The organism is Bradyrhizobium liaoningense, from assembly GCF_018130785.1.
GTDB lineage: Bacteria > Pseudomonadota > Alphaproteobacteria > Rhizobiales > Xanthobacteraceae > Bradyrhizobium > Bradyrhizobium liaoningense_A.
The window spans coordinates 55,562-112,361 of sequence record NZ_JAFCJT010000007.1 but is presented as its reverse complement, the minus strand read 5'-3'; the positions used below and the strand labels follow the sequence as shown (position 1 = coordinate 112,361).

53 protein-coding genes (2 of these 53 cut by a window edge) are annotated in these 56,800 nt (G+C 64.5%); 18 read left to right on the top strand and 35 right to left on the bottom strand.

What is annotated here, in order from left to right; genetic code table 11:
* The 6 genes from JQ627_RS17945 to JQ627_RS17920 form a co-directional block, all read left to right on the top strand.
* Positions 1–637: the 3' portion of a branched-chain amino acid ABC transporter permease gene (locus JQ627_RS17945; protein WP_063981675.1), read on the top strand. Its footprint begins 239 nt before the window's first position; the window shows 637 of its 876 coding nt (coding positions 240–876); its start codon lies beyond the left edge, outside the window; it ends in the stop codon at positions 635–637.
* A 1-nt stretch (position 638) separates the two neighbouring features.
* Positions 639–1,565, top strand: coding sequence for a branched-chain amino acid ABC transporter permease (locus tag JQ627_RS17940; RefSeq protein ID WP_212485478.1), 927 nt, complete (start codon positions 639–641; stop codon positions 1,563–1,565).
* On the top strand, positions 1,565–3,043 hold the full coding sequence (locus JQ627_RS17935; RefSeq protein WP_212485477.1) for an ATP-binding cassette domain-containing protein: 1,479 nt from the start codon (positions 1,565–1,567) through the stop codon (positions 3,041–3,043). The genes JQ627_RS17940 and JQ627_RS17935 overlap by 1 nt, the downstream gene beginning before the upstream one ends.
* 40 nt (positions 3,044–3,083) lie before the next feature.
* A complete protein-coding gene (locus tag JQ627_RS17930; RefSeq protein ID WP_212485476.1) occupies positions 3,084–4,325 on the top strand; it encodes an ABC transporter substrate-binding protein in 1,242 nt (413 codons plus the stop codon).
* 219 nt (positions 4,326–4,544) lie between these two features.
* Complete coding sequence (gene uvrA / locus JQ627_RS17925) at positions 4,545–7,052, top strand: excinuclease ABC subunit UvrA (protein WP_212485475.1); 2,508 nt, start codon at positions 4,545–4,547, stop codon at positions 7,050–7,052.
* A gap of 161 nt (positions 7,053–7,213) precedes the next feature.
* Positions 7,214–8,524, top strand: coding sequence for an ABC transporter substrate-binding protein (locus JQ627_RS17920; RefSeq protein ID WP_212485474.1), 1,311 nt, complete (start codon positions 7,214–7,216; stop codon positions 8,522–8,524).
* A gap of 177 nt (positions 8,525–8,701) precedes the next feature.
* On the opposite strand, the gene JQ627_RS17915 is transcribed toward JQ627_RS17920, so the two are convergent.
* The 9 genes from JQ627_RS17915 to JQ627_RS17875 all read right to left on the bottom strand — a co-directional run bounded on the left by JQ627_RS17915 (position 8,702) and on the right by JQ627_RS17875 (position 17,552).
* Positions 8,702–9,871: a Gfo/Idh/MocA family protein gene (locus tag JQ627_RS17915; RefSeq protein ID WP_212485473.1), complete on the bottom strand. Its 1,170-nt coding sequence runs from the start codon at positions 9,869–9,871 to the stop codon at positions 8,702–8,704.
* 50 nt (positions 9,872–9,921) lie between these two features.
* Entirely contained in the window at positions 9,922–10,236 is a 315-nt protein-coding gene (locus JQ627_RS17910; RefSeq protein WP_212485472.1) for a septal ring lytic transglycosylase RlpA family protein, read from the bottom strand.
* Positions 10,237–10,338: 102 nt separating this feature from the next.
* Positions 10,339–11,184: a CmcJ/NvfI family oxidoreductase gene (locus JQ627_RS17905; protein ID WP_212485471.1), complete on the bottom strand. Its 846-nt coding sequence runs from the start codon at positions 11,182–11,184 to the stop codon at positions 10,339–10,341.
* Positions 11,185–11,427: 243 nt separating this feature from the next.
* On the bottom strand, positions 11,428–12,366 hold the full coding sequence (locus JQ627_RS17900) for an ABC transporter substrate-binding protein (protein WP_212485470.1): 939 nt from the start codon (positions 12,364–12,366) through the stop codon (positions 11,428–11,430).
* On the bottom strand, positions 12,363–13,463 hold the full coding sequence (locus tag JQ627_RS17895; RefSeq protein WP_212485469.1) for an LLM class flavin-dependent oxidoreductase: 1,101 nt from the start codon (positions 13,461–13,463) through the stop codon (positions 12,363–12,365). The genes JQ627_RS17900 and JQ627_RS17895 overlap by 4 nt, the downstream gene beginning before the upstream one ends.
* On the bottom strand, positions 13,402–14,664 hold the full coding sequence (locus JQ627_RS17890; protein WP_249143155.1) for an acyl-CoA dehydrogenase family protein: 1,263 nt from the start codon (positions 14,662–14,664) through the stop codon (positions 13,402–13,404). Before JQ627_RS17890 ends, JQ627_RS17895 begins: the two co-directional genes overlap by 62 nt.
* Complete coding sequence (locus tag JQ627_RS17885; protein WP_212485468.1) at positions 14,658–15,455, bottom strand: ABC transporter ATP-binding protein; 798 nt, start codon at positions 15,453–15,455, stop codon at positions 14,658–14,660. Before JQ627_RS17885 ends, JQ627_RS17890 begins: the two co-directional genes overlap by 7 nt.
* Positions 15,449–16,471, bottom strand: a complete 1,023-nt coding sequence (locus JQ627_RS17880; RefSeq protein WP_212485467.1) for an ABC transporter permease — start codon at positions 16,469–16,471, stop codon at positions 15,449–15,451. Before JQ627_RS17880 ends, JQ627_RS17885 begins: the two co-directional genes overlap by 7 nt.
* Entirely contained in the window at positions 16,449–17,552 is a 1,104-nt protein-coding gene (locus JQ627_RS17875; protein WP_212485466.1) for an ABC transporter substrate-binding protein, read from the bottom strand. The genes JQ627_RS17880 and JQ627_RS17875 overlap by 23 nt, the downstream gene beginning before the upstream one ends.
* Positions 17,553–17,733: 181 nt before the next feature.
* Here JQ627_RS17875 and JQ627_RS17870 point away from each other — a divergent pair, with 181 nt between their 5' ends.
* Together JQ627_RS17870 and JQ627_RS17865 are read left to right on the top strand one after the other, a co-directional pair.
* Positions 17,734–17,898: a hypothetical protein gene (locus JQ627_RS17870; protein WP_212485465.1), complete on the top strand. Its 165-nt coding sequence runs from the start codon at positions 17,734–17,736 to the stop codon at positions 17,896–17,898.
* Between the two features lie 130 nt (positions 17,899–18,028).
* The gene (locus JQ627_RS17865; protein WP_212485464.1) at positions 18,029–19,009 is read left to right on the top strand and encodes an ABC transporter substrate-binding protein; all 981 of its coding nucleotides are present in this window, start codon (positions 18,029–18,031) and stop codon (positions 19,007–19,009) included.
* Positions 19,010–19,138: 129 nt separating this feature from the next.
* Here JQ627_RS17865 and JQ627_RS17860 read toward each other — a convergent pair whose 3' ends face one another.
* Positions 19,139–19,615 carry a hypothetical protein gene (locus tag JQ627_RS17860; RefSeq protein WP_212485463.1) on the bottom strand — a complete coding sequence of 159 codons (477 nt, stop codon included), beginning with the start codon at positions 19,613–19,615 and terminating at the stop codon, positions 19,139–19,141.
* Between the two features lie 350 nt (positions 19,616–19,965).
* Here JQ627_RS17860 and glgC point away from each other — a divergent pair, with 350 nt between their 5' ends.
* The 4 genes from glgC (at position 19,966) to JQ627_RS17840 (ending at position 23,889) form a co-directional block, all read left to right on the top strand.
* A complete protein-coding gene (gene glgC / locus JQ627_RS17855) occupies positions 19,966–21,228 on the top strand; it encodes a glucose-1-phosphate adenylyltransferase (protein ID WP_212485462.1) in 1,263 nt (420 codons plus the stop codon).
* Complete coding sequence (gene glgA, locus JQ627_RS17850) at positions 21,225–22,679, top strand: glycogen synthase GlgA (protein ID WP_212485461.1); 1,455 nt, start codon at positions 21,225–21,227, stop codon at positions 22,677–22,679. The genes glgC and glgA overlap by 4 nt, the downstream gene beginning before the upstream one ends.
* A gap of 37 nt (positions 22,680–22,716) precedes the next feature.
* Positions 22,717–22,977 carry a SemiSWEET transporter gene (locus JQ627_RS17845; RefSeq protein WP_018457471.1) on the top strand — a complete coding sequence of 87 codons (261 nt, stop codon included), beginning with the start codon at positions 22,717–22,719 and terminating at the stop codon, positions 22,975–22,977.
* Positions 22,978–23,205: 228 nt separating this feature from the next.
* The gene (locus JQ627_RS17840; protein WP_212485460.1) at positions 23,206–23,889 is read left to right on the top strand and encodes a nucleoside deaminase; all 684 of its coding nucleotides are present in this window, start codon (positions 23,206–23,208) and stop codon (positions 23,887–23,889) included.
* A 24-nt stretch (positions 23,890–23,913) separates the two neighbouring features.
* On the opposite strand, the gene JQ627_RS17835 is transcribed toward JQ627_RS17840, so the two are convergent.
* Entirely contained in the window at positions 23,914–24,684 is a 771-nt protein-coding gene (locus JQ627_RS17835) for a phosphorylase (protein WP_212485459.1), read from the bottom strand.
* Positions 24,685–25,292: 608 nt separating this feature from the next.
* The gene (locus tag JQ627_RS17830) at positions 25,293–26,087 is read right to left on the bottom strand and encodes a class III extradiol ring-cleavage dioxygenase (RefSeq protein WP_212485458.1); all 795 of its coding nucleotides are present in this window, start codon (positions 26,085–26,087) and stop codon (positions 25,293–25,295) included.
* A 150-nt stretch (positions 26,088–26,237) separates the two neighbouring features.
* On the opposite strand from JQ627_RS17830, the gene JQ627_RS17825 reads away from it, so the two are divergent.
* Positions 26,238–26,417 carry a hypothetical protein gene (locus JQ627_RS17825; protein ID WP_027519499.1) on the top strand — a complete coding sequence of 60 codons (180 nt, stop codon included), beginning with the start codon at positions 26,238–26,240 and terminating at the stop codon, positions 26,415–26,417.
* 15 nt (positions 26,418–26,432) lie between these two features.
* Here the strand turns inward: JQ627_RS17825 and JQ627_RS17820 are convergent, their stop codons facing one another.
* Positions 26,433–27,893, bottom strand: coding sequence for a carboxylesterase/lipase family protein (locus tag JQ627_RS17820; protein WP_212485457.1), 1,461 nt, complete (start codon positions 27,891–27,893; stop codon positions 26,433–26,435).
* An 82-nt stretch (positions 27,894–27,975) separates the two neighbouring features.
* Positions 27,976–28,152: a hypothetical protein gene (locus tag JQ627_RS17815; RefSeq protein ID WP_249143154.1), complete on the bottom strand. Its 177-nt coding sequence runs from the start codon at positions 28,150–28,152 to the stop codon at positions 27,976–27,978.
* A gap of 260 nt (positions 28,153–28,412) precedes the next feature.
* Here JQ627_RS17815 and JQ627_RS17810 point away from each other — a divergent pair, with 260 nt between their 5' ends.
* The 3 genes from JQ627_RS17810 (at position 28,413) to JQ627_RS17800 (ending at position 31,926) form a co-directional block, all read left to right on the top strand.
* Positions 28,413–31,103 carry an alpha/beta hydrolase fold domain-containing protein gene (locus JQ627_RS17810; protein ID WP_212485455.1) on the top strand — a complete coding sequence of 897 codons (2,691 nt, stop codon included), beginning with the start codon at positions 28,413–28,415 and terminating at the stop codon, positions 31,101–31,103.
* 133 nt (positions 31,104–31,236) lie between these two features.
* The gene (locus JQ627_RS17805) at positions 31,237–31,509 is read left to right on the top strand and encodes a hypothetical protein (RefSeq protein WP_212485454.1); all 273 of its coding nucleotides are present in this window, start codon (positions 31,237–31,239) and stop codon (positions 31,507–31,509) included.
* A gap of 111 nt (positions 31,510–31,620) precedes the next feature.
* Positions 31,621–31,926, top strand: coding sequence for a hypothetical protein (locus JQ627_RS17800; protein WP_212485453.1), 306 nt, complete (start codon positions 31,621–31,623; stop codon positions 31,924–31,926).
* A 327-nt stretch (positions 31,927–32,253) separates the two neighbouring features.
* Here the strand turns inward: JQ627_RS17800 and JQ627_RS17795 are convergent, their stop codons facing one another.
* The 10 genes from JQ627_RS17795 to JQ627_RS17750 all read right to left on the bottom strand — a co-directional run bounded on the left by JQ627_RS17795 (position 32,254) and on the right by JQ627_RS17750 (position 44,891).
* Positions 32,254–32,409, bottom strand: a complete 156-nt coding sequence (locus tag JQ627_RS17795; protein ID WP_014493103.1) for a hypothetical protein — start codon at positions 32,407–32,409, stop codon at positions 32,254–32,256.
* Positions 32,410–32,525: 116 nt separating this feature from the next.
* A complete protein-coding gene (locus JQ627_RS17790) occupies positions 32,526–33,041 on the bottom strand; it encodes a septal ring lytic transglycosylase RlpA family protein (RefSeq protein ID WP_212485452.1) in 516 nt (171 codons plus the stop codon).
* A 153-nt stretch (positions 33,042–33,194) separates the two neighbouring features.
* A complete protein-coding gene (locus JQ627_RS17785; protein ID WP_212485451.1) occupies positions 33,195–33,359 on the bottom strand; it encodes a hypothetical protein in 165 nt (54 codons plus the stop codon).
* A gap of 33 nt (positions 33,360–33,392) precedes the next feature.
* Positions 33,393–34,643 carry a DUF1501 domain-containing protein gene (locus tag JQ627_RS17780; protein ID WP_212485450.1) on the bottom strand — a complete coding sequence of 417 codons (1,251 nt, stop codon included), beginning with the start codon at positions 34,641–34,643 and terminating at the stop codon, positions 33,393–33,395.
* Positions 34,644–34,645: 2 nt separating this feature from the next.
* Positions 34,646–36,115: a DUF1800 family protein gene (locus JQ627_RS17775; protein WP_212485449.1), complete on the bottom strand. Its 1,470-nt coding sequence runs from the start codon at positions 36,113–36,115 to the stop codon at positions 34,646–34,648.
* Between the two features lie 169 nt (positions 36,116–36,284).
* Positions 36,285–38,804: a M56 family metallopeptidase gene (locus JQ627_RS17770; RefSeq protein ID WP_212485448.1), complete on the bottom strand. Its 2,520-nt coding sequence runs from the start codon at positions 38,802–38,804 to the stop codon at positions 36,285–36,287.
* Positions 38,801–39,193: a BlaI/MecI/CopY family transcriptional regulator gene (locus JQ627_RS17765; protein WP_092185459.1), complete on the bottom strand. Its 393-nt coding sequence runs from the start codon at positions 39,191–39,193 to the stop codon at positions 38,801–38,803. Before JQ627_RS17765 ends, JQ627_RS17770 begins: the two co-directional genes overlap by 4 nt.
* A gap of 305 nt (positions 39,194–39,498) precedes the next feature.
* Positions 39,499–41,151, bottom strand: coding sequence for an NAD-dependent malic enzyme (locus tag JQ627_RS17760; RefSeq protein WP_212485447.1), 1,653 nt, complete (start codon positions 41,149–41,151; stop codon positions 39,499–39,501).
* A 305-nt stretch (positions 41,152–41,456) separates the two neighbouring features.
* Complete coding sequence (locus JQ627_RS17755; RefSeq protein WP_212485446.1) at positions 41,457–42,455, bottom strand: tripartite tricarboxylate transporter substrate binding protein; 999 nt, start codon at positions 42,453–42,455, stop codon at positions 41,457–41,459.
* A 102-nt stretch (positions 42,456–42,557) separates the two neighbouring features.
* Positions 42,558–44,891, bottom strand: coding sequence for a mechanosensitive ion channel domain-containing protein (locus JQ627_RS17750; protein WP_212485445.1), 2,334 nt, complete (start codon positions 44,889–44,891; stop codon positions 42,558–42,560).
* Positions 44,892–45,617: 726 nt separating this feature from the next.
* Here JQ627_RS17750 and JQ627_RS17745 point away from each other — a divergent pair.
* Positions 45,618–46,502, top strand: a complete 885-nt coding sequence (locus tag JQ627_RS17745) for an MBL fold metallo-hydrolase (RefSeq protein WP_212485444.1) — start codon at positions 45,618–45,620, stop codon at positions 46,500–46,502.
* A gap of 181 nt (positions 46,503–46,683) precedes the next feature.
* Here JQ627_RS17745 and JQ627_RS17740 read toward each other — a convergent pair whose 3' ends face one another.
* The 8 genes from JQ627_RS17740 to JQ627_RS17705 form a co-directional block, all read right to left on the bottom strand.
* Positions 46,684–47,607 (bottom strand): polyphosphate kinase 2 family protein, encoded by a 924-nt coding sequence (locus tag JQ627_RS17740; RefSeq protein ID WP_212485443.1) that lies wholly within the window; start codon positions 47,605–47,607, stop codon positions 46,684–46,686.
* Positions 47,567–48,586, bottom strand: coding sequence for a branched-chain amino acid ABC transporter permease (locus JQ627_RS17735; protein ID WP_212485442.1), 1,020 nt, complete (start codon positions 48,584–48,586; stop codon positions 47,567–47,569). The genes JQ627_RS17740 and JQ627_RS17735 overlap by 41 nt, the downstream gene beginning before the upstream one ends.
* Positions 48,583–49,464, bottom strand: coding sequence for a branched-chain amino acid ABC transporter permease (locus JQ627_RS17730; RefSeq protein WP_212485441.1), 882 nt, complete (start codon positions 49,462–49,464; stop codon positions 48,583–48,585). Before JQ627_RS17730 ends, JQ627_RS17735 begins: the two co-directional genes overlap by 4 nt.
* 13 nt (positions 49,465–49,477) lie before the next feature.
* Entirely contained in the window at positions 49,478–50,182 is a 705-nt protein-coding gene (locus tag JQ627_RS17725) for an ABC transporter ATP-binding protein (RefSeq protein WP_212485440.1), read from the bottom strand.
* Positions 50,183–50,185: 3 nt separating this feature from the next.
* Positions 50,186–50,953, bottom strand: a complete 768-nt coding sequence (locus tag JQ627_RS17720; protein WP_212485439.1) for an ABC transporter ATP-binding protein — start codon at positions 50,951–50,953, stop codon at positions 50,186–50,188.
* 15 nt (positions 50,954–50,968) lie between these two features.
* Positions 50,969–52,279: an ABC transporter substrate-binding protein gene (locus JQ627_RS17715; RefSeq protein WP_212485438.1), complete on the bottom strand. Its 1,311-nt coding sequence runs from the start codon at positions 52,277–52,279 to the stop codon at positions 50,969–50,971.
* 95 nt (positions 52,280–52,374) lie between these two features.
* The gene (locus JQ627_RS17710; protein WP_212485437.1) at positions 52,375–53,079 is read right to left on the bottom strand and encodes an NUDIX hydrolase; all 705 of its coding nucleotides are present in this window, start codon (positions 53,077–53,079) and stop codon (positions 52,375–52,377) included.
* A 29-nt stretch (positions 53,080–53,108) separates the two neighbouring features.
* Positions 53,109–54,134, bottom strand: a complete 1,026-nt coding sequence (locus tag JQ627_RS17705) for an ABC transporter substrate-binding protein (RefSeq protein ID WP_212485436.1) — start codon at positions 54,132–54,134, stop codon at positions 53,109–53,111.
* 139 nt (positions 54,135–54,273) lie between these two features.
* Here JQ627_RS17705 and JQ627_RS17700 point away from each other — a divergent pair, with 139 nt between their 5' ends.
* Positions 54,274–54,723 carry a cupin domain-containing protein gene (locus JQ627_RS17700; RefSeq protein ID WP_014493081.1) on the top strand — a complete coding sequence of 150 codons (450 nt, stop codon included), beginning with the start codon at positions 54,274–54,276 and terminating at the stop codon, positions 54,721–54,723.
* A 73-nt stretch (positions 54,724–54,796) separates the two neighbouring features.
* Here the strand turns inward: JQ627_RS17700 and JQ627_RS17695 are convergent, their stop codons facing one another.
* The 3 genes in view from JQ627_RS17695 to JQ627_RS17685 are tightly spaced (at most 40 nt apart) and all read right to left on the bottom strand, a layout consistent with a single transcriptional unit that may run on beyond the window.
* Entirely contained in the window at positions 54,797–55,570 is a 774-nt protein-coding gene (locus JQ627_RS17695; RefSeq protein WP_212485435.1) for an anti-sigma factor, read from the bottom strand.
* Positions 55,567–56,085 (bottom strand): sigma-70 family RNA polymerase sigma factor, encoded by a 519-nt coding sequence (locus JQ627_RS17690; RefSeq protein WP_312015775.1) that lies wholly within the window; start codon positions 56,083–56,085, stop codon positions 55,567–55,569. The genes JQ627_RS17695 and JQ627_RS17690 overlap by 4 nt, the downstream gene beginning before the upstream one ends.
* Positions 56,086–56,125: 40 nt before the next feature.
* Positions 56,126–56,800, bottom strand: partial view of a YncE family protein gene (locus JQ627_RS17685; protein ID WP_212485433.1) — the 3' portion only. 795 nt of this gene lie beyond the right edge of the window; the window shows 675 of its 1,470 coding nt (coding positions 796–1,470); its start codon lies beyond the right edge, outside the window; it ends in the stop codon at positions 56,126–56,128.

Below are 56,800 nucleotides of genomic sequence, written 5' to 3'. Positions count from 1 at the left end.
CGCGGTGGTCAAGCCCATTCAGGACTCCCGGCGCATCCCCAATGAGGAGAAGGAGATCTTCGTCCTCACGGGAACGCTGCTCTGGGGCATCATGATCCAGGAGCTGATCGCCTATTTCTTCACCAACAACGCCAAGACCGTGCTGCCGATCGTCGAAGGCGTGGTCGAGATCCTCGGGGTCCGCACGCCGAAGAACGAGATCTTCACCGCGATCGTGTGCTGCCTCGTGATCGCGCTGCTGTGGCTGCTGGTGAATCGCACCCGCACCGGCAAGGCGGTGCTGGCGGCCTCGATGAACCCGCGCGGCGTGACGCTGCTCGGGCTCGAGCTCACCAACATCTACATCGTGGTCTGGGGAATCTACGGCATCCTCGCCGGCATCGCCGGTGTGCTGCTCGGCATGTTCTTAGGGGTCAGCTCCTACAGCGTCGGACCGCTGACGGCGAGCGCGTTCTCGATCGTGGTGCTCGGCGGCCTCGGCAGCGTCTCCGGCTCGCTGATCGCGGCCTTCGTGGTCGGCTATCTCGAGACGCTGACGGCCTACCTGGTCTCACCGGCCTACCGCACCATTCCGGCGCTGCTGCTGCTCGTGTTCGTGATGTATATCCGGCCCCAGGGCCTTCTGGGGAGGCGCTGAGATGTCCACCTTCTTCACCTCGCGCCTGTTCTTCATCTCGGTCGCGCTCGTCATCATCGCGGCAACGCTGCCGTTCTACGTCTCCGGCTATGTGCTGGGCCTGCTCACCGTCGCGTTCTATTTCGGCGTGTTCGCGATGGCCTGGGACCTGCTGTTCGGCTTCGCGGGCGAAGTGAATTTCGGGCCGACCTTCCTGATCGGTGTCGGCGCCTACACCGCCGGCATTCTCAACGCCCAGTTCGGCTGGTCGGTTTATCTCTGCATCGTGCTGGGGGCGCTCGCCTCCGTCATCGCGGGCCTCGTGCTGGCGCTGCCTGCTTTGCGCGTGCGCGGACCGTATTTCGGCCTGACCACGCTGGTCGCGGTGCTGATGTTGCAGAATTTCATCGTGGTGTTCGCCGATCTCACCGGCGGCGAGATCGGCCTGACCATCCCCGACGTGATCACCATCAATGCCGGCGCCAATTACTGGATCGCGCTCGGCTTCATGACGATCTCGGCGGCGATCCTCTACGGCCTGTCGCAATCGCCGATTGGCCTCGTGCTCCAGGCCAGCGGCCAGGATCCGGTGCAGGCCGGCGCGCTCGGCTTCAACATCGTCAAGCACAAGCTCGCCGCCTTCATCGTCAGCGCGTTCTTCTCGGGGCTATCAGGGGCACTGCTGGTGTTCTATTTCGGCACCGCCTCGGTCGGCACCGTCGTCGACGTCGCGGTCGGCGTGAACGTGATCGTCTCGGCCGTGCTCGGCGGCCGGCGCACCGTGCTCGGCGCGGCGTTAGGGGCGATCTTCCTGATCGTCGCCGGCGAATTCCTGCGTCCCACCGGCGAGCTCGCGACCTTCATCGTCTCGGCGGTCGCGCTCCTCGTCGTGCTGTTCTTCCCCGGCGGCTTCCTCGGAGCGGCCCTCTCGCGTGAGGCGCGCTCGTGATGGATATGATCGCAAACCGGCCCGTGCTCGACGTCCGCGGGCTGACGAAACGCTTCGGTGGATTGACGGCGGTGAAGAACCTCGGCTTCGAGGTGAACGCCGGCGAGATCTTTGGTCTGATCGGGCCGAACGGCTCGGGCAAGTCGACCGCGATGAAGAGCGTGATGGGCATCGAGCGCCCGACCGCCGGCGAGGTCATCTTCGAGGGCGAGAACGTCGCCGGCCTGCCCGCGCACAAGATCGCGCGCAAAGGCTTCGGCATGGTGTTCCAGCATTCGCGGCCGCTGAACCGGCAGACGGTGCTGGAGAATATCCTGGTGGCGCTGCTGCCCGACAGCCTGTTCATGCTGTTTCCCGACAAGGCGTTGGTCGAGCGCGCCAAGTGGATCGCCGACCGCGTCGGGTTGGGCAGCGTGATGAACCGCCGACCGCCGACGCTGCCTTTCGCCGATTTGCGCCGGCTGGAGCTCGCCAAGGCGATCGCGCGTGACCCGAAGGTCGTGCTGGTGGACGAGCCGTTTGCCGGGCTGACGCGGGCGGAGGTCGATGTCTTCTCCGACCTGATCCGCAGTTTTCGCGATGAGGGTCGCGCGGTCATGCTGGTCGACCACAACGTCAAGAGCGTCGCCGCGCTCGTCGACCGCGTGCTCGCGATGTATCTCGGCGAGGAGATCGTCACCGGCAACGCCGAGGACGTCATGAAGAACGAGACCGTGCGCCGGGTCTATCTCGGCGGCGCCATCGAGACCCATGCGCGGCCCGAGACCAGCTTCAAGGACAAGGTGCCGCTGCTCCAGGTCGAGAATGTCAGCGTGTTCTACGGCAAGGCGCAGGCGCTGGAGAACGTCTCGATCCACGTCCACGAGGGCGAGTTCGTCTCCGTCGTCGGCCTCAACGGCGCCGGCAAGACCACGCTGTTCAACACCATCTCCGGCTTCCTGCCCTATAGCGGCGAGATCGTGCGCAGCGGCGACAAGCTGCGCGGCACGAGCCCGGCCAAGATCGCCCGCAGCGGCCTCGTGCAATGCCCGGAATCGCGCGAGCTGTTCGGCGAGATGAGCGTGCGCGAAAATCTCGATCTCGGCGGGCAGCATCTCGCCGACGACAAGCGCGCGGCACAGCTCGCCTGGCTGTTCGAGCTGTTCCCGATCCTGAAGGAGCGCCAGGGCCAGATGGCACAGACGCTGTCGGGCGGCGAGCAGCAGATGCTGGCGATCGGCCGCGCGCTGATGATGCAGCCACAGATCCTGATCCTGGACGAGCCGACGCTGGGCCTTGCTCCCGTGATCCTCGAGCAATTGTCCAAGGCGCTGACGAAGCTGCGGCAGACCACGTCGATCACGGTGCTGCTCGGCGAGCAGAACGTGACCTTCGCCCTGCCGCATGCCGACCGCGTCTATGTGCTCGAGCATGCGCGGATCGTCTGGGAGGGCGATCCCGGCCGCTTCGCCGCCGAGGCCGGCGCCGACTTTCTCTAATTCGCGCGTATCAACAACAAAACAAGCAAAGGGAACGACCATGCGACCATCGACGAATTTGAGCAGCAGCTTCCTTCTCGCCTCGGCGCTGGCCCTGTGCCTCGCCGCCCCCGCCTACGCGCAGTCGAACGATCCGATCAAGATCGGCGTCATCGCCGAGGTGCAGTCGATCGCGGGTGCTGCGACCCCGGGCGGCGCGCAGATCGCTGCCGACGAGATCAACGCCAAGGGCGGCATCCTCGGCCGCAAGGTGGAGATCGTCACCTATGACAACAAGAGCTCCTCGGCGGACTCGGTGCGCGCCTTCCAGCGCGCGGTGAGCGAGGACAAGGTCTCTGCCGTGATCGCGAGCTACATCTCCGAGGTCGTGCTGGCGCTCGAACCCTGGGCGGCGCGGCTGAAGATGCCGCTGATCACCCCAGGTGCCGCCTCGAACGAGATCACCAAGGCGATCCACAACGACTACGAGAAGAACAAGTACACTTTCCACGGCTATCTGACCTCGGCGGCCCAGGCCCAGCTCGTCTGCGACGCCGCCAAGGATCTCTTGGTCGACAAGCTCAAGTTCAAGACGGTTGCGATCATGAGCGAGGACGCGGCGTGGACCAAGCCGCTCGACGTCGGCTACGAGGCCTGCCTGCCCAAGGCCGGCCTCAAGGTCGTCGAGCATGTGCGCTTCTCGCCCGACACCACGGACTTCACGCCGATCTTCAACAACATCGAGAGCAAGAAGCCCGACGTGATCGTCACGGGCATCTCGCACGTCGGCGTGCAGCCGACGGTGCAGTGGAAGAACCAGCAGGTGCCGATCCCGATGTTCGGCATCAGCGCGCAGGCGCTGAGCCCGACCTTCTGGAAGGACACCAATGGCGCCGCCGACGGCGTGCCCTCGCTCGCGGTCGCGACGCCCGACGTCGCCGTGACCTCCAAGACGAAACCGTTCGCGGCCGCCTTCAAGGCCAAGTTCGGCGCGCCGCCGGCCTATACCGGCTACACCGCCTATGACGAGGTCTACTTCATCACCGAGGCGATCAAGCGCGCAGGCTCGACCGATCCCGACAAGATGGTCGCTGAGCTGGAGAAGACCGACTACGAGGGCACGATCGGCCGCATCCAGTTCTACGGCAAGGACGACGAGTTCACCCACGGCATCAAGTCCGGTCCCACGACCGTGTCCGGCCTCGTCTTCCAGTGGCAGGACTCCAAGCAGGTCGTGGTCTGGCCCGAGAAGATCGCCGAAGGCAAGATGAAGTTTCCGAGCTTCGTGAAGCTGTCGCAGTAACATCCGGCGCCGGGCACGGTACCGGCAGGCCAAAGACCATCTCGCTTGCAAGGCCCGTCGCGATCATCGCGACGGGCCTTCGCTTTGTGCAGAACGGACCCGGCACACTGGCATCGAAGGACCCATCCTGCGATCTTGCGGTTAATCTCCCGCCGGAACTGCCTCCTGCGGCGAGGCATGCGCCACGCCGGTGCTATCCCGCGGAGCCGGAGGAGCCAGATGGACGACCGACCAAGACAACCCGATAGCCTGATGCGGGATGACGGCTTCGTTCGGGTCCGGGGCGCGCGCGAGCATAATCTCAAAAACATCGACGTCCGCATTCCGCGCAACGCGCTCGTCGTGTTCACGGGCGTGTCCGGATCGGGGAAATCCTCGCTCGCCTTCGGAACGATTTACGCCGAGGCACAGCGGCGCTATCTGGAGTCGGTATCGCCCTACGCGCGGCGGCTCTTCCACCAGATGCAGATCCCTGAAGTCGACGACATCGAAGGCCTGCCGCCCGCCGTGGCGCTCCAGCAACAGCGCGGTGCGCCGACGACGAGATCGTCCGTCGGCAGCGTGACGACCATCTCGAACCTGCTCAGGATGCTCTATTCCCGCGCCGGGGATTATCCGCGCGGACAACCGATGCTCTATGCGGAGGCATTTTCGCCGAACACGCCGGAGGGCGCCTGCCCGACCTGTCATGGCATCGGCAGGATGCTCGACGTCACCGAGAAGTCCATGGTGCCTGATGACACCAAAACGATCCGCGAGCGCGCGATCGCGGCTTGGCCGAGCGCCTGGCAGGGACAGAACCTCCGGGACATCCTGACGACGCTGGGCTACGACGTGGACAAGCCCTGGCGCGAGCTTTCCAAGAAGGACCGCGACTGGATCCTGTTCACCGAGGAGCAGCCGACTGTTCCGGTCTATGCCGGTTACGACGCCTCTGAGGTCAAGCGAGCGCTGCGCCGCAAGGAGGAGCCGAGCTATCAGGGCACGTTCACGGGCGCGAAGCGCTACGTGATGCAAACCTACGCCAAGTCCGAGAGCGCGATGATGAAGCGCCGCGTCGCGCAGTTCATGATCACCCAGGACTGCCCGACCTGCCACGGCACGCGCCTGAAGCCCGAGGCGCTCAAGGTCAAGTTCGCCGGTCTCAGCATTGCCGAGATGTCGCACCTGCCGCTCAAGCAGTTGCAAGAGGTGATGAAGCCGTTCGCAAAGGCGATGGGTGCATCCGAGAAGACCGTCGTCGCAAGGCGCATCTGCGAGGATCTGTCGGCGCGACTGGCCGTCCTGCTCGACCTCGGCCTCGGCTATCTCGCCTGCGAGCGCAGCACGCCGACGCTGTCGCCAGGCGAGTTGCAGCGCCTGCGGCTGGCGACGCAGGTCCGCTCGAACCTGTTCGGCGTCGTCTACGTGCTCGACGAACCATCCGCGGGTCTGCATCCCGCTGACACCGAGGCGCTGCTGCGGGCGCTGGACCGGTTGAAGCATGCCGGCAACTCGATCTTCGTGGTCGAGCATGAGATCGAGGTGATCAGGCATGCCGACTGGCTGGTGGATGTCGGGCCCGACGCCGGCGAAGGCGGCGGACACGTTCTCTATAGCGGCCCGCCCGATGGGCTTGGTGCAATCGAGCAGTCGCGAACCGCGCATTATCTTGCGCATCCGCGAAAGAAGCTGCCGACAGTCCGCCGCGGGCCGAAGGTGCATCTGAAGCTCAGGGGCGTGACCCGCAACAATCTTCGCGGCCTCGACGTCGACATTCCGCTCGGCGTCCTCGCCAGCGTCACCGGCGTGTCGGGCTCCGGCAAATCGAGCTTGATCAGCCAATTCCTAGTCGACACCGTGGCCGAGCATCTCGGCCATCCACCTGCCACCGATGCCGACGATGACAGCCTGGCGCCCGCGGTCGAGACGTTGGGCGGCAAGATTGTTGCGGGCCTCGACCAGGTCGATCGCCTCGTCGTCGTCGATCCGAAACCGATTGGCCGCACGCCGCGATCCAACCTTGCGACCTATACCGGCCTGTTCGACCATGTGCGGAAGCTGTTCGCGGCAACGCCGCAGGCAAAGTCCCGCCGCTACGATGCCGGACGCTTCTCGTTCAATGTCGCGAAAGGCCGGTGCGCGACCTGCGAGGGCGAAGGTTTCGTCTGCGTCGAGCTTCTGTTCCTGCCCAGCGTCTATGCGCCCTGCCCGACCTGCAAGGGCGCGCGTTACAACGACAAGACGCTGGAGGTGACGATCCGCGGCAAATCCATCGCCGACGTGCTGGCAATGCGCGTCGACGAGGCTTTCGACTTCTTCCGCGACGATTCCTCACTGAACCGGTCACTATCGGTCGTCCGCGAGGTCGGCCTCGGCTATATCCGCCTCGGTCAGTCCGCCACCGAACTGTCCGGTGGTGAAGCCCAGCGCATCAAGCTCGCGACCGAGCTGATGCGTCCGCAACGTGGTCACACGCTCTATGTCCTGGACGAGCCGACCACCGGCCTTCACCCGCGCGATGTCGAGCGGCTGATCGCGCAGCTCGAGCGGATCGTGGATGCCGGCAACAGCGTGGTCGTGGTCGAGCATGACATGGACGTCGTCTCTCACAGCGACTGGATCATCGATCTTGGCCCCGGCGCCGGCGACGAGGGCGGCCGCATCGTCGCATCGGGGACGCCGCATCAGGTCGCCAAGGCCGGCGGGAAGACCGCGGGCTATCTAGCGCGCCGCTTGAAACAGTAGCGCGCTTCGCCTGGATCTTCGCTGCTCATTTCGCAATTGCGGTCTGGACCGTGGCGGACCGCCCCAGACTTTCGCCTTGTTGACTTTCCGCCTCCCCGCTCCCCATACTTCGCAAAAAAAATACCAAGACCAATCAACAAACGGTTTTGAGGGAGGATAGGATGCCGACTTCACGCAGGCAGCTGCTGAAGAGCTCGGCGGCTGCCGCCGCCGCACTCAGCCTCGATTGGACACGGGCCCAGGCGCAAGCCGAGACTTTGCGCATCGGCCTGATCTACGACCTCACCGGACCATTCGCGGCGGGCGGCTCGGTCGCCTCGTCAATCGGCGCGCAGATCGCGATCGATCTCGTCAACGAGAAAGGCGGTGTCGGCGGCAAGACCAAGATTGCTCCAGTCGCCGCGGATTCCCAGAGCAAACCCGACGTTGCGATCAACGAGGCCGAACGCCTGATCAGCCAGGAGAAGATCGACATCATCAACGGTGTCTATGCGAGCTCGCATGCGGTGCCGCTCGCGGCGAAGGTCGAGCAGCAGAAGAAGATCCTCTGGATCACGACCGCGGTCTCGACCGCCGTGTTCAAGGACAAGAACCTGCAATACGTGTTTCGCGCGCAGATCCATTCCGACCAGTATGGCCAGGCCTTCGCGAGCTTCCTCGCCGAGCACGCGCAAGGCAAGCTCGGTATGGATCCGAAGGACGTCAAGGTCGCGCTGATCCACGAGGACGGTCCCTATGGCGTCGGCGTCGCGGCGGCCGACGAGACCTACGCGAAGCAGGCCGGCATCCAGGTGGTGCTGCGCGAAGGCTACTCCGCCTCGGCGCCCGACCTCTCGGTGCTCGTCACGAAGATCAAGCGGGCCAAGGCCGACGTGATCTCGCATGCCGGTTACAACCCCGACATCACCCTGTTCCTGCGCCAGGCACGCGAGAGCGGATTGCGCTTCAAGATGCTGTTTGGCGCCGGCGCCGGCTACAGCCAGCTCGACAAGCTGCGTGCGACCTTCGGCGCCGACATCGACAATTTCTGCAACATCGATCCGGTACCGGCGCAACTGCTCGATCCAGCCAAGCTCGCGCCGGGTATCGGCGATCTGACCAACGCCATGGTCACGCGCTACAAGGCCAAGACCGGCGCGACCGACGTGCCGCCACACTGCTCGATGGGTTTCAACCAGACCTGGGTGCTGCTCAACAACGTGCTGCCGGTCGCCAAGGAGAAATACGGCAGCTTCGAGCCCGAGGCCATCCGCAAGGCCGCGCTCGACGTCGACATTCCCGCCGGCGGCACCGTCCAGGGCTACGGCGTCAAATTCTTCCCGCCGGGCACGCCGATGTCAGGCCAGAACGAGCGCTCGACGCCGGTGGTGATGCAAAACGCCGGCGAGCACATCTCGGTGGTGTGGCCGACGAACATCCGCACGCAAGACCCGATTTTCCCGCTGCCGAAGGGATCGACCTACGGGGCGTAGACTGTGCGAACCACGCCGGGCCGCTCTTACCCTCCCCTGGAGGTGAAGCGGGGTGGGGTGATCTCTCCACTCGGGCGCCGCCGCGATGGAGAGACTGTCACCCCACCCCGCTCGCGCTTCGCGCGATCGACCCTCCCCCTCCAGGGCCCTCCAGGGGAGGGTAAGAGAGCTGCGGCCCTACAGCACCACCCGCCGTCCCTCCTCGGCAGCCCAGTACCCCGCGTAGTTCACCTTGATCGTCTCGTAGGCCAGCGCGAGGTCCGACAGCGGCTGCCGGCCGCCCGCGGCGCATTCCATGAAATCCTGGATCTCCTGGAGATAGCCGCGCGTCCACTCCTCCTCGAGGCAGACATATTGCCAGCCGGTTTTGCGGTCGACCTTCTCGGTGATGTAGACCGAAGCGAGCTTCTCCTCGCTCGTCTGGTAGCTCATCAGATGCGTGTTCGGGGTGATGTTGGCGAACAATGAGCCGCCGCTCGTGTAGGTCTCGATCAGGTTGCGCACGCCGCCCATGATCATGTCGCCGGAAAACACGGTCGCCTTGGTGCCGTCGGAAAAGGTGGCGGTGAGCGTGCCCCAATCTTCGACATCCACCGGATTGGACTTGATGTAAGTGCGCTCCTCGGGCTTCAGGACTGCCGTGACGTTGCCGACATCGCCGGTGACGCTGGCGACGCGGATGGTTTCGCCGCGCGCCTTGGCCTCCACCTGCTTCAGATAAAGCACGGCCGAGAGCGGATGGCAGCCCATGCGGATCAGCGAGCCGCCGCCGGTCATCGCCCATTGCGCGGCATGCGCGGCGTGCGAACCGGAATGACTCTCCTCGCCCTTCATGAACAGGATCTTGTCCTTGGTCGCCTTGAGTATCTCCGCGATCTTGGTCACGGCCGGTGCGTAGATCCAGTCCTCGGCATACATGAAGAGTTTTCCGGTGCGCTCGATCGCGGCCCGCGTCGCGTCCATCTCCGCGAGCACGCGCTCATACATCAGCGCCTTCGGCACGCACTTGCCGATCGGCTGCGCGTCGCCTGCACGGCCGAAATAGCCGGCGAACGGCTTTTCGCAGATCACGTGCTTGCCGGCCTGCATGCTGGCGACGATCATGTCGGCATGGAGATTGGGCGGGGTGCAGATGTCGATGACATCGAGTTCGCGGTCCGCGATCAGTTCGGCGAAGCTGCGATAGACCCTCGGAATCCCGTGGCGGCCGGCGAATTCAACGACATGGTCGCCGCGCGCCGCGACCGCCGCGACCTCGACATCCACACCGTAGACGCGGCGGAACGCATACATGTGCAGCTCCGACACGAAGCCGCAGCCGACGAGCCCCACCCGAATCCTGGCCATAGCACCCCCCTCACCCTTGTTTCGGGCGGCACTATAGCGTGACGGCCGGCCTATTCCACCGAGACCCGCACCACGCCGGCGCTCATCATGCCGAGCGCTTTTGCGGCCGGCACCGAAAGATCGACGATCCGGCCGCGAATGAAGGGGCCGCGATCGTTGACACGGCATTGAATCGAGCGGCTGCCATAGGACACCCTCAGCACGCTGCCGAACGGACGCGTGCGGTGAGCACAGGTCAGCTCGCCGCCCTTACCGGCCTTTCCGTAGCCGTAGTATGAGGCAAGCCCGCTTTCGGCTTGCGCGACAGAAAATGCAGAAAGCGAAAAACTGGCTAGACAGAACAATAGCGTCGTCTGCGCTTGCACGGCACCGCTCCCGGTTGCCCTGCCCGGCGCTGCAAACGTCGATTTGTTCCGGTAAGTTCCTGGAACACTGCCGGGCGCGCCCGGCAGTGCCATCACACATTGTTACTGTTTATGGAACACCAGCGTGCGGACCTCGATGCTTTCGCGCGGAGCCGCGTCGGCCGGGGTGGTCGGATCGACGAAGGCCGTATGCGGCCCGAACCGCGTCCGGCCGTCGGTTGCGGAATCATAGCATTTGAGCAGCAGCGCCTCGTCCGACGTCATCTCCGGAAAATAGAACCAACGGTGGTTCGGATTGTATTTCACCGAATAGGTCTCGCCGCGGCGATTGGGATAGATCAGATCGGAGGCAACGAGATCGTCGGGCGCGACCGTCGTACCGTCAGCCATCGCCAGCGGTGAATCCCGCAGCGGTCCGCGGATCGTCCGCCAGAGGTTGATCACCTGCACACGCCCCTTCAAAAGCGCATCGGCTTCGTCGGGCAGATGCTCGCGCACGCGGTTGGCGCCGGAGACGGCGGTCTGGTCGACATGAACGCGCGTCGCAGGCTGACGCGGGCCACCATCGCGAATGTCCGGGGCACCCTCGACACGTCTGCGCACGGTATGATCGAAGATGACGACCCGGTCGGCCTTCAGCGTCGCGCGCAGGAACGCCTCGACGGCGGGATAGTAGACGGTGCGGATTTCCTCGTCGTTGTAGAAGTCCTTCACCTGGGTCGGATGGCGCACCAGCGCAAAGCCCTCTCGATCGAGCGAGAAATTGCCCGCGATCAGGCGCGCATCGAAGATGGGGACCTGATGCGGCTCTGGCAACGACGTGCTCTTGGGCTCGCCCGGCGGCGGATCGAAAGCATAGGTGCGCGGCTTGCCGGATGTTGGTGCGAGATAGTTGAGTTCAGCTGTGACGAAGGGAAGCGATTCGATTTTTGTTTCTTGCAGGCCCATGGCCGGTCTCCCGATGTGGTCGTCTGTCTGATTTTTGACGGAGTGCGGCGTGCCGCAAGGGAGGCCGTGCAAATAGCAATGGGGATGTTGTCGGGAGCGAAGAATGCAGAAGAACGTTTCGCGAAGAGCCATCGCGTGGAAAGTGTCCTTCTCATCTCACGGACGCTTGAGATCACGTGAGATCTCGTGCCCCGGACGCGGCGCATCACGTAGTGGTGCGCCGCGTCCGGGACAAGAGAGAGGCTAAAGCCCCGCCTTTGCGATCGCATCGGTAAAAGACCGATCCACGATCTCGGCCGCATCGAGCTTCTGCTTGATCAGGGCCCAGTGGAAATAGAGGTCGATCGTGCTCTGCTCGTCCGCGACCACGCCGTCGTCGATCGATACGATGCGGATTTTTGCGCGCGACAGCCAGTTCTGCGGCACAGCGGTCGGGATGTTCATCAGTCTGCCCCAGGTCGCAGCATAGCTGTCGACGTTGTTCAGCGACCACGCCCGCGCCGCGGTGAGGCGCCGGATGAAATCGGTCAGCTCCGCGCGCTTGTCGCGGATGGCGTCGGGCCGTGCGACCTGGAAGCTCAGCCCCGGCGTCAGGCCCTCCGAGTTGATGATGCGGCGCGATTTGAACAGCACCTCTTCCTGGCTGACATATGGCTCCCACGTCGACCACGCATCGACCGACCCTTGCGTGTAGGCGATCTTGGCGTCAGACGGCGCCAGGAACGCGATCTGCACATCACTTGCGCTCCAGCCGTTCTTCTCGAGCGCAGCGAGGATCAATTGATGACCGATCGAGCCGCGGCCGGTTGCAATCTTCTTGCCGCGCAGATCGGCGAACGTCTTGATCGTCGAATTCTCGGGCACGAGGATGGCGAGCCCCTCGCGCGTCTGCCGGATCGCGGCGATCGCCTTCACCGGCGCGCCGGAGGCGGCGGCGAAGGTGAACGGCGCATCGCCCACGAGCCCGGTCTCGATCGCGCCGGCGCTGAGCGCCTCGAGCAGCGGGGCTGCTGCCGGAAACTCCTTCCACTCGATCTTGTACGGCACGTCCTTGAGCACGCCTGCCGCTTCCATCACGGCCTGCGAATTGCCTTTCTGGTCGCCGACACGCAAAGTGGTTTGCGCCGCCGCCAGCTCGAACGAGGCGAACAGCAGCGCGCCGGCCAGCACGAGGCGGATCATTCCGCCGCCTCGCCGCGAACGGCCCGACGCTTGGCGATGAGCTCGCGTGTCAGCGGGATCAGCGCGCGGCCATATTCGATGGCATCGGTCAGCGGATCGAAGCCGCGGATCAGGAAGTGGCTGATGCCGAGGTCGTAATAGTCGCCGAAGACTTCGGCGACCTGCTCGGGCGTGCCGACCAGCGCGGTGGTGTTGCTGTTGGCGCCGGTGAGCTTCGCGATCTCGGTCCAGAGCCGCTTGTCGATGCGGCTGCCCTGGTCGGCAAGCGCGAGCAGGCGCCGCGCGCCGGCCGTGGCGTGGCCGTCGGCGGGTTTGCGGTAGCCGGTCTTGTCCTGGAGCGCGGTGGCGCGCGCCAGAATCTCTTCGGCCTTCTCCCAGGCCTGCTTCTCGGTCGGGGCAATGATCGGCCGCACCGAGAGGCTGAAGCGCGGCGTCGGCCGTCCCTGACGAACCGCCGCGTTGTGGACGCGGGAGGTGACGTCGCGCACCTGCGCGTAGGATTCGCCCCACAGCGCAAAGGTGTCGGCATGCTTGCCGGCGACCTCGATCGCCGCATCCGAAGCGCCGCCGAAATAGATCCGGATGCCCTCGGGACGATACGGCTTCACCTGCGAGAACGCGTTCTCGACCTGGTAGTACCTGCCCTTGTAGGTGAACGGCTTGTCGCTGGTCCATTCCAGCTTGAGGACGTCGAGAAACTCGGAGGTGCGGGCATAACGCTCGTCCTTGTCGTCGAGCGTGTTGCCGTCCTGCCGAAGCTCGGTCGCATTGCCGCCGGTGATGACATGCAGCGCGACCCTGCCGCGCGAAAACTGGTCGAGCACGGCGAACTGGCGCGCCAGCAACGTCGGCGCGGTGAAGCCCGGCCGCTGCGCGATCAGCACGTTGAGGCGGTCGGTGACGCCCAGCACGTGCTGGGCAATTTGCAGTGCGTCCGGCGTCGTCGAATGAAACGCCAGCAGCGCGCGATCGAAGCCGGCATTCTCGTGCGCCTTCGCCACAGTCTCGATGTGGGTGGGATTGAGGACCGGCCCGTCACGAACGACGGTCTCGGACGAATTGTTGTTGCTGATGAAGCCGATGAACTCGATCGACATGATCGTCTCCCTGTTTGTTTCCTGAAAAGCTAGAGCCCAATGCGGCGCGGCCGAGGCCGGAGCGCGTGGCATCGTCCTGCGGCGTGTGCACGCGCCCGCACAAGACATCGCGATAATGCCGCTCCAGCGGATTGGTGCGGGACAGGCCGTGATTGCCGGTCAGCGACAGCGCATCCTCGACCACGGCGACGGCGTTGTTGGTCACCGTCAGCTTGATGACGTTGGACTCGCCGGTCGAGAGATCGACGCCGTCGTCGAAGTCGCGGGCGAATGTCTCGATCAGCCGCGCATTGACTGCGAGCCTGGCCTCGATGGCACCGAGGATCTCCTGCGCGCGTGGCAAGGTCGCAAGCGGCGCGCCGAGGCTGGCGGGAACGCGCTGCTTCAGGAACGAGACGAACCAGTCGCGCGCGGCACGGGCGACGCCATCATAAATCGCAGCGACGAACACCGTGTGGACGGTCGCTTGCGCAACATCGGGGGCGCGCCACTCCTGGGGCTTGCGGACATCGACCTCGGCATCGAGGGGGATCACGACGTCGTCGAAGATGACGTCGTGGCTGCCGGTGGCGCGCAGGCCGTGATGATCCCAGGTCTCGACGATGCGCGTGCCCGGCAGTCCCGCCGGCACCAGGAACTGCCCGACGCGCGGCTCGGCTTCGTCGGTCCGGGCCCAGACCAGATACCATTTCAGGATCGGCGATCCCGTCGAATAGATCTTGTGACCGGTGAGGCGCCAGCCGGTCTCGGTGCGGCGCGCGATCGTCGCCGGCAGGCCGCCGCGCGCGGGCGAGCCGAGCTCGGGCTCGACCCGGAGCGCGTTGACGAGCGCGACGCCCTCGACGCTCTCGCGCGCAAGCTTGCGTGCCAGCCTCGCCGGCCAGGTCGGGCTCCGCCCCATCACCAGATGATTGATGTAGTGCATCGCCAGCACCAGCGCAGTCGACGGATCGGCCTTGCCGATGATGCCGATGACCCGCGCGGTGTATCTTGCGCCCGCGCCGGCTCCGCCATGGACCGCCGGCACCGTCAGCGACAGCAGGCCCGCCTCGGACAGCTCGCGAAAATTCTCGAAGGCGAAGCTGCCGGTGCGATCATGCTCCGCCGCGCGCGCGGCAAAGCCTTCGGCCAACGCCTCGGCGCGCGCAATGTAGTCGGGCTCGCTATGGGCCGCCCGGCCCTTGGCTACGGACGTTACCATGTGGCGTCTAACCCCAGGAGACCCAGGATCTGACGGCGCAAATCCGCAAGATACGGATCGCCGCGATGGCGCGGATAGGGCCGGTCGACACGGATGTCAGCCTTCACGCGCGCGGGTCGATCGCTGAACACGATGACGCGGTTGGCGAGCACCAGCGCCTCCTCGGCGTCGTGCGTCACCAGCAGCGTCGTAAAGCCCTTGCGCTGCCAGAGCGAGACGAGCTCGGCCTGCATGGTGATGCGGGTCAGCGAGTCCAGTTTGCCCAGTGGCTCGTCGAGGATCAGGATCTTGGGATCGTTGACCAACGCTCGCGCCAGCGCGACGCGCTGCGCCATGCCGCCGGAGAGCTGGTGTGGGTAGGCGTTGCGGAACGACGCGAGCCCAACCAGATCGAGCGCATCATCCACACGCTGACGCTGACTCCTGAGAATGCCCTGGGCCTCGAGGCCCAGGGCGACGTTGTCCCAGACCGACCGCCAGGGAAACAGGGTCGGATCCTGGAACACGACCACGCGCGAGGGATGCGGCCGGGTGATGCGCGCCTCGTCCTCGCGCAACGCTCCAGCCTTGGGCTTGTCGAGACCGGCGACGAGCCGCAAGAGCGTGGACTTGCCACAGCCGGAGGGGCCGAGTAGCGCCACGAACTCGCCCGGCTCCACGGAGATGCTGACGTCGCTGAGAACAGGCAGTTCAGCGCCATCGATGTCGAAGGCGTGGCTCACCTGCTCGATGGCGAGCGCGGCGCCCGCGGCCGGCGGAGCGGCAATCTCGGCCAGTGCGGCGGCTACCATTTCACGGTCCCCTTCTGCCAGACCAGCAGGCGGTCGCGGATCGCGAACAGCAGCGTGATGGCGCCTGAGCACAGCAGCGACATCACGATCAGCGCCGCATACATGTTGGCGTAGGCGGCCCAGCCCTGCGCCCATTGCAGATACCAGCCGAGCCCGGCCTTGACGCCGATCATCTCGGCGACGACGAGCACGGCGAAGGACGAGCCGAGGCCCATGAACAGGCCGACGAAGACGTGCGGGAGTGCCGCGGGGATCGCGACCTTCAGCACCAGGAAGGACGGCTTTGCCCCGAGCGTGCGCGCGACGTCGTAATAGGCGTTGCTGACGCTCGCGACACCCGACCAGGTCAGCACGGTGACCGGAAAGCCGGTCGCCAGCGCGATCAGGAAGGTCGAGGCGCTCCAGCTCGAAGGGAACGTGAAGAAGGCGATCGGCAGCCAGGCGGTCGCTGGCAGCGGGCCGATGAAGCGCAGCACCGGATGCACCCAATAGCCGACCGCGCGCGACCAGCCGATGGAGACGCCAGTGAGGAAACCGACCGTGGCGCCGATCAGGTAGCCGCCGAGCTGGAGCTTGACCGAGGCGAAGACGCTGTCGAGCAGTTTTGGCAAATCGTCCGTATAGACCTCGATGATCGACTGCGGCGGCGGGAAGAACGGCAGCGGCAGCCACGCAAACTTTGCGGTGGCAACCTCCCACACCGTCAGGAATGCCCCGAGCGCCACCAGCCAGGACGCGCGCTGGCGCAAGGCCTTGCCCGCAGTGCCCAGATAATCGGCGCCGACGGTTCCGAACAGGGCGATCGCAGCGACGATGAACGCGGCAATGCCGAGCGAATGCGTGCGCGACCAGTCGCCGACGTCCTCCCACCACAGGCAGGAAAGACCGAAGGCGATCCAGGCGATGCTGGCGAGAATGCCGACGCCGGATTCCCGCACCCAGGTCGCCAGCAGCGGCGCGCGCGAAGATCGCGGCGCGCCGGAGGCGAGGCCGTCAGACAGCGAATACGTCGACATAGATGCGCTCCGCGAATTTGGCGGTATCGGTGCTCTGCTTGAAGACCTGCACGCTCTTGAGGTCGTCGGCATAGGCCTTGAGCTCGCGCTTCAGGATCTCGCCGACGGGATGATGATGGTGGGTGTGGTAACGCACCATGCCCTCGATATCGGCGAGCGATGCGGTCTTCGGCGCGTAGGGCTGGAACGACTTTGCCGTCACGGCCGGATTCTGCGCGGTGAACATCGCGGCATCGAGCAGCGCCTGCGTGAGGGCACGCGCGACCTGAGGTTCTTCGCGCACGAGCGAGCCGCGCAGGCCGAGGATGCAGCAGCTCTTGTCGCGGTATTCGCCATCGAGATTGGAGGCGACCTCCTTGTACTGGCTGTCCTTGAGCCAGAGATAGCCGAGCGGATCGGACGACAGGAACGCCTGGACCTCGCCCTTCTCGACGGCGACGTTGAGAAGATTGCCGGGATAGGCGCGCCAGTCGACGTCCTTGTTCGGGTCGATGCCGAGCTTGGCGAGCTGGACCGAGAAGAAGTTCTTGTCGGGGCCACCGAGGTCGCCGACCGCGACGATCTTGCCCTTGAGGTCGGCGAGCTTGCTCACGTTGGAATCGGCGCGGGTGAGGACGCGCATGCAGCCGCCATGGGTGCCGGCGGCGATCTTGACGTCGAAGCCCTGCTCCAACGGCTTCAGCCAGCGCAGCGCCATGCCGAGCCCCGCATCGCTCTTTCCCGTCGCGATCGCCTCCAGCAGCTGGTCGGTCGAGCCGGAATAGTTGATGAGTTCGATGTCGAGATTATGCTTCTGGAAGAAACCGTGCTCGATGGCGACAGGCACCGGCGCAAGGCACACCGCGCCGGCATTCCACGACAGTTTCAGCTTACGCGGGGCACCGGTGAGCGCTGGGGCATCCGAAGCCGTCCGGCACAGCGGAAACTCCGAGAGGTCAACGCCGGGCGCGATCGCCTGCGGTGCAAAGGCCTGTGCTGCCCCAAATGCACCGAGCGGCGCGGCGAACGCCGCCGCAAGCCCTGCCTGGAGCAAATGGCGCCGGTCGAGACTCGATCCGCCGCGCTTGTTCTTGTTGTTCATCGGCCCCTTGCTCCTGCGCTGGCACGTCTCCGCCGTTTGCGCAACGAGAAACGTTGCGCATGTTCCGTGCGGAGATGCGTTGAGAGAAAATTCTTCCGACGGCGTTTCACGCGCCGCGTTGATGCGATGCGCAAATCATGCGGCGCACTCGCTGCATCGTCAATGAAATGGAATTTCGAATGTGGCGCGCAGCGAAGTCATTCTCTCCATCAGCACGCAGGACGGCGATGAAACGATTTTCGTTGATGCATGCAGCAAGGAGTCCACTGCTGCTGCCTCTCCTGCTTCATTCCTGCTCATCTTCGCTCTCGCACGCCACGCGTTCTCGAAAGACGCGTCACGCTGAAACGTCCTTGCCTGATCCACGCGCAATACGAATGGCCATTTCATTGACTGCGTATCGCGCGATCATAGACTTGGTCGTCCCGCTGCATCGTTCGCTCACACGTCGTGAGCAAAGCAACAAGACAGGCCACATGAGCATCAATTCGCACGACCATTCCATCACCCGCCGGCTTGCGGCATCGCTGCTCGCCGCCGCCATCTCGCTGTCGACCGCCGCCGCATCCTTCGCCGCCGACACCGTCGTGCTGCGCGTCGGCGACCAGAAGGGCGGCAACCGCTCGCTGCTCGAAATCTCCGGCTATGCAAAGGACCTGCCTTACAGAATCGAATGGTCGGAATTCCCGGCGGCGGCGCCGATCCTGGAAGCGCTGAACGCCGGCGCGCTCGACGTCGGCTACACCGGCGATCTTTCGTTCCTCTCGGTCTATGCGGCCGGCGCGCCGATCAAGGCGATCGGCGGCACCAAATCGGATGCGAAGACGCAGGCGATCCTTGTGCGCCAGGATTCGCCAATCAAGTCGGCCGCTGATCTCAAGGGAAAACGCCTCGCAGGCACGCGCGGCGGCTGGGGCCAGTTTTTGATCGACGCGACGCTGGAGAAAGCGCAGATCAAGCTGGAGGACGCGACCTTCGCGCCGCTCGGCCCGGTCGACGCCAAGATCGCACTCGTCGCGGGCTCGATCGATGCCTGGGCGGTGTGGGAGCCCTACGTCTCGTTCGCGACGCTGAAGGACAAGGCTCGCGTGATCGCTGACGGTGAAGGCCTGACGCCGACCATCACCTTCATCGTCGCCTCCGACAACGCCATTGCCACCAAACGCGCGGCGGTGCAGGACCTCGTGCAGCGGCTGAACAAGGCGCGGCTATGGTCGCTGGATCATCTTGGCGAATACGCCAAAAGCACGGCCGAGCTGACCAAACTGCCGGAGGACGTGCTGCTGTCGGCCTATACCGCGCAGCGCACCAGCCCGATCGTGATCGACCAGAACGTGGTGAAGGAGGTGCAGGAAGCCTCCGACCGCTCGACGCGCTACGGCATCCTGCCGAAGACGCTCGACGTGAGTAAAGCCGTCGACCGCAGCTTCACCGCCGCGGCCGCGGGGTCAAACTAGCGCGGGGGCGCGGCGGGATGCACAAGCTTCGCCTCAAGGCAGGCCCGCTGCATCTCGCCGCAATCGTGCTCGCGCATCTCGCCTGCATGAGCCTGATCGTGTGGCTCTCGCTCTAGCCGCGCAGGGTCCTTACCAATATCCATAGGCCCGGTACGGCCGGTAGTAGCCATAGCGAGGGCCGTAATACGGACGATAGGCTCGATAGCCGTAGTAGCGGGGCGCGTAGTAGCCGCCATACCCATAGCTCGGCCCATAGCCGCCGTAATAGGCCGGCGCATAGCCATAGGACGGACCGTAGCCATAGCCGTAGCCCGGCCCATAACCATAACCGCCGTAATACGGGCCGCCGCCATAGTAACCATAGGGCGCGCTGCTTGCGATGGCACCGCCGATGATTGCTCCGGCGAGGAGGCCTCCTGCGCCCCATCCCCAGCCTCCTCCGCCCCAGCCTCGGCCGCGCCAATACACCGGGGTGACATCGTCGCCAACGGCGGCCTTCATGGTCGCGACGTTGGTCGGCAGCGGAGCCGCTGCCGCCTGCTCGATTTGGCCGGCTATCACCGCGCCCGCCAGCGAACAGGCAATTGCGGTTTTCCAGATACTCATCGTCTTGCTCCCTGTCTGACGTTTCGTTTGGAAAAGGATCGCAAGGCCATGATCGGGCATCCTTGCCCCAAGTCAAAGCCTCCGAAAGTCAAAGCCTGCATTGCGTGCACCGCACAAGAATACCCGCGCATGCCTCGATTGTGGTCCGGCCAACACCAGCGCCCGCACGGACGTGACACCGATGCGACAGAGCCACCGGCCACGGCAAAGCATTAAGCTTCCCGCGCGTTCGCAACCAACAAGCACCTTCCCGATTTACTATTCGTACCGTTACTATCGGTTCCAATGGTGCGCGGCCGAAAGGTGTCTCGCGAAGACCCCGGCATGCGCCAGAGTTGTGGGAGGATCACATGAGTGCCGCGAGACCCGAGCCGCTTGCCCGTCAGGCGCTGGCGTTCGTCCTGGCCGGCGGACGCGGCAGCCGGCTCCTGGAGCTGACCGACCGGCGCGCCAAGCCCGCAGTCTATTTCGGCGGCAAATCCCGCATCATCGATTTCGCGCTGTCGAATGCGGTGAATTCCGGCATTCGCCGGATCGCGGTCGCTACCCAGTACAAGGCGCACAGCCTGATCCGGCACCTTCAGATGGGCTGGAACTTCTTCCGCCCCGAGCGCAACGAGAGTTTTGACATCCTCCCGGCCAGTCAGCGCGTGTCGGAGAATATGTGGTATGTCGGCACGGCGGATGCGGTCTACCAGAACATCGACATCATCGAATCGCACAACGCCCGTTTCATCGTCGTGCTGGCCGGCGACCACATCTACAAGATGGACTACGAGCTGATGCTGCGCCAGCATGTCGACAGCGGCGCCGACGTCACGGTCGGCTGCCTCGAAATGCCGCGCCAGGAATCTTCCGGCTTCGGCATCATGCATATCGACGAGAACGGCTGGATCCAGGAGTTCCTGGAGAAGCCGGCCGATCCGCCGCCGATGCCGGGCAAGCCGGACGTCTCGCTCGCCAGCATGGGTATCTACGTGTTCGATGCGAAATTCCTGTTCGACGAACTCAAGCGCGACGCCGAAGACCAAAACTCCAATCACGATTTCGGCAAGGACATCATTCCCTACATCGTCAAGAACGGACGCGCGATCGCGCATCAGTTCTCGACCTCGTGCGTCCGCTCCGGCAGCGATCCCCGCTCCTACTGGCGCGACGTCGGCACAGTCGACGCCTATTGGGCTGCCAACATCGACCTCACCGACGTGGTGCCGGAGCTCGATCTGTTCGACCGCGCCTGGCCGATCTGGTCCTATGCCGAGATCACACCGCCCGCCAAGTTCGTCCACGACGAGGAGAGCCGCCGCGGCCAGGCCGTGAGTTCGCTGGTCTCGGGCGGTTGCATCATCTCCGGTGCCTCGCTGCGCCGCTCGCTGCTGTTCACCGGCGTGCGCGTCAACTCCTACGCCAATGTCGAGAACGCCGTGATCATGCCGTATGTGCATGTCGGACGCGGCGCTCGCTTGAAGAACGTCGTGATCGATCGCGGGGTCGAGATTCCGGAAGGACTCGTCGTCGGCGAAGATCCCGAGCTGGACGCCAAGCGCTTCCGCACCACCGAGCAGGGCATCTCGCTCATCACCCAGACCATGCTCGACAGGCTCAATACATGACGCCTGCTCGCGTCCTCGCAGTCGCCTCTGAAGTCTACCCCATCGTCAAGACCGGCGGCCTCGCGGATGTCGCCGGCGCACTGCCGCTTGCGCTGCAGGCGCACGGCGTCGAGATGCGCACGCTGATGCCGGGCTATCCCGACGTGATGCGGATGCTAGGGGGAGCCGACGAAATCCGGCGCTGGCCGGATTATTTCGGCGGCCCCGGACGCCTGCTCGCGGGCTCGCATGATGGGCTCGATCTGTTCGTGCTCGACGTGCCGCATCTCTATGCGCGGCCGGGCAATCCCTACGTCACTGCCGAGGGCGTCGACTGGCCCGACAATGGCCTGCGCTTCGCCGCGCTGTCACGCATCGCCGCCGACATCGGTCACGGCCTCGTCCCTGCGTTCGTGCCCGATGTCGTGCACGCCCATGACTGGCAGGCGGGGCTCGCGCCCGCTTATCTGCACTATGACAACCGTCCGCGGCCCGGTACCGTGATGACCATCCACAACATGGCCTATCAAGGCAAGTTTGCTCCTGAGCTGATCGGTTCGATCGGCCTGCCCTGGGACTCCTTCAACGTTCACGGCCTCGAATATTTCGGCGGCATCAGCTTCCTCAAGGCGGGGCTTCAACTCGCCGACCGCATCACCACGGTATCCCCGACCTACGCGCAGGAGATCCAGAGCGATGAAGGCGGCATGGGACTCGGCGGTCTGCTTCGCGAACGCGCCGATGTGCTGAGCGGCATCCTCAACGGCATCGACATCGACGTTTGGAATCCGCAAACCGATCCGCACATCGCCTACCGCTTCGGAGCGGAAGACCTCACGTTCCGCGCCGCGAACAAGGCGGTGCTTCAGCAGCAGTTCAATCTCGATTCCTCGGACGAGGCGCCGTTGCTCGGCGTCATCAGCCGCCTGTCCTGGCAGAAGGGCCTCGATCTCCTGCTCGAGGCCCTTCCGACCATTTTGGGCGACGGCATGCAGCTCGCCCTGCTCGGCAGCGGCGATCGCGATCTCCAGGATCGCTATCAGGCCGCCGCCCGCGCGAACCCCGGGCGGATCGGCGTCGTGATCGGCTACGACGAGATTCTGGCGCATCTGATCCAGGCCGGATCGGACGCGCTCATCGTGCCGTCGCGGTTCGAGCCGTGCGGCCTGACCCAGCTCTACGCGCTGCGCTACGGCGCCGTCCCGATCGTGTCGCGCGTCGGCGGCCTCGAAGACACCATCGTCGATATCGGCGAGGCCAACACATCGGACCGCGACGCGACCGGCTTCAAGTTCGGTCCGGTGACCGCGGATGCTCTCGCGGGCACCCTGCGCAAGGCCAACACCGCCTTCCACAACAAGGCGACCTGGCGCCGGCTGCAATTGAGCGGCCTTGCGACCGACGTGTCCTGGCGCAACCGCGCCGGCGACTATGCCGCGCTCTATCGCGATCTCATGGCGGCGCGAGCCTGAGGCAGGACCGCCGTCGAATCCATGCTATAGAGCCGGCATGGACCCGTTCTTGATCAAGCTGATCGGCTTTGCCGCCGCCACCTGCACCACCGTGGCCTACGCGCCGCAGGCCATCAAGGTGTGGAAGACCCGCTCCACCGGAGACATCTCGCTCGGCATGTTCCTGGTCATGGTACTGGGCCTGGCGCTCTGGCTCGTCTACGGCCTGCTCTCCGGCGACGCTCCGCTGGTTGCCGCCAACGCCATCACCATGGTGCTAGCCGGCGGCATCCTGTTCATGAAGCTGAAGTACGGCTGAGCTTGACGCTGCGTCGCGCGGTATTTGAAAGGTGACGGTCCTTGATCCAGATCAAGTCAGACTGTTTGTAGCCCGTTGTTTAATTGCCGATATGCCAGGCCGCCGGAGCGGACTCCGTCGCGGCGCCTGAAAGATTTTTCGTCGCTCCGGCACGCCGCAATTTGAAGAGACAGCGACAGAACCCCAACGCATTCTCAACACCGAATTCGCGTTCCCGAGGGACCGCCCATGAGTGGATCAGCAACTGACGTTCAAGATCTGCGAATGATGGAAAGATGCCTCGAACTCGCCCGGCAAGGGGTAAAGCAAGGAGAGCTGCCATTCGGCGCCGTCATCGCGTCTCGAGGACAGGTCATCGCAGAAGCGACCAACCAGGTTTCATCGGAATGCGACGTGACCCGACACGCGGAACTCGTGGCTCTTTCAGAAGCGCAAAAGATTCTAAGACAAAAGCGTTTGCCGGATTGCACCTTGTATTCGATCGTCGAACCCTGCCCAATGTGTTCTTTCCCGGCACGGGAGGCGCGAATTGGTCGCGTGGTGTTCGCCATTTCATCTCCGGTCATGGGCGGATTTTCGAGATGGGACGTTCTGTCGGACAACAGTTTGTCGAGCAAACTGCCTGAGGTCTTCGGACCTGCACCGGAAATCATCTCTGGCTTGCTATCCCAAAGGGCGGAGCAAGTCTGGAGCGACTGGAACCCGCTCGCCTGGCGATTTATGAGACGACGAGGTTGCATCGGGCGAGCGGCCGAGCAGGCTTCGTGTCATGCGGGCGCGCCTCGGCCAACGTTTTCCTGGAATGCGCTGGCGGATATTTTGGCCGCGCCGGCTCTTTCGGTGAGTAACGTCTTCCTGCGCCGGCGTGCAGATTCAAACACCATCTCGGACCTGGACAAGCCTGGAGTCTGAGATCGGGAGCGCGCTGCTGCAGGATCAGGCGCGGGCGGCTATCGTTTCAAGTGCACGCGTCGGAATGGGGACTGGGTTTCGTGAACACAGGTGCGGGAAACCAAAGTGAGTTCCGAGCCGTTGCTTGGCGCTGCGCAAAGCCATTACCGCCATCACAGAGTCAACGGCGAGCCGGCTAAGACCAGGGAGTTGCCCCGGGTCTTGAACAAGCGAACGTCCAATCTTACGCAGTTCAGGCCTACCTGCGGGCCCGATATCTATGAGCGCTGCCCTCGGAAGTTTTCGATGAGCAGGATTTAGAACAACACGACAGACGGCAAAGGGAATTCTGAGTTCGGAAGCAATTCGAGCGACGATCTGCGACTCCATATCGGCGGCGACCGCCCCGGTGATGCCATGGAAGTCCCGTCTCTCTTCAAGACTCGTCATCGGGGAAGCGACTCCAGCTATCGCAGAGTAGCTGGCACCCGGGATCAGCCGAAGGAGCTCCTCGGCCCAGGGGAGGTCAGCTGGATAAGCTTCATCTTTCGCAGCAAATACCGACGAGGCGATGACAATGTCACCTGGTCGGAGCTTCGGGTCCAGCCCGCCGCATACCCCAAAACTTATAATGCCGCGCGCGCCATGTCTGATGGCGTCACGCAAGTCAAAGGCGGTCCGGCCACCTTCAGCGATCAGCGCTGGCCCGCCGGCTATTCTGGCCTCGATCGCAAGTCCAACTACGGCGATGACCGCCTTCACGTCACAGCGGGGGGCGCCAGTCTGAGCGTCGTTGACCGTGACATGCAGCGTCATCAGAGGCGTCGATAATCCTGTAGCCGAAGTGTCTCTAGACTCGGAGAATCAAGAGTAAGCCGGCACTAGCACCGCCGGTCTAGACAAAATCGACAGGCCTCCCGATCGGAAGCCAGTTGTTGGAGGACTGTGCCTCGGACGCCACAGCTGCCGTCTGATCGTGGCGGAGAATCGCACCTTCAGAGGCGCAACGAACCCAAAGCGGACCCCTCGCAAATACCGTGAGACGCTGTCCTTCAGGTATCAGACTGGCCCCCAGTTGTCCGCAACTGGCAGCCTACCCAATGCGCGCTCGCTGAAGACCGGTTCGTTTGGCGGTTCTCTTGTTTCGAACTCGCCTGCCATGATCGCACTTTGCCGCTGTTTTGCCCGACGTGTCAAACGCCGTCGAAATAGCGCTCGCGTATCCTGCCCGGCAAAAGCACTCGGCTAAGCCATTCTATTTGCTGGGCCGTTCTACTGTGCATGGGGTTGTTTTTCGACATTTTTAGTCGGAACCCCGTAGGGTGAATTAGCCCGCGGCTGCACGAAGCGCAGTCCGCCAGCGTAATCCACCACCTTCATTGCGGCTTGATGGTGGATTACGCTGCGCTAATCCACCCTACGATTCATCCAAACACATACGACGCCATCGCGACGCTCGCGACCTCGTCGACGAAGACGCGACGGCCGATATCGCTCCCGGCGGCACCTGCCGCGACCATCAGCGGCAGCAGATGGTCCTCGCGGGGATGCGCGAGGCGCGCGCTGGGGGCGTTCTCCCAGTCGACCAGCATCGCGTTGCGACGCGCCGCATCCGGATTGCTGATGGCTTCGTTCAGATAGGCTTCGAAATCGTACGAGACGGGCTTCGACTCTGCCCGACCGAACCCGCGCATGTTGTGATAGGTCAGTCCGCTGCCGATGATCAGAATGCCTTCGTCGCGCAGCGATGCGATCGCCTGCCCGACCTTGATGTGCTCGGCCGCATCGTAGCTCGCCCTCAGCGACAGCAGCACGATCGGCATGTCTGCGTTCGGATACATCAGGCCGAGCGGCACGAAGGTGCCGTGATCAAAACCCTGGTTGGGATCCTCCCGGCAATCGACGCCCGCGTGCTTGAGCAGCGCCTTCACCTCGGCGGCGAGCTCGGGCTTGCCCGGCGCCGGATATTTGACGTGATAGGTATGCTCGGGGAAACCGTAATAGTCGTACACCATCGGCGGTTGCGGCGAGGTCGACACGGTGAAGGCTTCGGCCTCCCAATGGCCGGTGATGACGAGCACGGCCTTTGGCCTCTCGGGGAGAAGCTGCGGCAACCGGCCGAACTCCGCGGCGGTCTTGGCATATTGCACCCGCCTGTCCTCCATGAAGGGCCAGGGGCCACCGCCATGCGACAGGAAGAGGGTCGGTAATCGCGTCATGGGGCTCGTCTCGTTGACAACATGCGGGTGCGAACTGCCCGCGAACGGCGGCGAGCATAGGCAAACCAGTATGGTTAGCAAGCCGTTAACGATTTGCCGCCCACAATCCAGCCGTGGCTGAAGGAATCGGCCAGAAGACAGGGTCGTGAGATGAAGAAGTTTGCGCTGGGGGACGTCGTCAACAGTGACAAGGGCCGCCGCGGCGTCGTTCGCGCCGCCTACAGGTCGAAGGAAGGCCAGCAGTTCTACGCCGTCGAGAAGGACGGCGCGATGGACTATCTCGAAGAAGACCGGCTGAGCCCGGCGCCCCGCGTCGAACTCGCGGCATAAATCCAACTCATCTTCCTAGCGCGCGAGCCGGTCGAGACGCTCCGTCCAAGGGTCGTCTCCGCTCGCGATGCGGTCGTTCGCGATCAGCAGCAGGCGTTCGCGATCTGCTGCCGCGTCCCATCGTGGCAAATCGGGGCCGTTGGGATCGCCGCTCCTCGCAAAGTTGATCCAGTAGCTGCGCATGCGGTTCGCGACCTCGCGGTCCGCCCGCGTGAGCATGCCCGCGCCGGGCACGCCTTCCACGCCGAAGATGAATTGCAACTCGCGCCCGTGGCCGCCATCGGGATTTGAGCGCCGCGCCTCGGGCACGTAGGCGAAGCGATAGCGAAACGTAGGCGCCCCTGTTGCCGCATGAAGGCGGGCAAGCAGCCTGACCGGCTCGGAGAAGACCTTGTCGGTGTAGAATTTGGCTGCGCGCTCCGATGGTCTGGCGATATCCGGGTAGAGCTTGCGCAGCTCATCGCTGCTCTCGCCCGAGGACGCTAGCGTCTCCCCGATCTCCCGCTCGCCATCGAAAAGCGTCTCGTCATCATTCGAGCCGATGATGAGGGGAATGCGGCTTTCATGTCCCGCCGCAAATCCCGCGGCCACGTCTTCGCGCACCAGGCTTCCATCCATCGCAGGTGCGAAGCTGCGTCCGGATCTTGCGAGCAGGTATTGTTCGGCCGCAAGCAGCCGCGCCGGCGCGGCGACGCGCAAATCCACCTCCTGCCCAAGCGCCGCCACGAACTGCCGGCCCATGGCCTCGGCCTCCTGCACCGAGCGCAGGCGCGCGCGGCCGGGCAGCGATTGCAAAATGGCTTTCTGGAAAAGATCGCCCGATTGCGCACACAGCATCAGCAGCGCGATCGACGTCGCACCTGCGCCGCCACCGAACAGGGTGACGTTGTTCGCATCGCCACCGAAGGCCGCGATGTTGTCGTGCACCCAATGCAGCGCCGCGATCTGGTCCATCAGGCCGTAATTGCCTGAGCCACCTTCCGACAGTGCGGGATGAGCGAGCCAGCCGAGCGCTCCAAGACGATAATTCACGGTGACCACGATGAGGCCCGCTTGCGCGAGCTTTGCACCGTCGAACAGCGGATCGTTTGCGGTGCCGCCGACGAAGCCGCCGTCATGGATGAAGACCATCACCGGCAGCGGACCGTCGACCCCGAAGGGACGGAATACGTTGAGCGTGAGGCAGTCCTCGCTCGCACCCGGCAGCGAGGGCTGAAGACACGGCGCGCCGTACTGATAGGCGGTACGCATCTCGGAGTTCTCCGCCGTTGCCTGCGGTGGGCGCCAGCGCAGCGCACCGACCGGAGCGGCCGCGTAGGCCAGCCCCTTGAACGACGCGACCTCGCCCTCGACGGCGCCGAGCATCTGTCCTTCACGCGTCAGCGCGAACGGAAACTGCCCGACCGCCTGAGCGACGGCCGCACCGTCCCAGCAAAGGAGTGAAGACACCACGACGAGCGCAAACAACGACCGCATCCTGGGGGATCCCGATGCGCCAAAAGGTTTCCCGGCAGGTTACGTCTGCGGCCCGCGATGAGGCAAGCTCGGCGGCGCCAGGCTAATTGCCCTTGGCGACGATATCCGCCAGCGCGCGGCGGGCAACGATGCCGAGCTCACCGAGCGTGGAATGACCGGAATGCGCCGCCTCGATCAGGCGTTCGGCAATGAACCTGCGGCTGTCGTGATCGCCGCCGTGCGGCAATTGGCGGCACGTCTCCTCCAGGACGACGTCCATGTTCGCTTTCGTTCGTTCACTCAGCTCTGTCATGACGCCCTGGATACGCGTGGCTTGTAACCGCAAGCATACACAGAAGGATGTGGTCTGATTAGCCCGGACAATCCCGGCGATTGTGCATCGCGGTGCGTGTATCGCCGCAATCTTCGCGCGGCCACGATGGCGCCGCAAACGACTACCGAAGATTGTACCTGTCCTGATGACAAGCCAAGCCTGCGGCGATAGCCTGCCGGCAAAACAGAATACACGGGAGGAATGCCATGCCAGACGCAATGGTCGCCGCACGTGAGTCCAAAGCGGCGAGTGGAACAACCCAACAAGTCGACGTTGCCGTGGTCGGCGCCGGATTTGCCGGCCTCTATCTTCTCCATCGCCTGCGCAAGGCAGGCCTCTCGGCAGTCGCCCTCGAAGAAGCCGGCGATGTCGGCGGCACCTGGTACTGGAACCGCTACCCTGGCGCGCGCTGCGATATCCAGACCATCGACTACAGCTACACCTTCGATCCGGAGCTCGATAAAGAGTGGACGTGGTCGGAGAAATACGCGACCCAGCCCGAGATCCTGCGCTATTTCGGCTTTGTCGCCGACCGCTACGATCTGCGCCGCGACATCCGCTTCAAGACCAAGGTCACCGAAGCCAGGTGGGATGAAGCGACTGAACGCTGGCAGCTCACCACCAACAGCGGCACGCCGGTCTCCTGCCGCCATTACATCATGGCCACAGGCTGCCTCTCCGCGCCGAAGCCGCCGGAGATCGACGGCGTCAAGGATTTTGAGGGTAAGGTCTATTTCACCGGGCGCTGGCCGCATGACGGCGTCGATCTCGCGGGAAAACGCGTCGCCGTGATCGGCACAGGCTCGTCAGCCATCCAGTCGATCCCACTGATCGCCGAACAGGCCGCGCATCTCACCGTGTTCCAGCGCACGCCAAACTTCGCGCTGCCGGCGCATAACGGCCCCTCGCCGTCCGATCGCATGGAGCTGTTCCAGAGCGACCCCGCGGCCTATCGCGAGCAAGCGCGCCAGTCGATGACCGGCGTGCCCTATCCGCAGCAGACCGTCGTGAGCTGGCAATTGAGCGATGCCGAGCGTCGTGAGCGGTTCGAACGTGCTTGGGCAGCCGGCGACCTCGTCCACATCCTGACGCAGCTCTGGGCCGACCAGGCCGTCGACGTCGACGGCAACAAGATCGTCCAGGACCTGATCCGCGAGAAGATCCGCGCCGCCGTCAACGACCCCGAGACCGCTGCGGCGCTCACGCCGCACGACCACCCCTTCGGCGCAAAACGCCCCTGCCTCGATACAAATTACTACGCGACCTACAATCGACCCAATGTCACGCTGGTCAATCTGCGCCAGGAGCCGATCAAGGCGATCACCGCGAGCGGCATCACCACGGGCAAGCGGAGCATCGATGTCGACGTCATCGTGTTCGCGACCGGCTTCGACGCCATGACCGGCGCAATCCGCGCCGTGCATCCGATCACCGGACGCGGCGGCAAGTCGCTGACCGACGTCTGGGCGCAGGGGCCGCAGACCTATCTCGGACTTACGGTCGAAGGCTTCCCGAACTTCTTCATGATCACCGGACCCGGCAGCCCGTCGGTGCTGTCGAACATGGCGGTGTCGATCGAGCAGCATGTCGACTGGGTCGTCGACCGGCTCGCTGCTTTGCGCGATGCCGGCTTCACCACGATCGAGCCGACCGAGACGGCGCAGGCCGCCTGGGGCCAGCACATGACGGACTGCTCGATGGTGACGCTGCACCGGCTCGCCAACACCTGGTACACGGGCGCCAACGTGCCCGGCAAGGTGCAGGGCCTGATGCCTTACACCGGCGGCGTCGGCCCTTATCGCAGCATCTGCGACGAGGTCACGAGCCGCGGCATGCTCGGCTTCAAGCTCACCGGCCCCGACGTCGCCGCGCAATGCAATGACGGCGAGGTGGTGCGGCTGCAGCCGGACGTGCGGCTGGTGCTGAACCTGCTCGCATCGCTGAACCTGCCGCCGATCGAGTCGATGGGCGCGATCGGGGCGCGCGCCTTCGTCAACGAGTTCAACAAGGGCCGGCCTGCGGGACGACTGATCGGCGACATCGTCGACGGCACGCTGCCCGGTGCGGACGGCCCGCTGCCTTACCGGATCTACAAGCCGGCAACGCCGGGGCCTCATCCTGTCGTGGTCTATTTCCACGGCGGCGGCTGGGTGCTCGGCGACGAGCAATCGGACGAGCCGCTGTGCCGCGATCTGGTGCGGCGGACCGGCATGATGTTCGTCAGCGTCGGCTATCGCCACGCGCCGGAGCATCGTTTCCCGACCGCGGCCGAGGACGGCTATGCGGCAACGCGCTGGATCGCCGAGCACGCGACCGAGCTTGGCGGCAGGCCGGGCCCGGTGCTGGTCGCGGGCTGGAGCGCCGGCGGCAACATCGCCGCCGTCACCTGCCAGCTTGCGCGTGATCGCGGCGGGCCTGAGATCGCCGGCCAGCTCCTGATATGCCCGGTCACCGACTGCACCGTCGACCGTCCCTCTTACAACGATAATGCGACCGGCTATTTCCTGACGCGCTCGCTGATGTACTGGTTCTGGGATCTCTACTGCTCACCGGCCGACCGCACCGATCCGCGCGTCTCGCCGCTGCGCGGCAAGGTCGCCGGCCTGCCACCGGCCTTGGTCGTCACCTGTGAATTCGATCCGTTGCGCGACGAGGGCATCGCCTATGCCGAGGCAATGGCGGCCGCCGGGGTCCCGGTCGAACAGCTCAGGGCGCGCGGCCATTTTCACTCGTCCTTTGCGATGGTCGACGTGGTGATCACCGGCGTGGCAGGTCGGGTGCAGATGGCGGAAGCCCTGCGGCGCTTCGCCGGGCTTCCCCCGGAAGTCCGCCGCGGCGACGAGGATAGCCACGGTCATGGCAGCCCGGGGCACAGAATCGCGGCGGCCGCGAGCTGATGGCGGCAAGGCGGCCGGGAACCTTTTCCCGGCTGCTGCGTTGAGTGGTTGTGGCATTGAGATGCAGCGATAGGTGTGGGCCCCGGCACGCAGATCCGCGTGCTGGGGCAATTTTTTTGCGTGAGGCGGGACGATGGGGGACGTGGTTGCGGATTCAAAGGTCGATTTCGGAGCGCTTGCAGCCCTGCATAAATGGCCGTCGCTTTCGAACCAGCGCCGACCGGACCGAGATTCTTACCAGGTAAGCGAAGGTACGCTCGACGAGTGCATCTCGGCCTTCATGGAAAAGCCGGCCACGACCAGGCACCTCTATGAGATTCACACGATTGCGCAACCGCCGCTGGTCACGGATATCCTCTCGCCCGAGCACGTCATCGAGCTATCGCGGTTGAGGGAATTTCTCTGATTGCGTGCAGATGCGGAAGCTGCACGTGCATGACAAGCTTTTCACAAGGCAGGAACCTTCTACCGGATTTTCCCGTTAACCGGGATCGGAAGTCAAGACGAGTGCCTTGAGATGCTTGAAACCGGTGTACCATCTGCGGTCGTACCCTATGGTGCAGACCAGACCCTGTTCGTGGTGATTGATCGCCGCGATAAGGCCACTGAAATCCGCGTTGAACGAAGCGATCTTGAAGCCACGATCGGCGAGCTCGTCGCCGGCTGCTTCAACGATCCGATCAAGGTGATCTCGTTCAACACGCTCGAGCACTGGATGAAGGACATCTCGACCGAAATCGCCGGGGAGATCAAGGCGCGCTGCGACATCGATGGCGTCCGGCTTCCCGACTATCTCAGCGACTTCGTCGAGAGCCATACCTGACCGCGCGTCGTTCTCGTTGATACGCTTCAAATCGCAGGCAACAAAAAAGCGCCGCTTCCGCGGCGCTTTTCGTGTGCCAACATTCCTGTTTGAGCATGATCCTATCGGAAAACCGATCCACGCTTTTCCGGACCGTGCTCTAGTGGTGCCAGAACAATGCCAGCAGCAGAACGATCGGCAGCGGCACACCAAGCAGCCAGAGCAAAGCACCTCGTCCAAAACCCATGACTTCCTCCTCCACATTCATCATTGACATGACGCCAGAGACGAAAGGAAGTTCCGCGCCTCGCAGCGAGGGCGAATGCGTCCGGTGCATGGTTCGGGGAGTTATGCGCGCCGGTACTTGCCGGCGATGACTTCGATCTCGCGGCGGCGTTCGCCGGCGAAGGTCAGGAGCTTTTCGATCGTCAGCGTATCCGTGATCCGTTTGGCGAGCCGCTCGGCGCGCGCGGCCTGATCTTCGAGATACTGGATCGTGTTCAAACGCCGCCTCCCCCAAGGACCCCCAATTGGAGCCCCGACTTGTTTGGGCACCCATGGTGGACCAGGGCGACTAACAGCCGGTTAAGCGTAGCGTCTCAATGTCCATGAAGGACGAATTATCGGACCACGTCGAGCCGGACATTGGTGATGCCCTTGTCGACCATGCCGAGCGCCTCGGCCGCGGAAGGCGAGATGTCGACCACGCGTCCGCGAACATAGGGCCCGCGATCATTGACCCGGACGGTCACGAAGCGGCCGGAGGAGACATCGGTCACGCGCAGCTTCGTGCCGAACGGCAGGCTGGGATGCGCCGCGGTCAATTCGTTCTTGTCGAACTTCTCGCCGCTCGCGGTCTCCGTATCCGAATAGAAGCTGGCAACGCCGTGCGAAGCGGTTTGCTTTGCGTCACGGTCGGTGATCCGTACCCGGCTGATCGGCCGCGGATGCAGGGCCGCTACCCTATGCGGCCGCTGGACCGCAGCCTGTCGATTGGTGCCAAGATCGGCCTGCTGGCGGCCGACCGGCGATTGCGCGCAGGCCGCAAGCGACGCGGCACCGATGATGGCAAGCAGCAACCGGCAGGAGGTTGCGAGGGAAATTCGGGCACTTACGGCACGTGCAAAGCGAGACATGGTACGCCCCTCCGAACTGCCCGGAGTTTCGGTGGGGAATGAGGGCAGAACCTTGACTGAAGGAAAGCAGGCTTAGGGCCACGACGGTTTCGTGCCGGCTGTGGCGATTCCACCACAGTGGCGTCTCCTGAATCGAGACAGACTCGCGCAAAACTAGCCCGATGCAACGCGCCAGGCGATCGGGCGCGTCTCCAGCTGCGCTTCGCTCGCCTCGGTGTCACCCTTCAGGAGCCGCATCAGCTCGCGCCGATAGAGCCGCCGCCAGCCGGTTTTCAGGCTGGCGAGAAAGTCGAGTTCCCGTTGCGTCAGTGTGCACATGATGGACCCGATCCGGTCGCGAAGGCCGCGCCGTCAGCCGACGAGGCCTCCCATCGGCTTGACGTCAGCACTGCCGGGGAAGACCGCATCCGCCAGCACCTTCTCCTCGACGCGCAGATGATCCCTGAGCAGGCCCTTCAGCACGGCGCGGAGATCGGTGGTCGGCCTGAGGTCGCGATCCTCGAACAGTTGCGCCGGCTTGAGGCCCGGCCAGTCCGCGATCACGCGGCCGCCGGCGAGCGCACCGCCAATGAGGAAGGCGACCGTACCCGTGCCGTGATCCGTGCCCTGCGTGCCATTGATACGCGCGGTGCGCCCGAACTCGGTGACGACTGCGACGACCGTCTCCCGCCAGGCCTCGCCCATGTTGGTCTCGATTGCCGCGAAGGCGCCATCGAGCGCACCGAGCAGATTGTAGAGCTGGCCCGAGGCCGCACCTTCGGCGATATGCGTGTCCCAGCCGACGAAGCCCATGGCGCCGACGCGCGGGCCGTCGGCCTTGGCGAGATAGCGCGCGGCGGTGCCGGCCGCTTCGGCGAAGTAGGCGCGCACGCGCGCGATGCCGGGCGGCATCAACGTCGGATCGTCCGACATCGGATCGCCCGCGCCTGGCGCGCCGCCGAGCGAGGCGAGCTTGATCCGCGCCTGAAGCACGGTTGCAAGCTTCGGATCGGTGTGCTGGTAGAGATCGAGCAGGCGGTTCTGCGTGTCCTCGCTCGCCGGCAACAGTTTCTGCGGCACCCATGTCATGACGGGCGCCGAGCCGCGTACCACCAGCGGCGTCACCGAGCCGATGCCGAGCGCACGGCTGCCGCGCGGATCGACGCGCCCACCCGACTCGATCGCAAGCAGCGCGCGGTTGAGCCATCCCGAAGCAGTCACGCCGGGCTTCGAGATGCCGCTCTCGAGCACGTCCTGGCCGTCGAAATGCGAGCGCTCGCGATAGGGCGTCGCGGTGGCATGGACGATCGCGGCTTTGCCGGTCTTGTAGAGCCGGTGCAGGTTCGGCATCGCCGGATTGAGCGCGAAGAATGAATCGAGCGGCAGCGCCGGCGGCTTGCCGTCCAGCACCAGCGCGCGATCGCCGCGCAAGCCGACCCAGTCGGGATCGCCAACCGGCGCGACCGCACCGAGACCATCGAGCGCGCCACGCAGGACGATCACGAGCAGGCGCGGATCGCGCCCTTCCGCGCGCGCGAGCCTCGGTATCTGGCTCCACGCGAACAGCGCGCCCGAGCCGACCAGGAGTTCGCGCCGCGTGGGCAAATGATTGACGAAGCCCATGCTCACCTCCTCTGAAAATCCGCCGACATGAACAGCAGCGCCAGTGCCTGTTGCCGGCTCTCGGCGCGTCCGACCGCCTGCTTCACCTCGGGCGCGATCTGCGATGTGAAGACATCCTCGATGATGACTTGCGGATCGGCCATGCCCGTGATGCGCTCCGCAAAATTGTTGGCGACGTCGAGCCGCCGGCCGATACCGTCGATCCAGCTCGCTTCGTCGTCCGGATAGCCCTTCGGCGCGGACGGACGCCACAGCGCCTCGCCCAGCAGCTCCTGGCCGCCGGTGAAGCGCGTGGGGTCGACGACGGTGATGCCTGTCGCGCGCACCATGCCGACAACCCATTCGCCGGGACGCTTCAGTTTTGACGGCGGCCCGCGCCACGCTTCATCCGACGACACCATCGAAATCGCGACCTGCTTGAGATCGCCTTCAGTGTCGCGAAAGGTCTTGGCCATCTGCTCGACCAGCGCCGGCGGCGGCTCGTCGGCGACGAAATGGCGTGCGAGCTTCGTCGCGACATGGGTTGCGGTTGCCGGATGCGCGGCGAGGTCGCGCAGCACGGCGCGGCCCTGCTCGGCGTCTTCCTGCTCGTAGCGCTTGCCGAGCACGATCTGTCCGCCGGGCTCATGCAGCCGCGGATTGAAGGTGAACTCGCCGCCATGCTGGGGATCGGCGCCCGGCGGCACCAGCGTCCAGCCGGTCAGCACGTTGGCGAAGCTGATGACGTCATCCTGGGTGTAGCCGGTGCGCACGCCGAGCGTATGAAGCTCCATGATCTCGCGCGCAAAGTTCTCGTTGAGGCCACTGCTGCGGTTGATGCCGGCGATCGAGTTCGCGCCCATCGAGCCGAGATTGTCGAGGTAGAACAGCATCGCTGGATGGCCTTCGACGGCCAGCAAGAGATCGACGAAGCGGCCGAGCGCATTGGCGCGAACGGCTTCGCGCTCATAGGCGCCGGACATGCTCTGGATTCGGTTGGCCGAGACGCAGAAATGGTTGGACCAGAACCACACCAGCCGCTCGGCAAAGCCGATATCGGCAGCGAGCGCTGCTTCCGTACGCAGCTTGGCTTCCTGCAGATAGATCGGACGGCCGGGATCGGGAACGGCGTCGGCCGCCTGCTTGGCCGCCATCTCGGCAGCATCCTTCTCCTGGCTGTAGCCCTGCGGCTGCGCCTGAGCCTGACCTTGGTCGCCCGCAGCAATTGGTGTCGCAGCCATCTGCTGCTTCTTGGCCTGTTGCTGCGCCTGCTTGGCGCGCGCGGTTCGCCGTGCATTGGCATCGGCCACGGTGCGATAGGCCTTCGCACTGGTGGGAAGGCTGACGGCGGCGCTCAATGCGAGCGGCCGATCGAGCTCCGCGATCAACGCGCCGCGCGGATCGGTCCCAACCGCCGCAATCGATCCCGGTCGCGGCCCCATCCCGAAGCGATGAAGCGCCAGCACGGCCTCGGCCTTTGCGGAAATGCTCATGGCGAACGCCCATTCTGTCGAGAGCTGCCGACGGGGGTGCCGGACGGAGCTACGAACTGTAATGCTACAAATCGTAGCATTAGCAAGGTAGGCCCGCAAGCGGAGATTGAGACATCGCCGTCAAGACATCGGCAGCCGCCGGTCCCGTAGTCCGGCAGCAGCAGCCGTCCTAGAAATTGGGGCCGAGCGCGATCTTCGTGATCGTGCCGTTCCTGACGCCGATACGCCATTCCGCCGAGCCGTTGGCGAACTGCGCGACATAGATGTCGCTGTCGAGCGCCGTGACGCCGCGGAAGGAAACCGCACGCAACGGACCGAGCCGCGTCAGGATCGCCTGATCGAACGGAAGCTGCTGGCGCGTGATGTCGGCCACTTCCGACGTCATATGCTCGTAGTCCGGCTGGCCCTTGCCGACACCCTCGATGTAGCGGCGCAGCATCTCCTCACCATTGGCGATCGGAACGGCGCGGCGCGCGGCACGGCCGGGACGCGCACCGAGGTTTGACGCCTCGACGTTGTGGAAGCGAGTCTGCCGCCCCGGCATCAGAACTTCGAGACAGCGCCCCGACTTGTCGGAAATCATCCAGGGATTGTTCACGGTGGTCGTGGAGGCCCAGGTTGCGTTGGGCCTGACGACGCTCTGCATCCTGCGATTGCCGTTGGCGTCGAGATTGAAGACCTGAAGGTCCTCGCCCATCTCGTTGTAGACCATGATCCTGATCGGCGAGGTGCCGGCGCGGCCGCGCACGCTCGCCTCCTCCGAACAGGAGACGACGCCGCCGAGTTCGTCATTGCCGTCGGCCCGGAACAGCACGTCGCCGGCCTTGCCGTCGGGCTTGAGCATCAGGCGGAATTCAGCCGTGCCGTTCTCGAATTTCGCGCCATAGATGTCGTAGCCGCCAGGGCCGACGCCACGGAAGAAGAGCGATTCCACCGCACCAAGCGCCAGGAACGTCCCGCGCATTTCATCGAGCTGCCGGTGGACCTTGGCCGCGAGCGGCGCGCTCATGCGCTCGTAGTTCGGCGTGCCGCGGCGCAGGTCTTCAATCCCGCGCAAGATCATCTCCTTGCCGCCGGCAGCCGGGACCTGCTCCCGGAATCGCTCAGGAACCTCCGCAAGGCGGCGCGCGAAGTCGGCTTCGACCGCCTGCGCCAACGCCGCATCGATCCGCGGCGCGAGGCGCGCGCCGAAGACCGCGTTCTGGACCAGGACGCGCGCAACTTTGTCCTTCTCGTCACGCAGAAAGACCAGGAGACTCTCGCCATGGATCGAAAAGACGTCGGCACCTTCGGCGAGGAGCGTGGCCCGGCCCTGCACGGTTTCCTGTACCTGGAGCCGATCGCCGTCGCGCCGCACCGTCAGCACCCGGTTCGGCGCAATCCTGTACCAGCCGACATATTGGTCGAGCAGTGTCGCATCGGCAGCCGCCGTCGGCATCTCGGCGACGCGAACCGCACGCACGTCGCGGCCGTTCATGCGCAGCATCAGCTCGGAGGAGCGGCGCTCGGCATCGACCGGGAACGTGATCTCGCCGGACGAGCCCGCGTAGGACGCGGTGCCGTCACTGCCGACCGTCAGGCGCAATTTCCTCTGCCCGGTGAGCTGGCCATAGAGGTCGTCGCCCTCGCGGAAGATGGCGAATACCGTGGCAGGACCCATGGCGTAGAAATTGACGAAGGGGCGGTAATGCTGGGCCGGTACCTCGCCGGTATCCGCCGCGACGGGGGCGGGATCCGGGGTGCGATAGGCGATCATGCCGGCCGACACGATCACAGCCGGGACGATCGCGGCCGCGATCCACAATCGCTTACGCCAGCCGACCGCGACGGGCATGGCGGCAGCCGCGATGATGCGCTCGACGCGGGCGCGCACGGTCGAGGCCCGCGCCATCGCGAGCTCGACCGGCCGCGGTTTTATGGTGCTGGCAAAATCGAGCAGGATTTCCGCATAGGACAGCCGGTCATCGATCACCTCGATCGCCTCAGCGTCGCTGATGATCTCGGCGAGCTCGGCAAGACGCGCGAGCTGCCACCACGAGAACGGGCTGAACCAGAACACCGCGCGATTGAGGGAGGCGAGCAGGAGAACGTAGAAATCGCCGTTGGCGACATGCGCGCCCTCATGCGCGAGCACCGCGAGGCGCTTCTTCGCATCCCAGCCGGAAAATTGCGGCGGCACCAGAATGGTCGAGCCGAACGTGACGGGACCACCGACGTCGCGGCTGACGCGCACATCGGCATCGATCATCTGCGGGCCATTCATCGGCTTTGCCGCACGTGCCAGACGCCAGGTCAGACAGAGACCGATGGCCAGCCGCAACAGCAGGCAAACCGTGACGCCGGCATAGACGATGGTGGCGACCAGCCACCAATTGATCGGGAGCCCGCTCTTCGGCGGCGGAGCAATGGCCGCGCCGGGCGTGATCGGCAGCGCGGGCTGCGGCGCCTCCAGCATCGAGATGTCGGCCGGCAGAAAATCATCCGGCACGGATACCGGCAAGGGCATCCGGGTGATCGTCAGCGTCGGCCAGTGCATCACGAAGGGCATCGCCAGCGACGCGAACAGTACGACGATCCATGCCGTCATGTGGACGTGCGGGTTGCGCACGCGAAAAAGATTGAGACCGAACCAGACGACGCCTCCCAGCACGAAGGAGCGCAGCGCCGCCTCAGCCAGAGTTGCGATCATTCTTTCTTCACTCCCCTCGCCTTCTTCGCCTTGGCCACCTGGTCGGCCAGCGTCCGGAGCTGCTGCTGGTCGAGCATCGCATTGTCCACCATGCCGACGAGGACTTCCTCCATCGAGCCATTGCAGAACCAGTCGACGATGCGTTGCACCGCCTTGGCGGCAACCCGCGAGCGCTCTTCGGCGGCGTGGTAGACGTAGGTGCGTCCGTCCACGGTGTGGTTAGCATAGCCCTTTTCTTCGAGCCGGCGCAGCACCGTGCGTACCGTGGATTCCTTCAGACGCCGCGACAGCCGCTCGCGCACGACTTCGGCCGTGACAGGACCATGGGCCCAAACCAATTGCATGACCTCGTGCTCGAGGTCGCCCAGTTCGGGCAAACGATCGTCCATGGCATCTGACCTTGCGGATTGAGTTTTCTTGTAACGCTACAGATCGTCGCATATACGGCCGCACCACGCAACGGCGATTCCACCTCGCCGTGCCGTCATGCCCGGGCTGTCCTGCCTGCGCGGCCGAAGCCGTTTCGGCGAGGCGAAGACCCGGGCGTCTACGTTCTTCGTATCACACGGCAAGGGGGCGTGGATGGCCGGGACATAGGCGAGCGGAAGCGACGCCGTCCTACGGACGGCTATGCCCGGCCATAACGATGTGGAGGCGTCAGCGCATTAATCGCGCCGTTTTGGGTGCAGCACGCTCAGTAATGCGGCTCGTACATCTGGGACTGGACGAGACCCTTCACGTCGTTGGGAGCGGGTCCGTCCGCGAGCCCGCGCTGATAGGCGACATCGGCGACGGCGGCAGCAATGCGGGCCGAGACCTCGCGAATGCGAGGGAGTGCCGGATAGAGGCTGCCCTGTGCGAGGTCCTCCTTGCCGACGCAATCCGCAAGCGTATGGGCGGCCGCCATAAACATCTCGTCCGTCACCAGACGCGAACGGCTGGCGATGACACCGAGGCCAACGCCGGGGAAGATATAGGAGTTGTTGCCCTGGCGCGGCACGAAGGTGCGGCCGTTGAGCTTCACCGGATCATAGGGACTGCCGCAGGCGAACAGTGCGCGGCCCTCGGTATAGCGGTAGGCATCCTCGGCCGAGCATTCGGCCTTCGAGGTCGGGTTGGAGAGCGCGAACACGATCGGCTGCTCGTTGAGCCCGGCCATGGCCTTGAGCACGTCGGGCGTGAAGGCGCCGCCGACCGCGGCGACACCGATGATCGCTGTCGGCTTCAGCGTCTTGATCGCGGTGAGGAAATCCGCGATCGGCGCCTGGTCCGCATGGGCATAACGCAGCTTATGGCCAGAGAGGCCGTCACGGCCGCTGACGACGAGGCCGCGGGAATCCACCAGCCAGTTGCGCCGGAGGGCTTCCGCCTCGGAAGCACCCTCCGCCATCATGGCGGAGACGACGAGATCGGCGATGCCGGTCGCGGCCTCGCCCGCGCCGAGGAACAGGATGCGCTGATCCCTGAGCTTGCCGCCATTGACGCGCAGAGCTGAGAACAGGCCGGCGAGCGCCACGGCCGCGGTGCCCTGGATGTCGTCGTTGAAGACGCAGGCCTCGTCCCGATATTTGTGCAGCAGCTTGAACGCCGAGTGATTGGCGAAATCCTCGAACTGGATCAGCACGCCCGGAAACGTCTTTCGCGCAGCTTGCATGAACTCGTCGACGAAGCTGTCATAGGCCTCGCCTGTGAGTCGCCGCTCGCGCAGGCCGAGATAATAGGGATCGTTCAAGAGCTCTTCGTTGTTGGTGCCGACGTCGAGCACGATCGGCAGGCAATGCTCGGGATGTACGCCTGCGCAGGCGGAATAGAGCGAGAGCTTTCCGACCGGGATGCCCATGCCGTTGGCGCCGAGATCGCCCAGGCCCAGGATGCGCTCGCCATCGGTCACGACGATCAGCTTGGCCGGATAGGGCCAGTTCTCCAGGATCTCGGCGATCTGGCCGCGATCGCGCGATGAGATGAACATGCCGCGCGGCCGCTGGAAGATCAGGCCGTATTTCTGGCAGGCGAGCCCGACCGTCGGCGTGTAGATGATCGGCTGGATCTCGTCGATATTGTCGACGACGACGCGGAAGAACAGCGCCTCGTTGCGGTCATGCAGCGCATTCAGTGCGACATATTTCTCCAGATCCGTCGGTAGCGTGCGCAGATTGGTGAGCACGCGCTCGGCCTGGGTCTCCATCGTCAGCACGCAAGGCGGCAGCAGGCCGCGCAGGCCGAGCGCCTCGCGCTCCTGCGCGGTGAAGGCGGTGCCCTTGTTGAGCAAGGGATCGCGCAGCAGCGTCATGCCGTGGGCGGTGTCGGATGATGTCGAATGGGTGCTGACCCGAGCCGGTCTATTCACGAATTCCCCCAGGGAGTTTCTTATTGAACCGCTGACATTGTCGGCCAGCGCTCACCTGAGATCAAGGACGTAGAGACGAGCGCATCGATTGTGATCTCGCACCGCAGCGAGATTGTCGTGCACGGTAAAAGGTTAACGTCGCAAGCTCTCGCCCCTCATGATGAGGAGCGCGGCACGCGTGTCTCCGGACGATGCTGCGCATCGCCGGGCGAACCATGAAGGCCCCAATCTCGCCGCGGCCATCCTTCGAGACGGCCGCTGCGCGGCCTCCTCAGGATGAGGAGAGCGCTTGTGGCCACGCGCAGCTACTCCGGCTTGATGTCGGCAGCCTTCACGATTGGCCACCATTTCTCGGTCTCGGCCTTCTGGAAGGCCGCGAGCGCCGAAGGCGATTGCTGGTCGGCAGGCGGAATCTCCTGCCCCAATTCGGCAAATCGCTGCTTGACGGAAGCGTCGGCAAGCACGGCGACGATGGCGGCGTTGAGTTTTGTGACGATATCCTTCGGCGTGCTCTTCGGTGCCCAGATGCCGTGCCAGTAGGAGATGTAGAGCCCGGGCAGTCCCGCCTCGTCGACGGTCGGCACGTCGGGCGCGGAGGCAAGCCGCGTCGGCGAGGTCACGGCGAACGCCTTGATCGCGCCGTTCTTGTATTGCGGCAGCGAGTTCGAGGCCTGGTCGAACATGATGTCGATCTGGCCTGCGACGAGATCGATCATGGCAGGCCCCGCGCCGCGATAGGGCACGAACTGGAAGTCGGTGCCGGTCTTCTCCTTGAAGAAGACGCCGGCGACGTGCGCGCCCGTGCCCGCGCCGGCCGTGCCGGCAGTCGCCTTGCCGGGGTTGGCCTTGAGCCAGGCGATCATCTCTTTCAGATTGTTGGCCTCCAGCGACTTCCGTCCGACGATGAGCTGCGTGCCCATCGCGATCGTCGCGACCGGCTCGAAATCGGCGATGATGTCATAGGGCAGCTTGAAGATCGCGCCGTTCAGCACATGCGTGCCCCAATGGCCGATCGTGATGGTCGTGCCGTCAGGCGTAGCGCGCGCGACGCGGGCGCCCGCAATGCTGCCGGAGGCACCGGCGACGTTCTCGACCACGACGGTCGTGTGCAACTGAGCGGCGATCCGCTCGGACAGGATCCGCGCCAGTGTATCGGTCGGACCGCCCGCGGCGAACGGCACCACGAGGGTGATGGGGCGCGACGGAAATGGTTGTGCGCTCGCAGGTGCGGTCCATACCGCACATCCAATCAATGCGCATACGACAATCACATGACCGCGCAATCCGGCCCACAGCCCCCGCATCAGTCTCTCCCCCCTTTTTGCCGCCCGCATGTTGTCAGCGGGCTGGAGCCGGAGTGAACGCTGCCGAGCGGCCGGAGGCAAGCTGGAAATCCCGGCGGGCGGCTATCCAGCCGCTCGCCGTGGCGTCAAATTGGCGGCGCTTTCGGCCGGCGGCGCGATCTGCATCAAAATGGTCTGGACCGGGGATGCCACCTCGATGCCGTTCTGCTGGAAGCGCAGCTTCATGCGGCGATTGAATTCGCGCTGGACCGGCCAGCGGCCGGCCTCCGTGCAGCGGATCTGGCCGACGATCGACACCATGGCACCATCGACCTTGTCGATGCCCCACAGTTCGAGGTCCCCGCGAATTGCCGCGCGAAACTCCGGCTCGTGGCGCATCTCGTCGACGATGTCCTTGAGGATCTGGCCGGCGCGGTCGGTGTCTTCCTTGTAGGCGACATTGACGCTGACGGAGGCATTGCCGGCACCGCGGCTGGCGTTGGTGATGGTCGTTACCGCGCTGAACGGCACGATGTGCACCGCGCCGTCGCCTGCGCGCAGACGAATGGTGCGGATCGAAACGTTCTCGACCACGCCGGAGAGCCCCGAGACGCTGACGTTATCGCCGACCTGGACCGTATTCTCCAGCAGCAGGAACAGGCCGGTGATGAGATCCTGCACCAGCTTCTGTGAGCCGAAGCCGATGGCGATGCCGACGATGCCGGCGCCAGCTAGCAGCGGTGCGACGTTGACGCCGATCTCGCTCAGCGCGGTGAGGCCGACGACGGTGGCGATCAGGCAGAGCAGCGCCGTCCGCAGCATCGGCTGGAAGGTGCGCAGGCGCGCGGCGCGGGCATAGTGCCCGTCCCGCGACAGCGTGTTGATCTGGCGGTCCAGCAGCGCGTTGCTGGCTTCCCAGATGGCAGCGGCAATGATCACGGCGATGCCGATGGTCGCCACCGCCGAAATCAGCCGGCTGCCGATCTGACCTCCATAGAACCAGACGATGGCGTCGACGCCCCAGACTTCGAGCACGGCCACGAAGCCGATGAACGCGATCACGATGGATACGATCTTGCGCAGCAGCGGCAGATACCGGTTGGCGCGGATCTCGAGGCCCGGGAAGCGCTGGAGGATCTCCGGCTTGATGCGGAAGCCGCGGTCGATCAGGCTCATCGTCACCATGATGGCCACGCGCGTGATCAGCGCCACCGCGACGGTGCCGACGAAATATTGCAGCAGCAGCGAATAGCCGTTGCGGATGTTGAGCGCCCAGACCGCCCACAGCGCGAGGTCGAGCGCGATGGCGAGATAGTGCCAGCCGCCGGCAATGCGGTTGCGCAGTCGCGCCGCGATCCCCTGCCGCTCCGCCGGCGCGCGGATGGCTTCGGCGACCTGGCGGCGGCATTGCAGGATGATGACGACGACGAAGAGATGCACCACCAGCATCACCATGCGCAGCAGCGCCGCATAACCGGCGCGATGCAGGCCGAGTAACAGCGCCACATTGGCAAAAGCGATGCCGGTGACGCCGACGCCGACGATCCGCCGCGCCCATATTTCGATATAGGCCGCGGTCTCGGCGCGCACCGGAATCAGGCCGAACGGCCCCGCCAGAGCGCGGACGACGCAGATGAGCCCGCGCGAGAACACGTAGGCATTGACGACGGCGAGGATCACGAGGCGGACGGTCGCGGGATCGCCGATCTCCGTGCCGAGCAGTGCGGTTGCGACGCCGATGAAAACGAACACGGGGAGCAGCTCGAGCAGGAGACGCCCGAGCACGAAGGGCAGCCGCAGCAGCAATTGCCAGACACGAGCGAGACTGTGGCGGCGCTTGTGCAGTTCAGGCGCGGGCGTGACGTCGGCGGCCGATGACGGCGGATCGGCGACGGGCAGCACCTGCGCCGGCAGGCGCGCGGTTTGCGGGACGCGTGCTTCCAGGAATGCGACCGGGCGCCGGATCGCGCGGAAGATCACCCACTCCGCCGCAATGGCGCAGCCGAGCACCAGCGCGAGCTTCCACGCGATCTCGATCAGGAGGTTGTAGGCGGCGGGATCGTTGGCGGTACGTACGATCCAGTAATAGAAGGCGGGGAAATGCGTCAGCGTCCGCGCCACGCTGGCGATCTCGCGCGAGATCTCGCCGATCTCTTCCGACACCGTGAGCAGAAGCTGTGCGCCGAGGCCGTCGGCCGAGAGCGGAATCGGCGATTTCCGCTCGGGCGTAGAGGGCGCAGGCTGCTGCTGACCGGACGCATTCGCGATCACGCGCAGCGTATCGATCATCTGCGCACGCTTTTTGTCGTCCTGCAGCGTCTCCAGCGCACGCTTGGCTTCCTCCGGCGACAGCGCGGCAGCACTGTTGGCGGCCGGCGGCTCTGCACGGACGGCGGAAAGAGATGAGATCGCGAGGAAGAGAGCGGCGAGAAACGCCGGGGCAAGCTTGTGCGACACGAGGATTCCCTGGAAAAATGAATGAGTCGGCGGCGTCGGGACTGTCGCCACCGAAGCACTGCGTCATGTCGGATCGTCGCTATTCGCCCCGGCGCTGTGTCGGAAGTTGGCCAAAGCGGCGACATTCTCTTGGCATTTGCCGCAATGCAGGAAAGGGAACCGTCGGCCCCGCACAGCCAAACATCAACCAATGTGCGATGCGCACGGAAAAACTCTTCCGTCATTCCGGGAGTCGGCCCGGAATGACGGTGAGGAGGAGGAGAAAGCAGGATGTCAAAAGCGCCTGTCGCGGCGGCCGCATCACGGCCATCCGGCCACGATCGGTGTGATGCGAAATACAGCGCCGGGAAGGTAGGGGCTTTGCCTCACTGATGCAGCCCGCTAAACCTTTCCCCGGCGTGCCGTTCGCGGTTTCCGCCGCCATGCGATAGTCCGAACGAGCTCCATCGCACTTAACGCGGCTGGATTTGCGGAGGTGGAGTCATAGACCTCCCCTTGCTCATGAGGTGGACGTTGTGCGTCGCGTATTCGCGACCAACGCCATGCTCCTCCCGTGACACCAGACTGTCAAGCAGGATCAATGGCGCCGGTATCACATTTGAGGACGTGTTCCCTCCACCTCGACAGATTGATCGCAGTGGATCCGGGAATAAATTCCCTCCCGCCGCGTTTGTGTCGGAGAGCCCATTCGCCTTCCGCATTCCATCCATTTCCAGAAAGCCAGACATGAAAGCATTACCTTGCATCGCCGCTGTCGCGGCCCTCCTGACTGGATCAGCCTTCGCGCAGACCCCGCCGCAGACCTCGACCAAGAAGGTCGACGGCACCGAGAACGTCTACGTCTTCCGCTATGGCGGTCATCAGTCGATGTTCGTCGTAACGCCGCAGGGCGTGATCGCGACCGACCCGATCTCGTATCTGCGTCCGGCAAAGCCCTATATCGACGCCATCAAGGCCGTCACCGACAAGCCGATCAAATACGTCATCTACAGCCACCACCACTACGATCACATCGCCGGCGGCCAGCCCTTCAAGGATCTCGGTGCCACCTTCATTGCGCACCGGCGGACCAAGGAGCGCCTGCTCGAGCTGAAGAAGCAGAATTCGCTGCTCGCCGACGTCGTGATGCCGGACCAGGTGATCGACGGCAAGAAGAGCATCACGCTCGGCGGCACCACGCTGGAGCTGAACTATGTCGGCCGCAACCACTCCGACAATTCGCTGGTGATGCGGCTACCGAAGGAGAAGATCGTCTTCGTCGTCGACTTCGCGCCGATCGAGTCCGTGCAGTTCCGCAACATTCCCGACAACGCCTCGCCGGTCGAGTATATCGCCTCGCTGAAGAAGCTGGCGTCGCTCGACTGGGAGCGGATGATCCCCGGCCATCCCTATGCCGGCGGGCGCTTCGGCACCAAGAAGGACGTCGAGGACGACATCGCCTACATGGAAGATCTGTCCGCAGAGGTGAAGAAGGCCGCCGATGCCGGCAAATGCTTCGACACCGCGATGAAGGAAGTGAAGCTGCCGAAATACGAGAAATGGGCCAATTACGAGACCGCCCTTCCCGCCAATATCGAGCGCTTCTGCTACTGGTGGGGCCGCGGGTATTGAGACCGTTCTCCCACTCTCCCCGCTCTTACGGGGTGAGGGGCTGCTTCCGCAAAGATAGTGACAGCTCAGAGACCGTAGGGTGGGAAAATGCGCGTCAGCGCCGTGCCCATCACCGCCGCGCAGATGAAGATGGTGGCACGCTTCGCGTTGCCCACCCTACGCGATCGGAGACCGGAGCAACTTACCGCTTCCCGCTCCCCTTCCCTTCACGCTCCAACGCCTTGCGCACCTCGTCGAATTCGGCAAGCGAGGCCTTGTCGGCACGGGGAAAACGCAGATCCAGCTTTTCGAGCGCCGCGACGATCGCCGAACCGATCACGACGCGCGCGAACCATTTGTGGTCGGCCGGCACGACATACCACGGCGCATGCGACGTTGCCGTATGCCGGACGATGTCCTGATAGACCGCCTGGTAGCGCGGCCACAGCGCGCGCTCCTTGATGTCGTCCATCGAGAACTTCCACTGCTTGGCCGGTTCCTCGAGCCGCTCAAGGAAGCGCTCGCGCTGCTCCTCCTTGGATAGATTGAGGAAGAATTTCAGAACCACCGTGCCGTTGCGGCTGAGATGGCGCTCGAAGGCGGAGATGTCCTCGAACCGCTCCTTCCAGATGTTCTTGGTGACGAGCCTTTGCGGCAGCTTCTGTTTGGCAAGAATCTCCGGGTGCACCCGTGTGACCAGGCACTCCTCGTAATGCGAGCGGTTGAAGATGCCGATATGGCCGCGCTCGGGCAGCGCGATCGCGTGGCGCCAGAGGAAATCGTGATCGAGCTCCTTGGTGCTCGGCGCCTTGAAAGCATGGACTTCGCAACCCTGCGGATTGATGCCCTCGAAGATCGCCTTGATCGCACTATCCTTGCCGCCGGCGTCCATGGCCTGGAACACGATCAGCACCGACCAGCGGTCCTGGGCGTAGAGCTTCTCCTGAAACTCGATCATCCGCTTCTTGTTGGCGTCGAGAATCTCCTGCGCCTTCTCCTTGTCGAGATCGCCCTTCTCGTTGGTCTTGTAATCCTTGAGGTGAAACTTGCCCGATCCGTCGTAACGGAACGGCGTGATGTAGCGGTCAAGTTCCTGGGCGAGCGATTTGGACGGCTTCTTGCTCATGAGCGCGGGGCACCTTGCGTTGCGGCTTCAATCGGTCGAGCAGGCTACCAAGGATGCCCTTGGGAAGGAATATGATGAAAAGGACCAGCAGCACGCCATAGACGAGGTTGTCCCAGCCGACCGCCTTGGTGCCGAAGCCGATCCGCAGGGTTTCCGCCAGCAGAATGGTGATGACAGCGCCGAAGGTCGGGCCGAGCGAGACGAACAGGCCGCCGACGATGGCCGCGAACACCATCTGGAGCGACACCGCGATGCCGCTGACAGTGTCGGGGGTGATGAACATCTGGTACTGGCAGTAGATTGCGCCGGCAAGCGCCGTCATCACGGCACTGAGCAGCGTGATCTTCAGCTTCTCGGCGGTGACGTCGACGCCCGCCGCGGCCGCGGCATCCTCATCCTCCGAGATCGCCTCGAGTGCGTAGCGGGCCATGCTGCGGTCGACCCAGTGCCAGACCACGATGCCGAAAAGCCAGACCCCGAGCGCGATCAGGTACCAGGTGGTCTTGTCGTCGAATTGCAGCGCGAGCAGCTTGTTGCCGGAGGCGCGATTCGGCGTATAGCCGAGCGAGCCGCCGGTATAGTCACGCGTCGCCGTGATGACCTGGAGCACGATGCCTGACAGCGCCAACGTCACCAGCACGAAATAATGTCCGGTGATGCGGAAGCGGAAGCAGGGATAGCCGACGATCAGGGCCAGCGCGCCGGCTGTGACCATGGCGATGGGGATGCCGATCCACGGCGACCACCCCAGGTGATTCCAGAGCAGCGCAGTGACATAGGCGCCGATCCCCATGAAGCCGCCATGACCGAGCGAGACGAGGCCGAACCGCCCCATCATCGACCATGAGGTGTAGGCGAACGACCAGATCAGGATCAGCACCAGAATGTGCAGATGATAGGGGTCGCGATAGAGGAAGGGCAGCGCGACCAGCGCCGCCAGCCCGACCGCCCATGCCGCAAGCCGCCCCTGCCCCATCATCGGCGCCTCGCAAGCAGGCCCGCGGGCCGGATGAACATCATGACGATGAAGAAGGCGAAGGCGAGCACGTAGCCCCATTCGAGATCGGAGAACAGGCCGCCGAGCGAGATGATCTCGGCGAACAGGAAGGCGGCGATGAAGCCCCCGATGAAATTGCCCAGCCCCCCGAGCACGCAGATCAGGAAGGTGATCGGCCCGAAGGACAGGCCGACGAAGGGGTGCACGTCATATTGCAGCACAAGCAGACAAGCCGCGAGCCCGGCCAACGCACCGCCAAGCGCCGAGGTGATGAGATAGATCCGCCGGGTATCGACGCCCATCAGCGCCATGATCTGGCGGTCCTGCGAGATGGCGCGGATCGCGGTGCCGGTGAAGGTCCGCGTCATGAACAGATAGACCGCGACCATCCCGACCAGCGCCGCCAGGAAGGACAGAAGCCGCGCGTAGCTGAAATTCATGTCCCCGAAGGCGAGCACCGGCAGGCGGATGCCGAGGTTGCGGAAGTCGATGCCGAAAGCGACGGTGGCAAAGCTCTGGAGCACGAACAGCACCCCGCCGGTCGCGAGCAGCTGGTTGATCGGGGGCGCAGTCAGCAGCGGCGCGATCACGAGATAGTGCAGCGCCGCGCCGAGCACCGCGACCAGTAGGATCGTAAGCGGCGCGGCAACGAAATAGCTGACACCGTAATACTGCACCATGAAATACATGGCGTACATGCCGATCATCACCAGCTCCGCGTAGCAGATCCAGGTCACGTCGATGACGCCGAAGATCAAATTGAGCCCGAGTGCGAGCAGTGCCAGCACGCCGCCGAGCAGGATGCCGTTGATCACGGCCTCCAGCAGATAGATGTCGAAAATGTCCAAAAAAGCTTGCATGCCCGCATGAACCTCACACCCCGAGATACGCTTCCTTGACCGTGTCACTCGCCAGCATCTCGGCCGAGGTGCCGGACGCCCGGATCGAGCCGGCCTCGATCAGATAGGCGCGATCGACGACCCGCAGCACCTGCTGCACGTTCTGCTCGACGATCAGCACGGTCAGGCCGCTGGCGCGGATCCGCTTCACCAGCTCGAACACCTGCTGCACCACGACCGGCGCCAGCCCCGCAGACGGCTCGTCGAGCAGCAGCAGCTTTGGATTCGACATCAGCGCGCGGCCGATCGCGCACATCTGCTGCTCGCCGCCGGACATCGTGCCGGCCATCTGGTGGCGGCGCTCCTTCAGGCGTGGAAACAAATCGAACACGACCTCCAGCCGCTCGGCATACTGGCCGCGCGCCTCCTTCATGAAAGCGCCCATCTTGAGATTGTCGTCCACCGTGAGCTGTGGGAACAGCCGCCGGTTCTCCGGCACATGCGCGATGCCGAGGCTGACGATCTTGTGCGGCGGCGTCGCCACGACGTCGACGCCCTCCATCCTGATCGACCCGCGCGAGGGGCGGATCAGGCCGGAGATGACGCGCATCAGGGTGGTCTTGCCGGCGCCGTTGGGGCCGATGACGCCAACGGCTTCGCCGGCCTTCACGTCGAGATTGACATCGAACAGCGCTTGGAAGGTGCCGTAGCCGGCATTGACGCCGCGGAGCTCCAGCATCGTCTAGCCTCCCGCGCGGCGGCGCGCTTCGGCGGCCGCGGCCTGCGTCGTCTCGGCGTCGGTGCCGAGATAGACCTCGATGACGCGCGGATCGCCCGCAACCGCGCTCGGCAATCCTTCCGAGATCTTCTCGCCGTGATCCAGCACCATGACGCGGTCGACGACGCGCATCAGCACGCCCATGATGTGCTCGACCCAGATGATGGTGATGCCGAGCTCGTCGCGGATGTTGCGCAGCATGTCGGCTGCCTGGTCCATCTCCGCCTCGTCGAGGCCGCCGAGGCTCTCGTCGGCGAGCAGCAGTTTTGGCGCCGTGGCGAGCGCTTTCGCAAGTTCGAGCTTCTTCAGGCCAGCCGCCCCGAGCCCATCGACGCTGGCATGGCGATCGGTCGGCAAGCCCACCATCGCAAGTGACCGCTCGGCCGCCTCCTCCGCTCTGGCACGGCTGTGGCGGCCCTGGCCGTAGAAGCCGGCCAGTGCGACGTTCTCGAAGATCGTCAGGCGTCGGAACGGCCGCGGAATCTGGAAGGTGCGGCCGATGCCGCTGTTGATGATCCGGTGCGGCGCAAGCCCTGCGATCTGGGAGCCGCCGAACAGGATCGAACCTGATGTCGGCGCCAACGTGCCGGAGAGCATGTTGAAGATCGTGCTCTTGCCCGAGCCGTTGGGGCCGATCAGGCCGAGAATCTCGCCCTGATCAACTCGAAACGACACATTGTTGACGGCGGTGAAGCCACCAAACCGCTTCACCAGCCCGCTGACTTCCAGCACCGCACCGCTCCGCCGCTACTGGTTGCTGTAGGTGGTGCCCTTCGGCAGCGGCAGCACGGCCTCGCGCTGCGCCTGACTCTTGGGCCACACCACAGAGGATTTGTCGTCGATGTACTGGATCACGACCGGGAACGACCGCTCGTTCTGCCCGGCCATCGGCGTGCCCTCGCCGTAGAACTTGACGCCGAAGCCGAGCATCGTGCCGCCTTCGGGGATGTCGGTGTCGAGCGCGGCCTTGCGCAACGCGTCGGGATCGACGCCGCCATACTTTTTGATCGCGCGCGGCAATACGTCCGACATGAAGACATAGGTGTTGGACGCGCCGATGCCGACATGTGCGGAGCGGATGGCGACGCCGGGCCTGATCTTGTCGAACTCCTCGCCGACCATCTTGATGACAGGCGGGAGCTTCGGATCCATGGTCTTCTGGTTGGCGAGCCAGATCGATATCGGGTCGGTGTTGAAGATGTAGGTGGCGTCAGCCCCCATCCCCTCTTTCAGCTTCTCGTAGACGCCATAGCCGGCGCCATGGCCCATGAGCGCCCCGAACTTCAGCCCCTGCTCGCGGGCCTGGCGCAGCAACAGCGTGATATCGGGGTTGTAGCCGGTGTGGAAAATGACATCGGGCTTGGCACGCTTCAGCTTGGTCACCAGCGCGGAGAGATCGGGCGCTGTCGCCGAATACCCCTCCTTCATCACGACGTTGAAGCCCGCCTTCTTCGCGCCGGCCTCATTGCCCCTGGAGACGTCGACGCCATAGGCGCCATCCTCGTGGATGATGGCGACGCGCAGGTCCTTCGGCTCCTTGTCGAACTTCGCCTTGGCATTCTGCGCGATGAAATCCATCGTCATCATGCCGAACTGGTCACCGCTCGCCTGCGGGCGGAATACGTATTTGTAGCCCTTCTCGTTGAACACGGCCGACGAGATGCAGGTCGTCATCCACATGAACTTCTTGAGCTGCTCGACGCGGGCGGCCACCGGCACGCATTGCGCCGAGGAGAAGAAGCCGAGCACCATGTCCACCTTCTCCTGCTCGAGCAGGCGGACGGATTCGTTGATGGCGACGTCGGGCTTGCTTTGCGCGTCGGCATAGACCGCCTCGATCTTGTAGCCCTCGACGCCGGTCTTGGCGAAATGGTCGAGAATAATTTTTGCGCCGATATAACCGAGCTCAGATCCACCGCCCGCGAGAGGCCCGGTCAGGTCGAAAACAACGCCGATCTTGATCTTCTTCTCTTGAGCCTGAGCCGAAGCCATCAAGCCCGTCGCTGATATCGCGACCAACAGCCCACGTATCAAGCGGGCAGCCATGCGCAGGCGCATCAAAACCTCCCTGGACGATTGTGCATTGCATTCTTTTTGCTTTTGCTTTTTTGCCCATCACATGGGCTGAGCGCAGCGATGTCAAGCCTCGCGCGTCAGCGCGAAGCGAACTGCTGCTCGACAAAGGCCGTGACAAATCGCGGCATGGCCGGCGTGAGGTCGCTGATCCCGCGCACGAGATGAATGGCCGACAACTCCGGATCGGCCTCGCGGGCGAGATTGGCCTCGATCCGGGCACGGGCCACGTCGCCCGGCATGTCCAGGTTGATGATTTGAATCATTGCAATCGACGGACCGGTGACGACGCAGTGCCAGTCCGGCTGTATCAGGTAGTCGGCCGGGGTCAGGCCGGTCTCTTCTCCGAGTTCGCGGATCACACTGCCGGGAATGTCGAGCGCACCGGCCCTGACGTCGTCGAGATCAGGCGTGCCCGAGGGGAAATAGATGCGGCCCGCATTGGCTGTGTGCTGCGCCATCTCGCCCATGATGAAGGCACCATCCGAGGCGCGCAGCGCGCCCATGCCGAAGCCGTTGAATACCGCCTTGTCGGGAAAGCCCCAGTCGCGCCAGGCCAGGAAGCTCGCGAAATCCGTCTCGAAATAGGTCGCGGCGAGATGGCCGTCCATGAACACCGCATCGCGCCCGAGCAGGACGCGGCCGTTCCACATTTTCGGCCGCTCGCGCTGCTTCTCGGCGAAATGCGCCGCGATCTCGGCGCGGCGCTCCTCGGCGAACGGCCAGGCGATCGGCCGCACGGCAAGATCAAGCGTCGTGGCGCGATGAATGACCGGTGACGTCATGACGCCCGATGACACCGCCTTCGCGTCAGCTATTTGGCGCTCCCCGTGGTCTTCTTGGCCTGATCGACGAACTTGTTGGTAAAGGTCTTGCTGACGTCGATCTTGGCGTTCGCGACCTCGGGCGAGCCGACGCTGAACACCGCGAGCACGGCGTCCGCGCCCTTCGGGTCCATCTTGCCGGTTTCCGAGAACATCGGGATCGTGTTCTTCAGCGCGGCGAGATAAAGCTCCTTGTTCTTGCCGACCATCTCGTCAGGCATCTTCGCCATGATCTCCTCAGGCGAATGCGAATGGATCCAGGCGATCGTGGCGAGCATTGCGTTGGTGAGCGCCTGCGTTTCCTTCTCGTGGCCGTTGATCCAGGCCACCGTCGAGTACAGCGCGCCACCCGGATATTCGCCGCCGAACGTCTCGAGCGTATCCTTCTGCGTGCGCGTGTCGCTGAGGATGCGCAGATCCTTGTGGCTGCCCTGGAGCACGGTGACGGAGGGATCGAGCATCACGGCGGCATCGAGCTGCCCCTGCTCCATCGCGGCGACCGCGGTCGCGCCCAGGCCGACGCCGATCACGGCGGTGCCGGCGGGATCGAGCCCGTTCTTCTTCAGCAGATATTTGAGGAAGAAGTCGGTGGAGGAGCCGGGCGCGCTGACGCCGACCTTCTTGCCGGCGAGATCCTTGACCGACTTGATGTCATTGGTGCGCGAGGGCGCGACCACCAGCACGAGGCCGGGATAGCGGTCATAGACCACGAAGGCCTGAAGCTCTTGCTTCTTGGCGGCGAGATTGACGCAATGATCGAAATAGCCGGAGACCACGTCGGCGCTGCCGCCGAGCACGGCCTTGAGCGCATCCGAGCCGCCCTTGAGGTCCACGAGCTCGACATTGAGGCCCGCTTTCTCGTATTCGCCGAGCTGCTTGGCCAGCACCGTCGGCAGATAGCACAGGCAGGCGCCGCCGCCGACCGCGATGGTCACCTTGCTTTGCGCCGCGGCAAGACCGGTGGTGAGCGTCAGCGCGAGCAGCGCGCCGGCGAGCCTGGCAATCGTGTTCTTCATTGGTTTCCTCCGTTCGGCTGCCGGCACCATAGAGCAGCGGGATTGGCTTGAGAAGCACTGCCAAAGTGCGACTCGCCATCAGCCCTTCGGCGCAATAGCATGGGTCCACAACAACAATTCTTGATGGGGAGGATCATCCATGAATCGCCTTGCAATGGGCCTGTCGATCGCCGCCGCCTTTGCCGCCGGATGCGGCGCAAACCAACTGCTCCGGCCGGCGCTGGCCGCCGAGAACGTCACCGCGCAGATCATCCATACCGGCGAGATGGAAGGCGACGCGCTCGGCCCCGCCAACAATGTCGGCTACCGTTCCAAGATGTTCGCCAGCGCCGACGGCGCCACCATCTCGATCCAGGTCGGAAATGTGCCCAAGCACATGCATCCCAACACCAACGAGATCCAGTACATCCTGGACGGGACCGGGACGATCTGGCTCGGCGACAAGGAGGTGACGGTGAAACCCGGCGACCTCGTCATCATCCCCAAGGGGACCCCGCATGGCGGCACCAAGCCGATCAGCGGTCAGGTCAAGGCCATCGCGATCAAGACGCCGCCGCAGGCGCCCGACGACACCAAGCTGCTGGACTAGGCTCCCCGCAACTCGGGCCGGTTGAACGTTCGGGCTCGCACTGCCGTGCGGGCCCATTTCGTCAGTTTCGAGGCTAGATCGGGCGCGTCTGCTTCCGGATCTCGTTCGCGATCGGCTTGAGGGTGTCTCCCGGAAGCTGGCCGACGAGCGTGTAACCCATGCCGCCATCCGCCCACACGAAGCCCGCGACATCTCCGGTCGATTGCGGCATCATCGGCGTATCCAGGTTGCGGTTGCTCATCGGACGCGTCAACACGACAAGCCGGTCGCCGTGATCGTCATCGTACATGAACATCGCGGCCGGGCCGTGCGACGTCGCAACCAGGCGACCGCCCATCAGCCGATAACCTGAGACGGATAGGTCCGGCACCTTGACCGGCTGTTTCAGCCGATTCGACACCCATCGCGTGAGCTCTGCACTTTCGGACGCGCGTATCTCGACCGGCCGCACGCGGTCCGGTGCGTAAACGCCGTACGAATAGGCCGCCTCCTGTGCCAGCGCGGAGAGTCCGTTCGAGCCCTCCTGCAAAGCGCTGCGCATGGTCCATCCGCCGAGACCGCCGATGCCGAGAAGCAACATCGCAGCGATCGCCCACCACGCCCGCATGGGAGACCGCCTCCGGCTCTCTATGATGTGCGACAGATTGAGTTCGGCCGGCAACGGTTCCTCGACGATCGGCGCAAACGCGCCGCGCAGCTGCTCGCGCTGGGTGGCGAAGGCCGCAACGCGCGCGGCGACATCCTGATGATCGTCGAGATAGGATGCGACCTCCGCCCGCCGCTCAGGCTCGAGCGCCTGGTCGACATAGGCGTGGAGATCGTCCTCAGTGATCGGCCGTCGGTTCATTTCACGCCCCGCAATGCCACGACGTTCCCTGGAGCCACGCCCTCCACCTCCTGCAATAACCTCTCCCGCGCGCGCGACAGGCGTGACATCACGGTCCCGACCGGGATCTTCAGCACTCCCGCGGCGTCCGCGTAGGATAGATCCTCAACCGCAACAAGCAACAACACGGCACGCTGCTCTTCCGGCAATCTCTCGAGCTTTTTCAGGACATCCTGATAGATCAGCCTTTGCTCCTGCGCGGCGGCACTGACAAGCTCACGCTCGCCTGCATCGTCGATCGGCATATGCCTGCCCCGCGCCGTCGCCTTGCGGAATTGCGTGACCGCCAGATTGTGGAGGATGCTGAACAGCCAGGCGCGCACGCTGCCGTCGCGCCGCTGATGCCAATGGCTGACGGCACGCTCCAGGCAATCCTGAACCAGATCATCGGCAGCCGCGCGATCGCGCAAAAGCGCGCGCGCGTAACGGCGGAGCGCGGGGATAAGCGGCTCGACCTGAACCAGCATGTCCTTCACGAGGCGCTCCATCTGCCCTTTGCCGACGTCGGACGGCGCGTCATCGCGCCTCGATCTGGACCGCCTCACCGGGCATCGCCGCGTCGCCGGCCGCAATCACCAGGTACCGCCTTGCTTCAGCGGCAGACTGGTCGACGATCTGCCGGATCGGACCGACCACATTGACGATAGCAGATCCAGCCGGATTGGTCATGAACGCCGCCAACGGCTGCAACGGACCACTCCCGTCGGCATGCTCCGCCAAGGCAAGCACATATTTCTGCTTGGGCTGAAGTCCCGTCACCGAAGCCTGCAAGACCTGAATCAAACCCTGATCGAACAGCGACACGCTGGTCGGCGCCATGCCGTCCTTTGCACGGTCCTTCGACGCAAGCGTGAGGTGAGCGACCTGCCCGGCGACGCCGAGGGCCTCCAAATTCTGGCGGTCATCAGGGTTAGGCGCAGCATTTGGAACATACGCGATCGCCTGCGGTGCCTGGCCGATCGGAACGTTCCCGACCACTTTATTGGTCGCCGTGTCGATGGCCGCGAGCGCGTCGGCGTTCTCCAGCCCCACATAAATGCGTGTGCCGTCTCCGGACGGCCAGACGCCGTGCGGCAGATTGCCGACCGGGATCGTCGCGACCTGCGAGAAATCGTCGGTACGGAACACCTTTACTTCGTTCAAGCCGCCAATGGTGACATAGGCGAACGTGCCCTTGGCGGTGTGCGCGAA

Excerpts from the sequence above, each read along its gene's own strand:
- JQ627_RS17765 (WP_092185459.1), bottom strand. The coding sequence starts at position 39,193 with ATGGACGATCGTTTGCCCGAACTGGGCGACCTCGAGCACGAGGTCATG.
- JQ627_RS17725 (WP_212485440.1), bottom strand. The coding sequence starts at position 50,182 with ATGCTGGAGCTCCGCGGCGTCAATGCCGGCTACGGCACCTTCCAAGCG.
- JQ627_RS17860 (WP_212485463.1), bottom strand. The coding sequence starts at position 19,615 with ATGAGTATCTGGAAAACCGCAATTGCCTGTTCGCTGGCGGGCGCGGTG.
- JQ627_RS17715 (WP_212485438.1), bottom strand. The coding sequence starts at position 52,279 with ATGCGCCTGCGCATGGCTGCCCGCTTGATACGTGGGCTGTTGGTCGCG.
- uvrA (WP_212485475.1), top strand. The coding sequence starts at position 4,545 with ATGGACGACCGACCAAGACAACCCGATAGCCTGATGCGGGATGACGGC.
- JQ627_RS17845 (WP_018457471.1), top strand. The coding sequence starts at position 22,717 with ATGGACCCGTTCTTGATCAAGCTGATCGGCTTTGCCGCCGCCACCTGC.
- JQ627_RS17940 (WP_212485478.1), top strand. The coding sequence starts at position 639 with ATGTCCACCTTCTTCACCTCGCGCCTGTTCTTCATCTCGGTCGCGCTC.
- JQ627_RS17800 (WP_212485453.1), top strand. The coding sequence starts at position 31,621 with ATGCTTGAAACCGGTGTACCATCTGCGGTCGTACCCTATGGTGCAGAC.
- JQ627_RS17885 (WP_212485468.1), bottom strand. The coding sequence starts at position 15,455 with ATGGTAGCCGCCGCACTGGCCGAGATTGCCGCTCCGCCGGCCGCGGGC.
- JQ627_RS17835 (WP_212485459.1), bottom strand. The coding sequence starts at position 24,684 with ATGACGCTGCATGTCACGGTCAACGACGCTCAGACTGGCGCCCCCCGC.
- JQ627_RS17920 (WP_212485474.1), top strand. The coding sequence starts at position 7,214 with ATGCCGACTTCACGCAGGCAGCTGCTGAAGAGCTCGGCGGCTGCCGCC.
- JQ627_RS17830 (WP_212485458.1), bottom strand. The coding sequence starts at position 26,087 with ATGACGCGATTACCGACCCTCTTCCTGTCGCATGGCGGTGGCCCCTGG.
- JQ627_RS17730 (WP_212485441.1), bottom strand. The coding sequence starts at position 49,464 with ATGCAAGCTTTTTTGGACATTTTCGACATCTATCTGCTGGAGGCCGTG.
- JQ627_RS17740 (WP_212485443.1), bottom strand. The coding sequence starts at position 47,607 with ATGAGCAAGAAGCCGTCCAAATCGCTCGCCCAGGAACTTGACCGCTAC.
- JQ627_RS17840 (WP_212485460.1), top strand. The coding sequence starts at position 23,206 with ATGAGTGGATCAGCAACTGACGTTCAAGATCTGCGAATGATGGAAAGA.
- JQ627_RS17745 (WP_212485444.1), top strand. The coding sequence starts at position 45,618 with ATGAAAGCATTACCTTGCATCGCCGCTGTCGCGGCCCTCCTGACTGGA.
- JQ627_RS17820 (WP_212485457.1), bottom strand. The coding sequence starts at position 27,893 with ATGCGGTCGTTGTTTGCGCTCGTCGTGGTGTCTTCACTCCTTTGCTGG.
- JQ627_RS17875 (WP_212485466.1), bottom strand. The coding sequence starts at position 17,552 with ATGAACAACAAGAACAAGCGCGGCGGATCGAGTCTCGACCGGCGCCAT.
- JQ627_RS17880 (WP_212485467.1), bottom strand. The coding sequence starts at position 16,471 with ATGTCGACGTATTCGCTGTCTGACGGCCTCGCCTCCGGCGCGCCGCGA.
- JQ627_RS17810 (WP_212485455.1), top strand. The coding sequence starts at position 28,413 with ATGCCAGACGCAATGGTCGCCGCACGTGAGTCCAAAGCGGCGAGTGGA.
- JQ627_RS17755 (WP_212485446.1), bottom strand. The coding sequence starts at position 42,455 with ATGCGGGGGCTGTGGGCCGGATTGCGCGGTCATGTGATTGTCGTATGC.
- JQ627_RS17865 (WP_212485464.1), top strand. The coding sequence starts at position 18,029 with ATGAGCATCAATTCGCACGACCATTCCATCACCCGCCGGCTTGCGGCA.
- JQ627_RS17710 (WP_212485437.1), bottom strand. The coding sequence starts at position 53,079 with ATGACGTCACCGGTCATTCATCGCGCCACGACGCTTGATCTTGCCGTG.
- JQ627_RS17890 (WP_249143155.1), bottom strand. The coding sequence starts at position 14,664 with ATGGTAACGTCCGTAGCCAAGGGCCGGGCGGCCCATAGCGAGCCCGAC.
- JQ627_RS17930 (WP_212485476.1), top strand. The coding sequence starts at position 3,084 with ATGCGACCATCGACGAATTTGAGCAGCAGCTTCCTTCTCGCCTCGGCG.
- JQ627_RS17815 (WP_249143154.1), bottom strand. The coding sequence starts at position 28,152 with ATGGACGTCGTCCTGGAGGAGACGTGCCGCCAATTGCCGCACGGCGGC.
- glgA (WP_212485461.1), top strand. The coding sequence starts at position 21,225 with ATGACGCCTGCTCGCGTCCTCGCAGTCGCCTCTGAAGTCTACCCCATC.
- JQ627_RS17700 (WP_014493081.1), top strand. The coding sequence starts at position 54,274 with ATGAATCGCCTTGCAATGGGCCTGTCGATCGCCGCCGCCTTTGCCGCC.
- JQ627_RS17735 (WP_212485442.1), bottom strand. The coding sequence starts at position 48,586 with ATGATGGGGCAGGGGCGGCTTGCGGCATGGGCGGTCGGGCTGGCGGCG.
- JQ627_RS17825 (WP_027519499.1), top strand. The coding sequence starts at position 26,238 with ATGAAGAAGTTTGCGCTGGGGGACGTCGTCAACAGTGACAAGGGCCGC.
- glgC (WP_212485462.1), top strand. The coding sequence starts at position 19,966 with ATGAGTGCCGCGAGACCCGAGCCGCTTGCCCGTCAGGCGCTGGCGTTC.
- JQ627_RS17695 (WP_212485435.1), bottom strand. The coding sequence starts at position 55,570 with ATGAACCGACGGCCGATCACTGAGGACGATCTCCACGCCTATGTCGAC.
- JQ627_RS17915 (WP_212485473.1), bottom strand. The coding sequence starts at position 9,871 with ATGGCCAGGATTCGGGTGGGGCTCGTCGGCTGCGGCTTCGTGTCGGAG.
- JQ627_RS17805 (WP_212485454.1), top strand. The coding sequence starts at position 31,237 with ATGGGGGACGTGGTTGCGGATTCAAAGGTCGATTTCGGAGCGCTTGCA.
- JQ627_RS17905 (WP_212485471.1), bottom strand. The coding sequence starts at position 11,184 with ATGGGCCTGCAAGAAACAAAAATCGAATCGCTTCCCTTCGTCACAGCT.
- JQ627_RS17935 (WP_212485477.1), top strand. The coding sequence starts at position 1,565 with ATGGATATGATCGCAAACCGGCCCGTGCTCGACGTCCGCGGGCTGACG.
- JQ627_RS17705 (WP_212485436.1), bottom strand. The coding sequence starts at position 54,134 with ATGAAGAACACGATTGCCAGGCTCGCCGGCGCGCTGCTCGCGCTGACG.
- JQ627_RS17900 (WP_212485470.1), bottom strand. The coding sequence starts at position 12,366 with ATGATCCGCCTCGTGCTGGCCGGCGCGCTGCTGTTCGCCTCGTTCGAG.
- JQ627_RS17770 (WP_212485448.1), bottom strand. The coding sequence starts at position 38,804 with ATGATCGCAACTCTGGCTGAGGCGGCGCTGCGCTCCTTCGTGCTGGGA.
- JQ627_RS17775 (WP_212485449.1), bottom strand. The coding sequence starts at position 36,115 with ATGAGCATTTCCGCAAAGGCCGAGGCCGTGCTGGCGCTTCATCGCTTC.
- JQ627_RS17785 (WP_212485451.1), bottom strand. The coding sequence starts at position 33,359 with ATGTGCACACTGACGCAACGGGAACTCGACTTTCTCGCCAGCCTGAAA.
- JQ627_RS17790 (WP_212485452.1), bottom strand. The coding sequence starts at position 33,041 with ATGTCTCGCTTTGCACGTGCCGTAAGTGCCCGAATTTCCCTCGCAACC.
- JQ627_RS17895 (WP_212485469.1), bottom strand. The coding sequence starts at position 13,463 with ATGTCGATCGAGTTCATCGGCTTCATCAGCAACAACAATTCGTCCGAG.
- JQ627_RS17780 (WP_212485450.1), bottom strand. The coding sequence starts at position 34,643 with ATGGGCTTCGTCAATCATTTGCCCACGCGGCGCGAACTCCTGGTCGGC.